This window comes from Mesorhizobium ventifaucium (genome assembly GCF_935822925.1).
GTDB lineage: Bacteria > Pseudomonadota > Alphaproteobacteria > Rhizobiales > Rhizobiaceae > Mesorhizobium > Mesorhizobium ventifaucium.
On the sequence record NZ_CAKXZS010000011.1, the window covers coordinates 397,979 to 454,171 of the forward strand.

Here is a 56,193-nt window from a genome sequence, read left to right on the forward strand (position 1 = left end):
GTCTTCATCAGCCACGACCTGTCGGTGGTGCGCTACATCGCCGACGACGTGATGGTCATGTATTATGGCGAGGCCGTCGAATACGGCTCGCGTGACGAGGTCTTTGCCGACCCCAAGCGCAGCTATACCAGGACACTGTTCGCGGCGACGCCGCGCGCCGACGTCGCCAGCATCAAGGCGAGGCTGGCGAAGAAGAAAGCCGCCTGACGCCCCGCCATCGCGGTACCCAGTCCATGCTGAGCTTCAGGGCGCCGGCTGATCAAAGGCTAAAGCGACACCCACGCTCGCGCCCAGCCGAAGTTAGATCGCGTGCTGTCCGCGCCCGACCTGCTCAAGGGCCGCGACGACCCTGGCCATAGCTGAAAATCTGGGCGCGCGCGCCCATATTGGAACTGCATCGGCGGTCGGTCATTATATCGAGGAGCCGGCGGCTCCTCTCCTATGCCCCCGTTCGGATGGAGAAGATCATGCTGCGGACACTCATTGCCTCGTCTTTTCTTCTTGCCTTCGCTGCGCCCTCGACCACGCTCGCGCAGGACAGCATCAAGAGCGAAACGGGCCGCATTGCGGTTGAGACCTTTGCCGAAGGGCTCGAAAATCCCTGGGGCGCGACCTACCTGCCCGACGGCGCGTTGCTGGTCACCGAGCGTCCGGGGCGCCTGCGGCTCGTCTCAACCGACGGCGCCGTTTCCGACCCGATCGACGGTGTGCCCGATGTCCTCGCCGGCGGACAAGGCGGCCTGCTGGATGTGGCGCTCGATCCGGACTTTGCCAGCAACCGGATGGTTTATCTCTCCTACGCGGAGGAACGCGGCGGCGGCGCGGCCACCTCCGTCGGCCGCGGGCGCCTCGACGAGAACGGCAGCGCGCTCTCCAACTTCGAAGTGATCTTCCGGCAGGAACCGGCCGTCTCCGGCCGGAACCACTACGGCTCCCGCCTGGTATTCGCGCCGGACGGCAAGCTCTTCGTCACGCTCGGCGAGCGCTTCAAGATGCGGCAGGCGCAGGACGTGAACAATCATCTCGGGACGATCGTCCGCATCAATCCCGATGGTTCGGTGCCTGACGACAATCCTTTCGTCGGCAAGGACGGCGCCGACGAGGTCTGGTCGTACGGCCATCGCAATGTGCAAAGTGCTGCGATCCATCCCGAAACCGGCGTGCTCTGGACGGCGGAAATGGGACCGCTCGGCGGCGGTGAGTTGAACATTCCGCAAGCGGGCAGGAATCACGGCTGGCCCGCGGTCAGCCACGGCCGCCACTATTCGGGCAAACGCATCCCCGATCCTTCGACACGCCCGGAGTTTGCCGACGCCATCCATAGCTGGACGCCCGTCATCTCGCCTTCCGGCATGACCTTCTACACCGGCGACATGTTTGCCGATTGGCGAGGCGACCTGCTGATTGGCGGACTGTCGGCACAAGGCATCGTTCGCGTCAGGATCGACGGAAAGCAGGTCGCCGGCGAGGAAGTCCTCGCTCTCGGCAGGCGTATTCGAGACGTGGTGCAGGCTCCCGACGGCGCGGTGATGGCGTTGACCGACGAGCCAGCCGGAAAAATATTGCGACTGACGCGGGCAGCGTCGCAGTGACGTTGTCTTCACGCTTCCTGGCGGTCGAAACGAAGAGCTTCTTTTTCCAGATTTCATCTGAAATATGGCCATAGATTTCGGCATCATTGATGATTTCAGAGGGATCGTCATCGAGCGAACCGATGGTGCCGGTGATCTCTGCACTCAATCCTCCAGCCGTGTCATCCTCTCCAGCCGGAAACAACCGACCGGATATCGAAATCCCCGCCGCTTGCCAGATGGGCAACGTCCTCGTCGTCAAGCTGTAATCATCGTCCGGCCCAGAACATCGAACTCGATAGAAACGGCATCGTCGCCCTCGGCAGGCCGCGTCTCGTCTACGATAGTTTTAAGGCGCTTCCGGGCGGCCTCGGCTACCAGACGAGGTGGGTAGTTTCCTGCGGCCCATGCAGGACGTAGGACGGCGACAAGAGGGCAACGGCACTGTTGGCGCGCTCCTTATCGCGGAAGGCCAGACGGATGCCGTAGCGGCCTTTGACAGCGTTCTGGAAAAGGGTTTGGAGGCTGGGCGTATCGACGGCGTGCGAGTCTGACATGTGTTCAACCCTATATCGTATGTCAGCGCTCCACTTCTCTCATAGATATTAAATTGCAAGATACGAGTTAGAAACGCTAGAGATATAGTTTCATCTATACAGCGCATTCTGCAATATCTGTGTTTTTATCTATTCGGGATCGCATTCTGATAGATACTCAGTGCTCAAACCAGCCTCACCAAAACGTAGCAGCCTGCGCAAAGAGCGATGAAAGCGACAATGGCAAGGTGATCTACCCATAGAGGCGTCAAGCCCTTCTCGCCTTCCATTCCAACCAAGACTCCAACAAGCAATGACGCGGCGCATGAGCCGAATACGAGGATTAATCCGAGCAAGAGATACACCATGCGACCCTCCATCCCGTTAACAGCATGGCCCTCCTGTTACCGCTGTCAACGATCTGGCGTATTGACCAGTTCGATGGGAGATGCCAAACACGACGCACGTGCAGACGGAAAAGAGCACTGCCGGCGTTTAGTATAGCTTTTTTAAGCACCTTTTCAGCAATCTCGACTGACTCTCATGATGTTAAACTGGCGGTAAGGCCAATTTCATATCCCGGCTTCTGCAAAGGGCAGTAAGACTTGGGGGTGTAGACATGAGAGCTATAAATCTATTGGCGGTTGGGTCAGTATTCGCCATCGCAGGGTGTCAGACGGCTACCTACACGCAGTACATGCCGGGACCGCCGCTGGAATATGCGCAAGCCAAGTGCAATATGCTCGCACCCAGCGTCCATCAAGGATACATCGCAATCGGGTCGCCGAGTTATGTTGCCGGCGCGGCGCTTGGCAATGCGTTAGATAATGCCATTGCCGAACAGCGATTCATCAAAAACTGCATGACGTTGCAGGGTTGGCGACAGGATGCCCCCGGTGCAAAGAAGTCTTCAACGGCGCTGGCAGCAACGCAACCGCCGCACCAACGGACAGCAAAAAGGCGGCCGACGGCGCAAGAGCTTGGCGTTCCAAGGCAAGTCGTGGCGGGACAGTAACTTGCACGGCTGCTAACACCAAACGTGTCGCGCCAGCGGGCCTCTGTGGATCGCCGCCAAGCCGATTTATCAGGAGTCCGACAATGCTTAAGTTTTTCGCCGGTCTTGTCGTTGGTTTCTTGGCCGGCCTTGGCGCCTTGCCTGTCATCATGTTGATAGGGATGAACGGTCTCGCAGACCGCGTCAACGCAGCAATTGACCAGCCGGCTCGATCAAAGCCGGCTGGCGACGCAATGGCGAGCTATCGCGATTGCGTCAAAGGCTATTTCACAGAGCGCGGCGGCAATCCCGTGGAAGCGATTACATCTTGTGAATGGGAATTGGACGCGTGGAAGGCCTCGCCAACGTTTGCTGCCGAATGGCGCAAGCTGGTCGAGACCGATTCCGATATCGCCGCCATTTTGGAAGGCTATCGCCTCGCCATGGCCGATTAACCTCTGTTAGTCGCGCCGAGGGCAACGGCTATTCGACAAAAAGGGGCGGCGACATTAAACGCTCCCAAGGTGCTACCTATTTGCTACCTTTTCCGAAAGACTGGAGTCGTCTCGCTTGGCGACAGTTGGGTAATATCCTTGATTTGTTTGGAGAATTTAGGATTTTTTTGGTGCCGCTTAGGTGACTCGAACACCTGACCCCATCATTACGAATGATGTGCTCTACCAACTGAGCTAAAGCGGCCCAGGAAGCCAAAGCCTCCAGGATGCGCTGGGTGATAGACGCAACCCGCCGCAAATTCAAGATGGGACTTGGCATTTCGTGGGAACTCATGCCCGGGCGATAGGCGGCCGCCGCGCCGGTCCCGCAAGAAGACTCAACGCCAGGTTTCGCGCGGCGTTGGCGCTGCATCGGGAAACCGGGGAAAAATGTTGATTCCTTTAGCGAAAACCGCCGAAATCGGCTTTGGATGCATCGCCAAGGCAGAATGCGACCGCTGGCCCGTTGATTGATCGGTCGCCTGCGGCTAACGATCATGACAATGTGACCGTACGTGCAGGGGGTCCCCGTTGGACGCGATCGAAAAAGCGATCCGGAATGCCTTCGAGAGAGGCAATGCCGAAGACCGCGCGTTTCGCGAGCTGGTCTACCGATCGGCCTTCGCCGCACTTGACCGTGCCCTGCAGGCCAACCCGGGCGTGACGGTGGAAGTCGCCATCAAGCGCCGCAAGGCGGTGCAGGCCAAGATAACCGAAATCGAATCCGAATTCCTGCCGGCGGTTCCCGCTGTCGGCCGGCCGACCTATGACGACGCTACAACACCGGCGGTGGAGCAGCCGGCTGGCAGCGAAGCCGATGCCGATGCGGAACCCCAAGCCGATGCCGAACCGGATGCCGGCGCCGACGCTGAACCCGCGCCGCCGCCTGAGGTCGTTGTCGACGCTCCGGCGGAGCCTCCTGCATCGGTCGCGCCTCCTGCTTCCGATGCGCCCTCTGCTTCCGGTGAACCGCGCTCGCGCGTCTTGCCGGTCGTTCCCGATATCATGCCTGAACCGGTTTTTCCCAGTGTACCGGAGATCGACATGTCGTCCCCTCCATCGGCCGGAGACGGCGACGTAGAGGTGATGCCCGACCGCGACGACAGGCGGGTGAGAGGCCCCCGCCTTCCTCTCACCGCGATCTTCCTCGGCGTGACGCTGCTCGCAGCCGCCGGCATCGGACTCTATTTCGCTGCCCAGACCGGCGTCTTCAAGTCGGCGGCCGAACTCGACACCGCCCCGCCGCAAATGGAACCGACGGTGGAAGACGATGATTTCACGCCGCCAAGCGACACGGCCTCGCCGCTGAACCCCGGCGAGGCGGAGCGCGACTGGATCAATGTGTTTTCACCGCGCGACCCGGCGCTTGTCAGCGCGCCTTCTGATGCCAAGGCCGAAGTCATGCAGGACGACAGCGGTTCCTTCCTGCGCATCCGGTCGGGCGCCTCCGGTTCGGCGATCAGCTTCGACGTCGGGCAAGGCGTCTTGGAAAAACTCGCCGGCAAGCACGCCACATTCGACATCATCGCGCGCTCCGAGGAGGGCCAGGAGACGCAGATCTCCGTCGACTGCAATTTCGGCGAGCTCGGCGACTGCGGTCGCAAGCGCTACGCGGTCGGCCACGAGCGCAACGAATACCTCTTCGATGTGCGCTTTCCCGACAAGCGTCCGGGCGCTGCCGGCACCATCGCCATCAATTCCGACTTCGACAAGCAGGGCAAGTCGGTCGACATTTACGAGATCCGCGTCTCGATTGTTCATTGATTTCTGGAGCGGCGGGCGTGCATGAAACCGCTGCACCCATGCCGTAGGTTACGGCATGGGTCCATGCCGTGGCCTTCGAGCCTCGCAGCGATGAATGGCCGAGCAGCACGTTGACCCGGCACCCTTTGCCTTTCCTCATCCGTACTAATCAAGCAGCGCCTGCAACGTCTCGATGCGGTCAGCTTCGGCCGCCGGCTTGTCCCAGCGCAGCCGTGAAATGCGCGGAAAGCGCATGGCGACGCCGGATTTGTGCCGTGTCGAGCGGTTAAGTCCTTCGAACGCCACCTCGAGCACGAGGCCTTGTCTGCGGTCGGCCCGCACCGAGCGGACCGGGCCGAAGCGCTCGATCGTGTTGTCGCGGACATATTTGTCGATCTGCCTCAGTTCCTCGTCGGTGAAGCCGAAATAGGCTTTCCCCACCGGCACCAGTTCCTCCGATCCTTCCGGGCCGGACCACACGCCGAACGTGTAATCGGAATAGAAACTCGAACGCTTGCCGTGGCCGCGCTGGGCATACATCAGCACGGCGTCGATTGTGTGCGGATCGCGCTTCCATTTGAACCATGGGCCTTTCGGCCGGCCGGTGAGATAGGGCGAATCCCAGCGCTTCAGCATCACGCCTTCGATCACCGGATGCAGCGGCTTGCGGCGCAATTCCTCCAGTGCCTGCCAGTCGGTGAATTCGACCAGCGGCGAAAGATCGAAGCGGCTCGGATCGAGCGTCTGCACGAAGACTTCGAGGCGGCCGCGCCGATCGCTAAAAGGGAGCGTGCGCAAGTCCTCGTCGCCGATCTGAAGCACGTCGTAGCAGCGCATGAACGCCGGGTATTGCTGCTGGATCTTCGGCGTCACGCTCTTGCGGTTCAGCCGCTGCTGCAGGTCTGAGAACGTGCCGGTCGCCTGCAAGGGATCGCCGACCAGAAGCTCGCCGTCGAGGGTGGCGGAGAAATCCATCGCCTTTGCGAGGTCAGGAAAAGCCCCGGAGACGTCGTCGCCGGTGCGCGAATAGAGCCGGCGAATGCCGCCTTCCGACACGGCCTGCACGCGGATGCCGTCCCACTTCCACTCGGCGGCGTAGTCGGCCGGGTCGAGTTTTTCGAGGTCGCCGTCACCGATCGGGTTCGATAGCATCACTGGCCGGAACAGTGCCAGCGCCGTCTTTTTTGGTTTGTCTGCCTTGCCCTCCAGCCAGGCGAACAGCTCGGCATAGGGCGGCGTCAGCCCGTGCCACAGTTCTTCGATCTCGGCGACGTCGACCTTGCCGAGATCGGCCAGTGCCTGCTTGGCCAATCGCGCCGAAACGCCGATGCGCAGGCCGCCGGTGACCAGCTTGATGATGGCGAAGCGTGCCGAGATGCTGGCGCTGTCGAGCAGCCGGGCCAGCACCTTCGGCCCGTCGGAACGGCTCGCCGCCTGCAATTTCGAGACGACCTCGGCGAGCGTCGGCTCATGGTTGGCGACATCCGCCGGCGATTGCGGCCAGACCAGCGACACGGTCTCCGCCAGGTCGCCGACATAGTCGTAGGAATAGCCGAACAGCACCGGGTCTATGCGCTCCATGACCAGCGCGCGCAGCATCGCCGGCTTGACCGCCGCGATGGTGAGGTCGCCGGTGATCGCAGCCAGCGCCAGGCCGCGATCCGGATCCTCGACGCTGCGGAAATAATCGCTCAGCAGCGTCAGCTTGCCATTGCGCGACGGCGTCAGCACGAGGCGGTCGAGGAGTTCGGCGAAGCGGTTCATAACGCGGACCGCACCAATGGGCCAACGTTGCGTTCTGTCGAGCCCCCCTCTGTCCTGCCGGACATCTCCCCCACGAGGGGGGAGATTGGCAATTTCGTTCTTGCCGCCCGTCCTACAACGTCAGTGATTGGCGAAAGCCGGCGCGACATCCGATCTCCCCCCAAGTGGGGGAGATGGCCGGCAGGCCAGAGGGGGGCGCCGTAGAGCGCTACGTCGGCCGTGAGCACCATCAGTCGCCCTCGTCCTCATAGCCGACGAGATGCAGCGGCCTGGCGGCGATGCCTTCGAGTTCGCACCAGCGCACCAGGGCCTCCTCGCGGCCATGCGTCACCCAGATTTCCCCGGCGCCGGTCTGCCTTATCGTGGCGGTCAGCTCGTCCCAGTCGGCATGGTCGGAAATAATCAGCGGCAGCTCGACGCCGCCCTGCTTGGCGCGCTGGCGGATGCGCATCCAGCCGGACGCAAAGCACGAGATCGGATCGGGAAAGCGCCGCGCCCAGCGGTCGGCGAAGGCCGAGGGCGGGCCGACGACGATGGCCCCGGTGAAACCCTCCTTGCCACCGCTTTCGACGGTTGCCGGCTCCAGCGTCCCGAGCTCGATGCCCTGGCTCTGATAGTAGTCGCTGAGCTTGGCCAGCGCGCCGTGGATGTAGATCGGCCTGTCGTAGCCGGCGTCGCGCAGCAAGCGCATGACGCGCTGCGCCTTGCCGAGCGCATAGGCGCCGACCAGATGCGCGCGTTCGGGAAACTGCGCCGTCGATTTCAGCAGGCGGGCGATCTCTTCGGCATCGGGCGGATGACGGAACACCGGCAGGCCGAAGGTCGCCTCGGTGATGAACACGTCGCACTTGACCGGTTCGAACGGCTGGCAAGTCGCATCCCTCTGGCGCTTGTAGTCGCCCGAAGCGCCGATGCATGCGCCCTGATGCACGACCTCGATCTGCGCCGAGCCCAGCACATGGCCGGCCGGATGGAAGGTTACGGTGACGCCGTTCAGCGCAATCGCCTCGCCAAGTGCTGCCGCTTGCGTGGTCCCGGCAAAACCCTCGCCGTAGCGCAGCCGCATGATGTCCAGCGTCTGTTGTGTGGCCAGCACCGAGCGGTGGCCGGAACGGGCATGGTCGGAATGGCCGTGCGTGATCAGCGCCCGGTTGACCGGCCGCACTGGATCGATGAAGAAATCGCCGGGCGGGCAATAGAGGCCCTCGGGCCGCGGGTGAAGCAGGTCGCTGGCGCGCATGGCTCCAAGATAGTTGCTAATTCCGGCGCGGGAAGCCTGTTGCAAGTGACTGCTGACTCGGCATACAGGCAACTGCCGGCGGTCCACACGTGGCGGCGGCTGCGAAAAAGGCCGACTCGCATGCCCGAAAGGGCAGGACACCGACACGGAGGACGTTGCATGCGCTGGAACTTGGTCGTCTTGGCATCTTGCCTGGCAATAGCCGGCTGCGTCGGCACCTCGATTGCCGAGCGACAGGACGCGAATGTCCAGTCCTCGCTGCAATACGACAGTGTGCCTTGCAATCGATTGCTGGCGCAACGCAACGCGCTGGCGCAGCGATATCGCCTTCCGCAGGACGCCAAGCCGTCCTTCTCCGATCCGGGCGTGGGTCTCGGCCCGTTCACGCCGGACACCCGTTCCAAGGCCCAGCGCGACGTCGAACAGGCAAGCGGCCGGATCGACGCCATGAACCGGTCGATCGCCCGCCGCGAATGTGGCAAGCCGGGTTAATACCCCGCCTTGCGATCGACGACGTTCTCAAGCTTCTCGCCGCGCTCGAAGGCGGCCATCTGGCGCAGCATGATCGGCACCAGATGCACCGGATCGGAGGTCGCCGCCGCGTGCGGCGTCACGAACACCTTCGGGTGGCTCCACAGCCGGCTGGTCTTCGGCAGCGGCTCGACCTCGAACACGTCGAGGCTCGCTTCCTTGAGCGTGCCGTCCTCCAGCGCACGCAGAATGTCGGCGTCCTTCTGCAGGCGGCCGCGCCCGGCGTTGATCAGCACCGAGCCGCCGAGGCCGTTGCGTTTCCTCAACTCCTTCAGCACGCCGTAATTGATGACACCTTGCGTCTGCGGCGTAAGCGGCAACAGCACCACCAGGATGTCGGTGGCGTTGAGGAAGGGGATCAATCCGGCCTCGCCAGCATAGGTCGAAACGCTTTTCATCGGCCTGTCGCTGCGCGACCAGCCATTGACCGCAAAGCCGAGCGACAAAAGCACCGACGCCGCCGCGCGGCCAAGCGTGCCGAGCCCCATGATGCCGACGGAGATGTCGCCGGCCGGTCGCTGCGGCGGCTCGTGCCAGATCTTCTTTTGCTGCTGCTGCCGGTAGAGCAGGCCCTGGCGATGGTGATCGAGCACCCGCCAGACGACATATTCAGTCATGTATTGGGTCAAATTGTCGGCCACGACCTTCACGATCGGCACATCGGGCAAGGTGGGATCGGCGAAGATGTGGTCGACGCCGGCGCCGATCGAAAAGACAGCGCGCAGATTGGGCAGGGACGACAAAAGGTTCGGCCGCTGCTTCCAAACCACGGCATAGGTGATCGAAGGATCGCTGGCGCCGTCCGGCTCGAGCACCACCTCGCGTTCGGCCGACAAGAGTTCGCGCCAACGGCCTGGATGGATACCGGTGAGGGCAAGCAGGACACGGCCTTTTTCCATGGCGGATTCTTGTTCCTTATGCGGTACAGCCTACTCGCTGACGATGCCGACCGGCGCCGTTTCGATCTTGAATGCGGCCGAGATCAGCGCCTTGGTATAGTCGGTCTGCGGCCGTTCGAAAATCTGTTCGGACGGGCCGGCTTCGACGATCCTGCCATTGCGCATGACGATGACGTCGTTGGCAAGCGCACGGATGACCTTCAGATCGTGGCTGATGAATAGATAGGCGAGGTCGTGTTTCGCCTGCAGGCTGCGCAGAAGATCGACCACCTGCGCCTGCACGCTCATGTCGAGCGCCGAGGTCGGCTCGTCCAGCATGACGAAGCGCGGGTTGAGCACCATGGCGCGGGCGATCGCGATGCGCTGGCGCTGGCCGCCGGAAAACTCGTGCGGATAGCGATTGCGCGTGGCGGGATCGAGCCCGACTTCCCCGAGCACATCGACGATGCGCTTGTCGCGCTCATCGGGCGACAGCTTCGGCTCGTGGATCTTTAGCCCTTCCTCGATGATCTCGGAGACCGACATGCGCGGGCTCAACGACCCGAACGGATCCTGGAAAACGATCTGCAGCTCGCGCCGCAGCGGCCGCATGGCGTTGAATGACAGCTCGTTGATATCGCGCCCGTTGAACTGAATGATCCCGGTCGACGAGATCATGCGGGCCAGCGCCAGGCCGAGCGTTGTCTTGCCCGAGCCGGATTCGCCGACGACGCCGAGCGTCTGGCCGGCGCGCACGGTGACGTCGATGCCGTCGACTGCCTTCACATTGTCGACGGTGCGCCGGAAAAAGCCTTTCTTGATCGGAAACCAGACTTTTATGTCCTGGCCGGTCATCACCGGCTTGGCGGCTGCGTTGGCGGCGGGCGGCTTGCCCTTCGGTTCGGCGGCCAAAAGGTGCCGGGTATAGGTGTGCTGCGGGTTGGCGAAGATTTCTTTCGTCGGCCCGGTCTCGACGATCTTGCCCCTGGTCATCACGCAGACCCGGTCGGCGATCTTTCTGACGATGCCGAGATCGTGGGTGATGAACAGCATCGACATGCCTTTGCGGCTCTTCAACTCCGCGAGCAGTTCGAGGATCTGCGCCTGCACGGTAACGTCGAGTGCGGTCGTCGGCTCGTCGGCGATCAGCAGTTCCGGCTCGTTGGCCAGCGCCATGGCGATCATGACGCGCTGGCGCTGGCCGCCGGAAAGCTGGTGCGGATAAGCGTCAAGCCGCTTCTCCGGCTCGCGGATGCCGACCTCGTTGAGCAGCTCCAGGGTGCGCGCCTTGGCCTGGCGGTCACGCAGGCCCTGGTGCAGCGTCAGCACCTCGACGATCTGCTGCTCGATCGTGTGCAGCGGGTTGAGCGAGGTCATCGGCTCCTGGAAGATCATGGTGATCTTGTTGCCGCGCACGCGGCGCAATGCCTTCTCGTCGGCAGCGAGCAGATCGGCGCTCTGGAACAGGATCTTTCCCGACGGATGGCTGGCAGTCGGATAGGGCAGCAGCTTCAGCACCGAGAGCGCCGAGACCGACTTGCCGGAGCCGGATTCGCCGACCAGCGCCACCGTCTCGCCCTTGGCGATGTCGAAGGAGATGTGGTCGACGGCCATCGACTGGTTGCCGCCCTGCGTGAAGGCGACGCTGAGGTCGCGCACCGAGAGAAGAGGGGCTTCGCTCATCTGAACGTCTTGCGCGGATCGAAGGCGTCGCGGGTCGCCTCGCCGACGAAGACCAGCAGCGACAGCATCAGCGAGATGACGACGAAGCCGGAAATGCCCAGCCACGGCGCGTTGAGGTTGCGCTGCGCCTGCTTGAGAAGCTCGCCCAGCGAGGCCGAGCCGGGCGGCAGGCCGAAGCCAAGATAGTCGAGCGAGGTCAGCGTCGAGATCGAGCCGCTGAGCAGGAAGGGCAGGAAGGTCAGCGTCGCCACCATGGCGTTGGGCAACAGATGCCGGAACATGATTGTACCGTTGGGTACGCCGAGCGCGCGGGCCGCGTTGACATATTCGAAGTTGCGGGCGCGCAGGAACTCGGCCCGCACCACGCCGACCAGCGCCACCCAGGAGAACAGCAGCATCAGCCCCAGCAGGATGAAGAAGCCGGGCGGCAGGATGGCGGCGACGATGAGGAGCAGATAAAGCACCGGGATCGCCGACCAGATTTCGATGAAGCGCTGGAACAGAAGGTCGGTCCAGCCGCCGAAATAGCCTTGCAATGCGCCGGCCGTCACGCCGATCACCGCCGAGCCGGCGGTGAGGATCAGGCCGAACAGCACCGAGACCCTGAATCCGTAGATGACGCGCGCCAGCACGTCGCGGGCCTGGTCGTCGGTGCCCAGCCAGTTCCAGTTGCCGACAACGCAATTCGGGTCGGCCGCACCTTGCGGATACTGGTTGCAACGTGTCTTGACGTCATAGAGCCAGGACGGCTTGGTCGGCGCCGCCTCGGGGATGGCGTTGTTGACGGTCCGGTAGGAGTAGCGGACCGGCGGCCAGATCATCCAGCCATGGGCATTGATCTCGTCCTGGATGACCGGGTCGCGATAGTCGGTGACCGCATAAAAGCCGCCGAACTTCTCCTCGGGATAGGCGACCACGACCGGAAACAGGATCTCGCCCTTGTAGGAGACGAGGACCGGCTTGTCGTTAGCGATCCATTCGGAAAACAGCGACAGCACGAAAAGCACGAGGAAGATCCACAACGACCAGTACCCGCGCCGGTTGGCCCTGAAATTCTGCAGCCGCCGCTGGTTGAGCGGCGACAGCCAGGGCCGCGCAATCCGCTCCGGCGCCGTTTCGGCTGCGGCCCCGGCCATCAGACGTCTCTCCGCTCGAAGTCGATGCGCGGATCGACCCAGGTATAGATCAGGTCGGACAGCAGCCCGACGATCAGGCCAAGCAGCGAGAAGATGTAGAGATTGGCGAACACCACCGGGTAGTCGCGCTCGACCACCGACCTGAAACCGAGCAGGCCGAGGCCGTCGAGCGAAAAGATGTTCTCGATCAGCAGCGAGCCGGTGAAGAAGGCCGAGATGAAGGCGCCGGGAAAGCCGGCGACGACGATCAGCATGGCGTTGCGGAAGACGTGGCCGTAGAGAACCCGCCGTTCCGACAGGCCCTTGGCGCGCGCGGTCACCACATACTGCTTGCGGATTTCCTCTAGGAACGAATTCTTGGTCAGCAGCGTCGTAGTGGCGAAGGCCGACAGCACCAGCGCCGTCAGCGGCAAGGTCATGTGCCAGAGATAGTCGACGATCTTCGCCGGCCAGGACAGCTGGTCCCAATTGTCGGAGGTGATGCCGCGCAGCGGAAACCAGTCATAGAACGATCCGCCGGCAAACAGCACCATCAGCAGGATGCCGAACAGGAAGCCCGGAATGGCGTAGCCGACAATAACGACGCCGCTGGTCCATACGTCGAATGCCGAGCCGTCCTTGACTGCCTTGCGGATGCCGAGCGGGATCGAGATCAGGTAGGACAGCAGCGTGATCCACAGCCCGATCGAGATCGACACCGGCATCTTCTCCAGGATCAGATCGATCACCGAGATGTCGCGGAAATAGCTGTCGCCGAAATCGAACCGGATGTAGTTCCACAGCATCATGCCGAAGCGCTCGAGCGGTGGCTTGTCGAAGCCGAACTGCTTTTCCAGCTTGGCGATGAATTCTGGGTCGAGCCCTTGGGCGCCACGATATTTCGAACCGATGTCGCCGGCCGCGTCGAAATTGCTGGCGCCGGCGTCACCGCCGCCGCCGCCAAGGCGATCGCTGCCGCCCTGATTGGTCAGCCGGGCGATGACCTGCTCCACCGGCCCGCCCGGCGCGAACTGGATGACGGCGAAAGACACCGCCATGATGCCGAACAGGGTCGGGATCATCAGCAGGATGCGGCGCAGGATATAGGCGCCCATCAGACGTTGTCTTCCTTGAGGGAGACCACTGTGTCTGGAGATGCCGCCAAGGCAATCGCCTCAGGCCAATTTTCGACACTGGCGCCGCCCCTCATTGTCCTGCCGGACATTTCTCCCCGTATAGTGACGGGGAGAAAGGGGCTGGCCGCGATCTCGGCGCTTTTATTGCCACGCTTGTGGTTGGCGAAACCCTCGATGGAAGCGCCCCTCTCCCCGTCACTATACGGGGAGAGGATGCCGGCAGGCAGGTGATGGGCGGCGCCAACGCCCGCAAGAAATTTAGCCTTTGCCAATCTTTGCCGCCTTGTCCTTGTCGAACCACCACAGCGCTTCGACCGGAAAGCCGAAATCAGGCTTCTGCTCGGGAAAGCCGAACATGTCCCAATAGGCGACTCGGTGATTCGCGAGATAATATGTTGGAATCCAGTCTAGCCGCGCGCGCAAGACCCGGTCGAGCGCTTTGAGCGCCGTGACCAGTTCGACCCGGCTCTGCGCCTTGCCGGCTGCCTCGATCAGCGCGTCGACGGCTTTGCTTTCCGTGCCGGGGTAATTGCGCATTCCCGGCGTTTTCGCCATCCGCGAATCATAGAGTATCTCCAGGCCGTCGGCAGTCGGTGTCGCCCCGATCGACCACGCGAGCAGGGTGAAATCGAAGTCGAAATTGCTCTGCCGCTGTTCATATTGCGTCGAATCGACCTGCCGGATCGAAGCGTCGATGCCGATCGTTTTCATGTTCTCGGCCCACGGCGAGCAAAGCCGAACGATGCCATCGTCCTCGGCCAGCATTTCGACCCGCAGTCGCTCGCCCTTTTCATTGACGACGAAATTGCCCGCCCGCTTCCAGCCGGCTTCGGCAAGCAGTCTCGAAGCCGCGCGCAGCAGCTTACGGTCGTGGCCCGAACCGTCGGAGACAGGCTGCATCACCGCTTCGCCGAAGGTTTCCGGCGGCAACTCGCCTCGAAACGGCTCAAGCAGGGCCAATTCCTCGGGCGAGGGCGGGCCCTCGGCCTTGTAATCCGACCGTTCGAAGTTCGATTGCGAGCGCTCGTAGGCGCCGTAAAACAGAACCCGCTTGGTCCATTCGAAATCGAAGCAATTGGCGATGGCGCGTCTGACGCGCACATCGCGGAATTGCGCACGGCGCTGGTTCAGCGCGACAGCCTGCATGGATGGCGTTTTCTCGCCGGGAAATTCGCGTTTGACGACCCTGCCGTCCCTCAGCGCCGGAAAGTCGTAACCGGTGGCCCATACCCGCGAGGTAAATTCCTCGCGAAAATGCGTGTCCCCCTTCTTCAGGGCTTCAAACGCTGCCTGGCGATTGATGTAAAAGTCGATACGGATGCGGTCGAAATTGTAGAGGCCGCGGTTCACCGCCAGATCGCTGCCCCAATAGTCGGCGACGCGCTCATATTCGACGGTCTGCCCGGCCGCCACGCGCCCTATTTTGTATGGTCCGGAGCCGAGCGGCGGTGTCATCGTCGAGGCATCGAATTCGTTGACCGTATAGAAAGCCTTGGACACGATCGGCATGGCGACGACCGTAAGGATATTCTGCGCCGACTGTTTGCCGTTGAAGGTGAGGTCGACGGTAACCGGATCGACCGCGACCGCTTCCGTCATATGCCGCAACGCCTGGGAAAGGTTCGGGTGGCCCTTGTCCTTGTAAAGCTTCAATGCGAAGGCGACGTCCTCCGCGGTCAGTGGCGAGCCGTCGTGGAAGCGCGCTTGCGGTCGCAGGTCGAAGCGGAAGCCATTGCGGTCCGGCGATAAGGTAACGGTTGCGGCAAGCCGGCCATAGAGCGCATCCGGCTCATCGAGTGCGCTTGCCATCAGCGAATCGAAACAGAGTTCGGTGCGCGGCGGCGATTCCCCCCTCAACACCACCGAATTCAGGGTGTTGAACGTCAGGAAGCTCTGATTGAAGGTGGAGTTCGGCGGTGCGAAATTCATCTGGCCGCCCTTGGGCGCGTCCGGATTGACATACTCGAAATGACTGAAACCTGGTGAATATTTGAGATCGCCGAATGCCGACAGGCCGTGCAGCTTGACGCCGGTCGGGATGGCGGCGAAGGCCCGGCCGGGCAACAAAGCTGCCGCCGTGGCCGCCGCGCCCAGGGCCAGAAAGTCGCGGCGGGCCAGAGGGGCGCGGCGAGGCAGCGCCGCCATCAATTTCCACTCTTGTATTTTGCCGCCAGCGCCTTTTCCTGGTCCGGGTCGACCCACCAGGAATTCTGGTCGACGCCGCTATAGGCCGGTTGCTTTTGCGGGATGCCGAACTTGTTCCAGTAGGCTATCCAGACCACCGACCGATGGTGTTGCGGCACGACATAGTAATTCCAAAGCAGCACCCGGTCGAGCGCATGGGTGGCGGCAACCAGATCGTCGCGGTCGGTGGCAAAGATGACGCGATCGACCAGTGCATCGACGACCGGGTTCTTGATGCCGGCATAGTTGCGGGATCCGGGCGTGTCGGCGGCCTTGGAGCTCCAGAAGTCGCGCTGCTCGTTGCCAGGCGAATCCGACTGCCCCAACTGCGATATGGTGACGTCGAAGTCGAACTTGTTGATGCGGTTGATGTATTGGGTCTGGTCGATCAGCCGCAGCGTGGCGTCGACGCCGATCTTGCGCAGATTGGCGATGTAGGGACTGGAAAGGACCTGGTCGGTATCGTTCCAGCCGAGGATTTCGAACTTGAAAGGCTCGCCCGTCTTGGCATTGACCATCTTGCCGCCCTTGATCACCCAGCCCGCCTTGGCGAAGAGATCGACCGCAGTCTTAAGATACTTGCGTTCCGCCTGTGGCGAATCGTAGACCGGCAGCTTGAATTCCTGGGTGAAGACTTCGGGCGGCAGCTTGTCGCGATATTGCTCGAGGATTTCCAGCTCCTTGCCTTGCGGCAGGCCGCTCGATGCCAGTTCGGTGCCTTGGAAATAGCTGCTGGTACGGGTGTTGGAACCGAAGAACAAGGTACGATTCATGGTCTCGAAGTCGAGCGGGTAAATAAGCGCAGCGCGCACCAGACGATCCCCAAACAGCGGACGCCTTGTGTTGAGCATGAAGGCCTGCATCGGCTCGGGTGAGGCGGTCTTGAATTCCTGCTTGATGACGTCGCCGGCCTGGACTGCCGGGAAATTATAGGCCGTGTTCCAGCGCCTCGAACTGTTTTCCGGCCTGATGTCATGCAGTCCGCCCTTGGTGAAGGCTTGCCAGGCCGCATTGTCGTCGAGAAAGTAGCTGAAACGCTGCCTGTCGAAATTCTCTCGCCCGATCTTCACCGGCAGTTGGGCTGCCCAGTAGTCGGGCACGCGCTGCCAGACGATTTCGGTGCCCGGCTTGAAGCTGGTGATCTTGTAGGCGGCGGACCCCAGCGGCGGCTCCTGTGTCGGCCTGGTGATGTCGCGCTTCTTGCCGTTGGCGTCGGTGCCTTCCCACCAATGCTTCGGCAGCACAACGAGATCGCCGAGGATTTTCGGCAACTCCCGGTTGCCCTTCTGGTTGAAATTGAACTCGACTTCGCGATCGGAGATTGCAACCGCATCGGTGACGTTCTCGAAATAGCGGCTGTACATCGGGCTGTTGGCCTTCAGCACCTGAAACGACCAGATTACATCGTCGGTGGTGATCGGCTTGCCGTCATGCCACTTGGCCCGCGGATCAAGACGGTAGGTCGCCGACGAATAGTCGTCCGGATGTTTGTAGGCGTCGGCGATCAGAGGATGGCTGACGCTGCCTTCGTCGGTCGCCTGCTCCATCAGCGTGTCGTAGAGCAAGCCGCCGCCGAATTGTGCAAAACCGGCTGCCGGCGAACCCTGGACGATATACGGATTGAAGCTGTCGAACGTGCCGAGCACCGCCGAATTCAGCGTGCCGCCCTTCGGCGCGTCCGAATTGACGTAATCATAGTGCTGGAAGTTGTCGCCATATTTGGATTCGCCGATCAGCGACGAGGTGGTGCGCCATTCGTCCGCGAAGGCTGCCTGCAGGCCGCCGGCAAAAGCCGCCACAACCAGCATCGATCTGAGAAACGTTCGGCCAACCGTCATGCCTTCTCCTCTGTGCGATAGCTGTTAGCGGACAATCTAGATCATTTGACGCTCATGAAAACCGCGACAGGCCGGCTTTGTCGCCGCACATGCGCTTTTCCCATTGAAAAAGCCGGGCTGAACCCGGCTTTTTCAAGGAATGCTTCGATTACAATTGCGTTATTGCGCCGGTGCTGGTGCGGGAGCGGCAGGGGCCGGTGCCGGTGCCGGTGCGGGAGCAGCAGGGGCTGGTGCCGGAGGGGCGGCCGGTGCTTCGCCCTCTGCCGACTTGGCCGGCGCCGCGCCTTCGGCGGGTGCAGCCGCCGAAGCGCCCGGTGTCGGCAGCGGCTTCGGATTGTCCGACAGTGTGCGCAGATAGGCGATGACGTTGGCGCGGTCCTCGTCCTTCGGCAGGCCGGCGAAGCCCATCGCCGTGCCCTTCACCAGCTTCTTCGGCGAAAGCAGAAAATGGTTGAGGTGGTCGTAGGTCCATTTTTCGGCGCCGCCCTTGGAAAACTCTTTCATGCCGGCCGAATAAGCGAAGCCCCCATGCTCGGCGATGGGACGGTCGATGATGTCCCACAGATCGGGGCCGACCTTGTTCGGCCCGCCCTTCTCGCCGGAGTGGCAGGCCTGGCACTTCTTGAACACGGCCGCACCCGCCTCGACATTGGCGTTGGGCAGGAGGTCGGCGATCGGCTTGGCTTCTGCAGCGGGGGCCGCCGGGCCGCCCTCGGCAGGCTCCTCGGTCGCCTCGATGGCGTAGCCGGGCTTTTCCGGTGCGGGGGAGGCGAACAGCGCGTCGGATATGATGCCGACCGAGAAGACGACGAACACGGTTCCGAGCAGGCCGCCGATCAGCTTGTTGATTTCGAAAGAGTCCATACGCCCCAGGCTCCCTTTTCCGGCGGACCGATCTGTCCACTCCGTCCGTCGGTAATCGTGAACCACCCCGCGAGGCAGTCAAATCGGGCGGAAACTAGGTCTTTTGCTCTGGCGTTGCAACACCTATAAGGGCGCTTCCAGTGAGACCTTTTGCCACTTTTCCCTTCCTCTTTTTCGGATGCTTCATCACCCGATGTCCACGCTCATCCTCATCCCGGCCCGCATGGCCTCGACCCGCCTGCCGGGCAAGCCGCTGGCCGACATCGCCGGCGTTCCGATGATCGTCCATGTCGCTCGCCGCGCCGCCGAGGCCGGGCTCGGCCGGGTGGTGGTCGCCACCGATACTGACAGCGTGGCGGAGGCGGTGCGCACGCACGGTTTCGAGGCGGTGATGACGCGCGTCGACCACGAATCGGGCTCCGACCGCATTTTCGAGGCGCTGGCCACACTGGATCCCGGGCGCAAGGTCGAAACGATAGTAAACGTGCAGGGCGACCTGCCGACCATCGATCCCGACATCATCAAGGCTGCACTGAAGCCTTTCGAGGATGCGACGGTCGGCATCGCCACGCTCGGCATCGAGATCGTCCGCGACGAGGAAAAGACCAATCCGAATGTCGTCAAGATCGTCGGCTCGCCGCTGTCGGAGACACGGCTGCGGGCACTCTATTTCACCCGCGCCACGGCACCCTGGGGCGATGGGCCGCTCTATCATCACATCGGCCTCTATGCCTATCGCCGCTCGGCGCTCGAGCGCTTTGTCGCGCTGAAGCCGTCGCCGCTGGAACGGCGCGAGAAGCTCGAGCAGTTGCGGGCGCTGGAGGCCGGCATGCGCATCGATGCCGAGATCGTAAAGTCGGCGCCGTTCGGCGTCGACACGCCGGACGATCTCGAACGCGCCAGAACCGTCCTTTCAAGCTGAGACATCTGGTCAACCTGAGACATTTGGCATGCCTGAGAAAACCAACAGAATAGCCTTCCAGGGCGAGCCGGGCGCCAATTCCGACACCGCCTGCCGCAACATGTTCCCTGATATGGAGCCGTTGCCGTGCCCGACCTTCGAGGATGCTTTCAACGCAGTCGAGACTGGCAAGGCCGACCTCGCCATGATCCCGATCGAGAACACCATTGCCGGGCGCGTCGCCGACATACATCATCTTCTGCCGGAATCGAAGCTGCACATCGTCGGCGAATATTTCCTGCCGATCCATTTCCAGCTGATGGTTCTGCCGGGCGTCAGGCGCCACGAGATCAGAACCGTGCACAGCCACATCCATGCGCTCGGCCAGTGCCGCAGGTATATCCGCAAGAACGGCTGGAAGCCGGTGGTCGCCGGCGACACGGCGGGCGCCGCCAAGCTGGTCGCCGAGCTGAAGGACCACACCATGGCGGCGCTGGCGCCGGCTCTGGCCGCGACGCTCTACGGACTCGACATCATCGAGGAGAATGTCGAGGACACCGACAGCAACGTCACCCGCTTCGTCGTGCTGACCAGGAACAGGCAGTGGGCCGAACGTCCCTCGGCTGACGCCAGGATGATGACGACGTTCATCTTCCGCGTCCGCAACGTGCCGGCCGCGCTCTACAAGGCGATGGGCGGCTTCGCCACCAACGGCATCAACATGACCAAGCTCGAGAGCTACCAGCTCGGCGCATTCACCGCGACCCTGTTCTATGCCGATATCGAGGGCCATCCCGACGATCCGCTGGTCAAGCTGGCGCTCGACGAGTTGGCCTTCTTCTCGCGCGAAATGCGGATTCTGGGCGTCTACCCGGCCAGCCAGTCGCGCGAGCAATGGAAGGTAGCGGACTAGCTCAGCGCCTTGCCAGGTGACGAGCATCGGGCGACATTCCTGCGATGTGGCTTTTGAAACTGATGCTCGCGGTCGCTGGATTGTATGCGGTGATTGTCGCCGTCGTGTATGCGCTTCAATCCTGGCTGATTTTTCCGGCCGGCCTTGCGGCGTTCGGACCCGATCTGCCGGCCGGGGCCCGCCATGTCGAACTGGCGACGGAGGATGGCGAGCGCGTTGTCCTGGTCCGCCTGCCGGCAAGGCAGGCGCCGGCCGAGCCACGCCCGCTGCTGCTGGGCTTCGCCGGCAATGCCTGGAACGCCGACGCACTTGCCCTGATGCTGCACCAGCTATTTCCCGAACATGAGGTCGCTGCGCTGCACTACCGCGGCTATGCGCCGAGCAGCGGAAGCCCGTCGGCCGCCGCCCTGTTCGAGGACGCCCGACGCGCCCATGACAAGCTGGCCAGCGACGCCAAAGCCGGCATCGTCGCCATCGGCCTTAGCATCGGCGCTGCGGTTGCGGCCGATCTGGCGACGGCCCGGCCCCTGCGTGGCATCGTCATGGTGACGCCCTTCGATTCGCTGAAAGAACTCGCCGCTCACCACTATCCCTGGCTGCCGGTGCGGCTCTTGCTGCGGCACCGCATGGAAGCTGCAGGATCTCTGCGCGACCTCGATGTGCCGACGGCTGTCATCACCGCCGAGAACGACACCATCGTACCTGCGGCGCGTTCGGCGCCTCTGCGCGAGGCTGCCCGTGACCTGCGCAGCCACATCGCCATAGCGGCTGGCCACAACGACCTCTATGGCCATCCCGACTTCGCTGGCGCGCTACGCGCCTCCGTCGCGGCGGTCATGCGCGATTGAAAAGCAGTTCCCAGATGTCGGAATTCCGGCGCGACATTCGTCCTTTGCTTGCCACAGTCGAAGAAAGGACACGACGAGATGAGGCCTCCCAATGATCCCCACCATCACCGCCTTTGAACGGTCGCCCGATCGCGGCAGGGGACTGGCGCGCGACATGCGCGTTCGCTGGGCGCTTGAAGAAGCCGGCCAGCCGTACAAGGTCCGCCTTGTTTCGTTCAGTGGAATGAAGAAACCCGCGCATCGAGCGCTTCATCCTTTCGGGCAGATTCCGACCTATGAGGAAGGCGATCTCGCGCTGTTCGAGTCGGGGGCCATCGTGTTCCATATCGCCGAGCGCCATGCTGGCCTGCTGCCAGACGATGCGAATGCCCGGGCGCGCGCGATCTCATGGATGTTTGCCGCGCTCAACACCGTGGAGCCGCCGATCCTTGAACGCCAAACCGCCGTGCTCCTGGAGCGCGACGAGACCTGGCACGAACAGCGCCTGCCTATGGTCGAGGATCGCATCCGTGACCGGCTGGGCGAACTTTCCGGTCGGCTTGGCGATGCCGACTGGCTCGATGGTGCGTTCAGCGCCGGGGACCTGATGATGGTGCACGTGCTGCTAAGGTTGAGCGGGTCGGGTATACTGGACGAATATCCGAACCTCTCCGCCTATGTCGCCCGCGGCGAAGCCCGGCCCGCCTACAAGCGTGCTTTCGCCGCTCAATTGGCGGTTTTCACAGGCGAGTCACCAACCTAACTCAGCGGCGCGTAGTCGATCTCCAAAAACGCCGCTACCTCCGGAATCCAGCGGTCGCGGACGAAGGCGACGTGATCGGGATGGTCGTTATAGCGGGAATAGGCGGCCTGGTCGGCGAACTCCATCGAGAAGCCAAAACGATAATCGTTCTTCGGGCTGACCTGCCGCAACTGCTCGAAGTTCTCGACGCCCGGTATCGCCGCCAGTATTTTGGCGTCTGCCAGAAATTTTGCCTCCTCGGCCGAGCTCTCTTTGTGCTTCAGCCTGAACACCACTGTATGACGGATCATTTCGCTCCCCTATGAGTCTTGCGCGCTGTCGGCCCAGGCGCGGATGAGGTTGTAGGCGATCGCCCCCTTCGGCGGCGTGACCAGGCCGCCCGGATGCTCGCGAGCCAGCATTAAGAGCACCTCGTCGCGAAAGAACCAGCGGCAGTCCTCCAGCTCGTTGAGGTCGGCCTGGATGTCCTCGTTGAGCGGCTCGCCGAAGCAGCCGATCATCAGCGAATAGGGAAACGGCCAGGGTTGGCTGGCGTGATAGACGACGCGGCCAAGCCGGATGCCGGCCTCCTCCAGCGTTTCGCGGCGCACCGCCGCTTCGATCGTCTCGCCCGGTTCGATGAAGCCGGCAAGCGCCGAATACATGCCGGGCGCGAAATGCCGGCCGCGGCCGAGCAGGCATTTTTCACGAGTCGCCGTCAGCATGATCGCCACCGGGTCGGTGCGCGGAAAATGCTCGGTGGCGCAGGCCGGGCAAAGCCGCTTGTAGCCGCCGGCCCGCATCGCGGCTTCAGCGCCGCATTTGCTGCAGAAGCGGTGGCTGGCATGCCAGGCGAGCAGCGCTGCTCCTTGCGCCATCGCGCCGGCCGCCGCCTCGTCGATCAGCCCCTGCATATAGACCGAGCGATAGTCGATGGCCTTGATGGTTTCTGGCAGCTGTTCGGGGTCGCTGCCGGCCGGCACCGCGAGCACCGGGCCGCTGTCGGAAAAACCGAGCAGGACGCCACGGTCGAGCGACACCTTGAGCGGCTGGCTTTCCTCGGCGCTGAACCAGGGGTCGAAGCCGCCACCGCCGAGCTTGAGGTAGAGCCGCCCGCCATGCATCAGCAAAAGCCTGACCGAGGGGTCGGCGAGCGCCTTTTCGACGGAATCGTCGGCCCGGTTTTCCGATTGCCGGTCGATCCTATTGCCGGCGAAGCCGACGAACTGGCTCGGCTCGCGCAAGGGCGCGTCAAACAGGCGGAAGCTCATCGGAGACTCAAGGTTCAGGACTCAAGGTTCAGGATGGACACGGGACAGGCTTATAGCGCCGCCTTTATCTTCTGCGCAAACCGGCGCAGGTCCGAGCGCTCATAGGGCTCGCGCATGCCGTGCCCCCACACCGGGCCCGGCCAGCCGGGATCGCCTTCCGAGCGCGCGACGACATGGACATGCAACTGTCGCACGATGTTGCCAAGTGCGCCGCTGTTGATCTTGGTGCAGCCGGTCACGCTTTTCAGCGCCTGCGCCACCATGTTGGTCTCGAAGGTCAGCATCGCCTGGTCGAGCGGCGTCAAATCATGGATTTCCTCCGCGCCTGGCCGCTGCGGCACCAGAAGCAGCCACGGCCAGCGGCGGTCGTTCATCACCCGCAACTCGCACAGGCCGAGCCACATCAACTGCTCGCTGTCCGCCTCCAGACGAGCATCCAGCGTGAATCCGGCCTCGAGGCCCGGCGACATCGGCGTTTCCTTCACTTTTGTAGTATTTTTTACTTCATGGACGCTAGAGCGGCTGCCGTTAGCCCGCAAGAGGGCGGCACGCGAATCAAGTTCTATCGTGGCTCCGGCGAAGAACTCAGGGCATGGCCTGGCAGGAGCTGGGCTGGAATGAAGCCACCATCTCGCGCCGCCTCTGGTCTGCCGGCCATATCTTTCGTCCATTTGTTCTTGCTTTGTGCCGGCAGCTATGCTAGTGGTTTCGACATGGTGCTTATTCGCGCCAGCGATCCGCCCGCCTAGGCGGTTTTTTTATTTCTGGTTTCGCTGACCGTCACTGCGCTCTTGCATTTCATTGCCGGATTGCCGATATGAAAGCGGGAGGTTGGTGGTGGACGGTCCACTCGCCAACCGGGTCAGGTCCGGAAGGAAGCAGCCCTAACGAGCCCGGAACGGGTCATTGTTCCAGCCTCCCACCTCTTCGCCTTTCTCCCGCGACATTGACGGCGCCAAGCCCTGCGGGCGAAACTATGCGCAGGAATCGGCCGCCTTAAGCCGCGGCCCTTGGAGCTTTACGGGCGAATGAGCGAAGCCGGAAATTCGGGAACGGAAAAGGCCGCCGCCTATCGCGTTCTGGCGCGCAAATACCGTCCTGCCAATTTCTCCGAACTGATCGGCCAGGAGCCGATGGTCCGCACCCTCACCAACGCTTTCGCCACCGGCCGCATCGCCCAGGCCTGGATGCTGACCGGCGTGCGCGGTGTCGGCAAGACGACGACGGCGCGCATACTGGCGCGGGCCCTGAACTACAAAACATCGACCGTCGACCAGCCTTCGGTCGACCTTGCCGTGCCGGGCGAGCATTGCCAGGCGATCATGGAAGGCCGCCATGTCGACGTCATCGAGATGGACGCCGCCTCGCACACCGGCATCGACGACATCAGAGACATCATCGAGCGCGTGCGCTACGCCCCGGTGTCGGCGCGCTACAAGGTCTACATCATCGACGAAGTGCACATGCTCTCGACGCAGGCCTTCAACGGCCTGCTGAAGACGCTGGAAGAGCCGCCGCCGCATGTGAAGTTCATCTTCGCCACCACCGAAATCAGAAAAGTTCCGATCACCGTCCTGTCGCGCTGCCAGCGCTTCGATCTCAGGCGTATCGATGCCGGCACGTTGGTCGCGCACCTCTCCTCGATCGCCGGAAAAGAAGGCATCGCAGTCGATGACGACGCGCTGGCGATGATCGCCCGGGCGGCCGAGGGCTCGGCGCGCGATTCACTGTCCATTCTCGACCAGGCGATCGCCCATGGTAGCGGCGCAGTCAGCGCCGAAGCGGTGCGCGCCATGCTCGGGCTGGCCGACCGCGCCCGTATCGTCGACCTGTTCGAACATGTGATGAAGGGCGATGTGGCAGCCGCACTGGCCGAATTCCGCAACCAATACGACGCCGGCGCCGATCCGGCCGCGGTGCTGACCGATCTTGCCGAGTTCAATCACCTCGTCACCCGGCTGCGCTTCGTGCCGACAGCCCTCGATGACGCCTCGCTGTCCGAGGACGAGCGCCGGCGCGGCGCGGATTTCGCCAGGGCGCTGTCGGTCAGGGTGCTGTCGCGGACCTGGCAGATGCTGTTGAAAGGCATTCCCGAGGTGCAGTCCTCCAACCGGCCGGTCAGTGCCGCCGAAATGGTGCTGATCCGGCTGGCGCATGCCGCCGACCTGCCGACTCTGGACGAGGCGCTGAAATCGCTGGAGAGTGGAGCGTCGGTGTCGAATGGCGCGCCACGCTTGAATGCTGCGCCGGCAAGCCCCGGCCCAGCAAATTCTGGCCCAGCAAATACTGGCCCAGCAAGTTCCGGTAACGGCGGCGCCAGCGCCGTTGCGCAGACGCGGATACCGGCGGTCAATGGCGGCGCCCAGACCATGCGGCTGGTCGAACCCGAGCCGATGCCCGCGGCCTTCCTTCCGGCGCCGGCGCCGGAGCCGGTCGCCGATGCGCCGTCGGTGCCGGTGAAATCGCTGGCCGACATCGTCGCCTTGGCCGATGCCCAGCGCGACATGGCCTTCAAGGTGCTGGTCAAGCGCTGCGTGCGCCTGGTGCGCATCGAGCCGGGCCGCATCGACGTCAGCCTGACCGATGACGCGCCGAAGATGCTGCTCAACGATCTGACCGCCAAATTGCGCGCCTGGACCGGCCGCAGCTGGCTGGTCTCGCTGTCGAAGGAAGAGGGCGGCCAGACGCTGGCCGAGATGGAATCGACCAAGCGCGAAAACGCGCTCCTCGATGCCAAGAGCGATCCGACCGTCGCCGCCATCCTGGCGCGTTTTCCCGGCGCCAGGATCATCGACGTGCGCATTCCCGACGCACCGGAAGCCGATGCGGTGGAGGCCGAGGTTCCGATCGAGCCGCCCGCTGACGAAGACGAAACCTGATACCAACCGTAGAGGAACCGTGATGAAAGATCTTCTCGGCCTGATGGGCAAAGCAAAGGAAATGCAGGCCAAGTTCCAGGCCATGCAGGATGAGATCGCCACACTGGAAGCCACCGGACAGGCCGGCGGCGGCCTGGTCAGCGTGACGCTGACCGGCAAATTCGAGATGAAGGCGCTGAAGATCGATCCGTCGCTGTTCAAGGAGGACGAGGTCGAGATTCTGGAGGATCTGCTTCTCGCCGCCCACAATGACGCCAGGGCCAAGGTCGAGCAGATGATGCAGGAAAAGACCCAGGCACTGACCGCCGGACTGCCGATACCGCCGGGAATGAAGCTGCCGTTCTAAGGTGCTGTATGCCGGTCGACCGAGCCCATCGCATTGGCCCGGCAGGCCACGCTGCGAAGGCTGCGCCGCTCGAAGGTGACGCTACCAAGCCCCTTGCGGAAGTTGCGACGCTCGAAGGTCAAGCCGTTACAGTGGCCAAAGAGCGCAGCGATCAACGCCCACCCGCCGGCCAGCTGTGTCCATTCGGCAACTCCGCGCACTTAATAACGCTTTAGCCATCTTTTTGCCTGAAAGTGTCTCATTCTTGCCGCAACCAGAGGCGGGCTGGCGACTGAATGAGGGGATATCTTTGATCGCGACCCGATGGAAGACGCCGTTGCTGCTCGGCGTCATCACCTCTCCGCTGTTTTTGGCCGCCTGCAGTCAGACCACGCACGGCCTGTCCGTGGCCAGCCTGACCGATACGGTCAGGTCCCGACCCTACAGCCACACAGCCAAGGACAAAGAGTGCCTCCAGCGCGCGATGTTCTTCGAATCCAACCGGTCGAGCCGTGACGGCATGATTGCCGTCGGCACGGTGGTGATGAACCGGCTGCGCTCCGGCAAGCACGGCAACACCATCTGCCAGGTGGTCGGCGAACGCGGCCAGTTCGCGCCGGGCGTGATGACGCGGCCAATGAATTCGAAGGCGATGCCCGATGTCGAGGAAGCCGCCGAGGCGGTACTCAGGGGCGAGCGCAAGGCCAAGCTGAAGAACTCGATGTTCTTTCACACCGCCGGCCTGCGTTTCCCCTACAAGAACATGCACTACACCATGGTCGCCGGCGGCAACGCCTTTTACGAAAAGCGCGGCCGCAACTGGAAACCACTGCCGGACGAGCCCACGGTCGCGGTGGCGCAGGCGACGCCGCGGGGGTCGCGCGCCGCACCAGTGACGCTCATGGCCTCTGCGGCGCCGGCCGCCAAGGCAGAACTCGCCAAGGCAGCGCTCATCAAGGCAACCTATGTGACCGCGGTCGCATCGCAACCGGCAAAGGCCATTCCAGAGAAGGCGACGCCAGAGAAGGTGACCTTTGTGGCGATGCAGGAGCCGGACGCGGCCCGTTTCGGCGGCACCGCCGGTGCGCAACCGGTCACGTCATTCCCGGCGGCGCCGGCCGAGCCGACGATGTCGTTTGAACCGACGCCCGAGAACACCGATGCCATCGGCGCGATGATCGCCGGCCAGGGCAGGCCGCTGGAAGCCTACTGAGACGGTCGGATAGTCAACGTTGGCGCCGCCCCTCATTGCCCTGCCGGGCATTTCTCCCCGTTAACGGGGAGAAAGAAGCTGGCCGCAACCTTGGCACCCTTTCTGCAACGCCTGCGATTGGCGAAATCCTTTGCGAAGGCTCTTTCTCACCGTCACTATACGGGGAGAAATGCCCGGCAGGGCAATGAGGGGCAGCGCAAACCTCAGCGATTGTCTCGTAGCAGCGTCCTTGCACGGTGTTCCAAAACCCATCGAAAAATCCTAAACCGATGCGATGTCGAAGCGAATCGCCGGTCCCGAGATCGAACGCCTGATCCAGCTCCTGGCCAAGGTGCCGGGGCTTGGGCCGCGTTCGGCCAGGCGAGCAGCGCTTCACCTCATCAAGAAGAAGGAGCAGTTGCTGTCGCCGCTCGCCGCCGCCATGAGCGAGGCGGTCGACAAGGTGCGCATCTGCTCGACCTGCGGCAATGTCGATACGTCCGATCCCTGCATGATCTGCACCGATCCGCGCCGCGACGCCGGCACGCTGATCGTCGTCGAGGACGTGGCCGACCTATGGGCGCTGGAGCGGGCGGCCGCCATGAATGTCCGCTATCACGTGCTCGGCGGCTCGCTGTCGCCGCTCGACGGCATCGGCCCCGAACAGCTCAACATCGGCTCGCTGGTCGACCGTGTCGCCGGCGGCGAGGTCAAGGAGGTCATCCTTGCCGTCAACGCCACGGTCGAGGGCCAGACCACCGCGCATTATCTCACCGACCAATTGTCCGGCTTCGATATCAAGGTGACGCGGCTGGCGCATGGCGTGCCGGTCGGCGGCGAACTCGACTATCTCGACGAAGGCACGCTGGCCGCGGCGCTGCGCTCACGGACGGCGTTTTGAGGAAGGGGGGAGGTATTCTTGAGATGATTGCGTTCCGTCGCGCCCCCCTCCGTCCTGCCCTCTTTGCCAATACTTGGCATCTCCGCCACGAGGGGGGAGATTGGATGTCATCTCGGCTTTCGCCATTCTCCAACGTTGTTGAACAGGCGCAGCCCGCGAAGCTGCCAATCTCCCCCCTCGTGGGGGAGATGTCCGGCAGGACAGAGGGGGGCGCGACAGAACGCGGCCTTTGCAGGCTGGCCGCCGCTTTTTTCCTCGCCGCACTGACTGCCTTCCTCCTCGCCACCCCCGCCTCCGCCACAAAACTCGACGACCAGTTCCACGCCTGGCTCAACAACGACCTCTGGCCCGAGGCCAAGGCCAAGGGCATCTCCAGAAAAACCTTCGACGCCGCCTTCGACGGCATCAACCCGAACCTCAAACTGCCCGACCTGGTGATGCCGGGCAAAAAGGCGACGACGCCGCAGAAGCAGCATCAGGCGGAGTTCGGTTCGCCCGGAGCCTATTTCGCCGAAAAGACGGTTCGCGCCGTGACCGCTGGTGGCCGCACGCGCAAGGCGGCCAATGCCAGAACCGTCGCCGCGATCGAGAAGCGCTACGGCGTGCCGGGCGAGGTGCTGCTGGCGATCTGGGGTCGCGAGAGCGGCTTTGGCGCAGCGAAAATGCCCTACGACGCTTTCGAAGTGCTGGGCACCAAGGCCTTCATGGCGACCAGGAAGGATTTCTTCCGCAGCGAGCTTATGGCGGCGCTCGAGATCGTCGAGCGCGGGTTGGCCCCGGTCGGCGCGATGAAATCGTCCTGGGCCGGCGCACTCGGCCAGCCGCAGTTCATGCCGAGTTCGTTCCTCAGACATGCCGTCGACTTCGATGGCGACGGCAGGGTCGACATCTGGAACTCGGAGCCGGACACGCTGGCCTCGATCGCCAACTATCTCGTCCACTATGGCTGGGTAAAAGGCCGCGGCTGGGGTTTTGAGGTGACGGCGCCGGACGCGGTCTCCTGTTCGCTCGAAGGTCCGGACCAAGGCAAGAGGATTTCCCAGTGGGCTGATATGGGCATCAAGCGTGTCGCGGCAAGACCGTTTCCGGCGCGCGAATTGAAGACCGAAGGCTTTCTTCTTATGCCGGCCGGGCGCAGCGGTCCGGCCTTCATCGTCACGCCCAATTTCTACGTCTTGAAGCAATACAACACCAGCGATCTCTACGCCCTGTTCATCGGCCACGCCGCCGACCGCATCGCCAATGGCGACAGCAATTTTTCAGGGCGCTGGGGTGCGGTCGGCGGGCTCCACAGGTCCGATATCGCCGCCTTGCAGCGGGCGCTGGAGGCCGAGGGCCACGACGTCGGCAGCGCCGACGGCCTGCCCGGTTTCAAGACCCGCCGCTCGATCGGCAAGTGGCAGGCCAGGAACGGTCGCGCCGCCACCTGTTTTCCCGACGCCGACCTGGTGACCGCGTTGAAATAGCTGCACTCCTTGTGTCGCTTCCGGTGGTGGTGGCTGGCTGATCCTGGTCCAACAAACAGCTTTGCAAATGCTCGTTGCCGCGCCTGAAACCGCCGGATAAGGTGAGGCGGAACTGGATAAAAATCACCAGGACGACCGGTTCAGGGTCATAGTTCGATTAGGCAGGTGAATGCCAAACCCTGAGCTGGGAACTCAGGTCAACAAAAACAGGGAACAGTTAAAAATGATGATGGAAAAGTTTGCTCTACGCTCCCGCGTCCTGCTCGCCGGCGCAGCCATGTCCGCGCTGCTTCTGGCCGGCGCGCCTGCCTTGGCGGTCACGCCGGCCGACACGCTGGTCGAGGGTTTCGCCATCGACGACATCATCTCAATGGATCCGGGCGAGGCGTTCGAGCTGTCGACCGCCGAGGTCACCGGCAACACCTACGATCTTCTTGTCCGCCTCGATCTCAGTGATACGTCCAAGGTCAAGGGCGATCTCGCCGAAAGCTGGACTGTCTCCGACGACGGATTGACCTACACTTTCAAGCTCAAGCCCGGCCTGAAATTCGCCTCGGGCAATCCGATCACCGCGGCGGACGTCGCCTACTCCTTCGAGCGCGCCATCAAGCTCGACAAGAGCCCGGCCTTCATCATCGGCCAGTTCGGCATCACCGGCGACAACGTCACCGAGAGGGCCAAGGCCGTCGATGACACGACGTTCCAGTTCACCGTCGACAAGACCTATGCGCCGAGCTTCGTCCTGAACTGCCTGTCGGCAACCGTCGCGTCGGTCGTTGACGCCAAGCTGGTCAAGGAACATGTCGCCGCGGTGACGCCCAGCGCCGACTACAAATACGACAATGACTTCGGCAACGCCTGGCTGAAGACCGGCTATGCCGGCTCCGGCGCCTTCAAGCTGCGCGAATGGCGGGCCAACGAGGTCGTCGTCATGGAGCGCAACGACAATTATCACGGCGAAAAGGCCAGGCTTGCCCGCGTCATCTATCGCAACATGAAGGAAAGCTCGGGCCAGCGCCTGGCGCTGGAGGCCGGCGACATCGACGTTGCCCGCAATCTCGAGCCGAACGACCTCGACGCCATCGCCAAGAACGCCGATCTCACCACCACCAGCGCGCCGAAGGGCACGGTCTTCTACATCAGCCTCAACCAGAAGAACCCGAACCTCGCCAAACCCGAGGTTCGCCAGGCCTTCAAATATCTTGTCGACTATGATGCCCTGAGCTCGACCATCCTCAAAGGCATTGGCGAGATCCACCAGACCTTCCTGCCAAAAGGCGTGCTCGGTGAGCTGGACGAAAATCCGTTCAAATTCGACCTCGCCAAGGCCAAGGAACTGCTCGCCAAGGCCGGCTTGGCCGACGGCTTCAGCGTCACCATGGACGTCCGCAACACCCAGCCGGTGACCGGCATGGCGGAATCGTTCCAGCAGACGCTCGGCCAGGCCGGCGTCAAGCTGGAGATCATTCCCGGCGACGGCAAGCAGACGCTAACCAAATACCGCGCCCGCAATCACGACATCTATATCGGCCAGTGGGGCCAGGATTATTTCGATCCGAACTCCAACGCCCAGACCTTCGCCAGCAACCCCGACAATTCGGATGAAGGCAAGACCAAGACCCTGGCCTGGCGCAACGCCTGGGACATTCCGGAGTTGACCAAGCAGACCGAAGCGGCCCTGCTCGAGAAGGATCCGGCCAAGCGCGCCGCAATGTACCAGGATCTGCAGAGGAAGATTCTCGAAACCAGCCCTTTCATCATCGTTCACCAGCAGCTGGAAGTGGCCGGCCTGCGCAAGAACCTTAAGGGCTTCGCGCTCGGCCCGAGCTTCGACACCAATTTCGTCGGCCAGATCTCCAAGGAATGATGCCGGCGGACGCGCCGCATGAGTACTGTTGAAAGCGAAGAGACGGCGGGCCGCGGCAGCGCCCGCGCCGTCGCGTCGTCGATCGCCCGTTTCCTGGTCATCGCAATAACCACCTATCTCGGTCTTCTCGCGGTGACCTTCTTCATCGGCCGGGTGATCCCGATCGACCCGGTGCTGGCGGTGCTCGGCGACCGCGCGCCGGCCAATGTCGTCGAGCGCACGCGGCGCGAGATGGGGCTCGACCTGCCGCTGATCGAGCAGTTCTACATCTATGTGAAGAATGCCCTGAACGGCAATTTCGGCACCTCGGTGCTGACCACCAATCCGGTGATGACCGACATTCGCCGCGCCTTTCCGGCGACGATCGAGCTGGCGACGCTGGGAACGCTGATCGGCGCATTGCTTGGTGTGCCGCTCGGCGTGCTGGCGGCGGTCCGGCGCGGCAGCATCATCGACCAGATCGTGCGGATCATCGGCCTGGTCGGCTACTCCGTGCCGATCTTCTGGCTGGGACTGCTGGCGCTGGTGCTGTTCTACGCCAGGCTGCAATGGGTGGCTTTTCCCGGCCGCCTCGACATCGTCTATGAATATACCTTCACGCCGATCACCGGCCTTTATCTCCTGGATGCGCTGTGGCAGCGGCAGTGGGATGTGTTTCGCGATGCCTTCCGCCACATCATCCTGCCGGCCTCGCTGCTTGGCTATTTCTCGCTCGCGTATATCAGCCGGATGACCCGATCGTTCATGCTGAACGAGCTTGCCCAGGAATATATCGTGGCGGCGCGCGCCAAGGGCCTGTCGGAAACACGCATCATCTGGGGCCACGCGCTGCGCAACGCGGCGGTGCCGATGGTCACCGTGATCGCGCTTTCCTATGCCGGCCTGCTCGAAGGCTCGGTGCTCACCGAGACCGTGTTCTCATGGCCGGGCATCGGCCTCTACATCACCAATTCCCTGCAGAACGCCGACATGAACGCCGTGCTCGGCGGCACCATCATCATCGGCTCGGTGTTCATCGGCATCAACCTCCTGTCCGACCTGCTCTATCGGGTGCTTGATCCGAGGACCAAAGTGAGATGAGCGTTGAGGTGATACAAAGCCGTCGCGACTGGCTGCTCAGCGAGCGGCCGGCGTCGCGCATGCAAGCCAGGCTCGGTCGTGCCTATGTCGCGTGGCGGCGCTTTTCCGCCAACCGGCTGGCGTTTCTCGGCCTGCTAATCATCATCGCTTTGCTGGTGGTCGCCGCCTTTGCCGATGTGCTGGCGCCCTATTCGCCGACATTCGGCGACCTCAAGGGCTCGCGGCTGCTGGCGCCAAGTGCCGAGCACTGGTTCGGCACCGACGACCTCGGCCGCGACATCCTTTCGCGCGTCATCTTCGGCTCGCGATGGACGCTTTACGTCGTCATTCTCGTCGCAGTCATCGCCGCTCCTATCGGCCTGCTGGTCGGCACCGTCGCCGGTTATGCCGGCGGCTGGATCGATGCGATCCTGATGCGTATCACCGACATCTTTCTCGCCTTTCCGAAGCTGATCCTGGCGCTGGCCTTCGTCGCAGCACTCGGTCCCGGCATCGAGAATGCGGTGCTCGCCATCGCCATCACCTCATGGCCGCCCTACGCCCGTATTGCCCGTGCCGAAACGCTCACCGTGCGCAATTCGGATTACATCAAGGCCGTGCAATTGATGGGCGCCTCGCCGTTCCGCATCGTGCTGCGCCACATCATGCCGCTCTGCATCTCCTCGCTGATCGTCAGGGTGACGCTCGACATGGCCGGCATCATCCTGACCGCCGCCGGTCTCGGCTTCCTCGGCCTCGGCGCCCAACCGCCGCTGCCGGAATGGGGCGCGATGATAGCGTCGGGCCGCCGCTTCGTGCTCGACCAATGGTGGGTGGCCGGCGCACCAGGCTTTGCAATCCTCATCGTCAGCCTCGGCTTCAACCTGCTCGGCGACGGCCTACGCGACGCGCTGGATCCGCGCAGTGGTGATCAATGAGCACGCTTCTCGAGGTCGACAATCTGCGCGTCACCTTCCCGACGCGCACCGGCCGGATCGAGGCGGTGCGCGGCGTTTCCTTCTCGCTCGGCCGCGAACGGCTCGGCATCGTCGGCGAGAGCGGCTCCGGCAAGTCGCAGACCGGCCGCGCCATCATGGGCCTGACCCCGGCGCAGGCCGAGGTCACGGCTGGCAAACTTGCCTTCGACGGCATCGACCTGCTCGCGGCCTCGCCCCGCGACCGCCGGGCGCTGCGCGGCAAGCGCATCGCCATGATCCTCCAGGACCCGAAATATTCGCTCGATCCGGTGATGAGCATCGGCCGCCAGATCGTCGAAACGCTGCGCACGCATGAGAAGGTCGGCAAGGCCGAAGCCCGCGCGCGGGCGCTCGCCATGCTGGAGGCGGTGCAGATCCGCGATCCCGCCCGTGTCTTCGACCTGCATCCGCACGAGGTTTCGGGCGGCATGGGCCAGCGCGCCATGATCGCCATGATGCTGATCGCCGGGCCGGAGATGATGATCGCCGACGAGCCGACCTCCGCGCTCGACGTCACCGTGCAGCTCGAGGTGCTCGGCATCCTCGACCGGCTGGTCAGCGAGCGCGGCATGGGCCTGATCTTCATCTCGCACGATCTGCGCCTGGTCTCGTCCTTCTGCGACCGGGTGATCGTCATGTATGCCGGCAAGGTGGTCGAGCAGCTCAAGGCTTCGGAGCTCGGCCGCGCCCAGCACCCCTATACGCGCGGCCTGCTCAACTGCATGCCGAAGATCGGCGCCGACCGTCATCCTCTGCCGGTGCTCGACCGTAAGCCGGAGTGGGCGGCATGACGGCAGCGCTTTCCGTCGACAGGCTGGAGGTGGTCTTCGATCGCTTTCGCGCGCTCAAGGGTGTCAGCATCGAAGTGCAATCCGGCGAATCCTTTGGGCTGGTCGGCGAATCCGGCTCCGGCAAATCGACGCTGCTGCGCGCGATTGCCGGCCTCGCACCGGCCGCTTCGGGCAGCATCACCGTCAACGGCAAAAAGCTCGGCACGCGCCGCGACAAGGCCTTTTATCGCGAAGTGCAGATGGTCTTCCAGGACCCCTACGGCTCGCTGCATCCGCGCCAGACCGTCGACCGGCTGCTGCAGGAGCCGCTCGCCATCCACGGCTTTGCCGATGGCGAGAAGCGCATCCAGCGGGCGCTGAACGAGGTCGGGCTCGGTACCGGCTTCCGCTTCCGCTATTCGCATCAATTGTCGGGTGGCCAGCGCCAGCGCGTGGCGATCGCGCGGGCGCTCATCCTCGAGCCGTCGATCCTGCTGCTCGACGAGCCGACCTCGGCGCTCGACGCTTCCGTGCAGGCCGAGGTGCTCAACCTCTTGGAAGAGATCCGGCGGCGGCGCAAGCTGACCTTCCTGATGGTCAGCCACGACCTCGCCATCATCACCCATATGTGCGAGCGGCTGATGGTGATGCAGAACGGCGAGGCGGTGGAAAATCTGGCGGCGAGCGACCTTGTCAAGCGGCACGTGACCAAGGACTATACGCGCAACCTCTTGCGGGCCAGTGACGGGTTTGTGCGGACTGCGTGAGCGGCCCGCTTTCAATTCCCCGCGTCGTGTTCCTTCGCGCCCCCCTCTGGCCTGCCCTCTTTGCCAAAACTTGGCATCTCCCCCACAAGGAGGGAGATCGGCAGCTTCGTCGGCCGCGCTCCTTCTGCAACGTTCGCGATTGGCGAAACCATCAATGACAGCCAATCTCCCCACCCGTGAGATGGCCGGCAGGCCAGAGGGGGGCGCGAAGGAACACGACGCCAAAGGCGGCAGGCCCAATCGCCTGGCGGCGGTGCCAACTTGAGGAAAACGTGAAATAAGATCAGAACAATTCCCGGCAATCATCCAACCGAGAACAGGCGCCGGGCCGGCGAGGGACATCATGAAGAATTCAGCCATTTCCGAACGCAAGAACCAGTCGATCTCGCGCGGCGTCGGCATGACCACGCAGATCTATGCCGACCGCGCCGAGAACTCGGAAATCTGGGATGTCGAAGGCCGTCGCTACATCGATTTCTCGTCCGGCATCGCCGTCGTCAACACCGGCCACCGCCATCCCAAGGTGATCGAGGCGGTCAAGGCGCAGCTCGACCGCTTCACCCACACCTGCCATCAGGTGGTGCCCTATGAGAGCTATGTCAGGCTGGCCGAACGGCTGAACGGCATGCTGCCGGGCAAATTCGACAAGAAGACAATTTTCGTCACCACCGGTGCCGAAGCGGTGGAGAACGCCATCAAGATCGCCCGCAACGCCACCGGCCGGCCGGCGGTCATTGCCTTTGCCGGCGGCTTCCATGGCCGCACCTTCATGGGCATGGCGCTGACCGGCAAGGTCGTGCCCTATAAGGTCGGCTTCGGCGCCATGCCGGCCGATGTTTTCCACGCGCCGTTCCCAGTGGTGCTGCACGGAATCACGGTCGCCGATTCGCTGGCCGCGCTCGACCGGCTGTTCAAGGCCGATGTCGATCCGGCCCGCGTCGCCGCCATCATCGTCGAGCCGGTGCAGGGCGAGGGCGGCTTCTACGAGGCGCCGCGCGACTTCATGACGGCGCTACGCAAGGTCTGCGACCAGCACGGCATGCTGTTGATCGCCGACGAGGTGCAGACCGGCTTTGCCCGCACCGGAAAGATGTTCGCCATGGATCATCACGAGGTGGCGCCCGACATCACCACCATGGCCAAGAGCCTGGCCGGCGGCTTTCCGTTGGCGGCGGTCACCGGGCGTGCCGAAATCATGGATGCGCCGAACCCCGGCGGGCTCGGCGGCACCTATGGCGGCAGCCCGATCGGCGTCGCCGCGGCGCATGCCGTGCTCGACGTGATCGACGAGGAAAAGCTCTGCGACCGCGCCAACACGCTGGGCAACCGGCTGAAGCAGCGGCTGCAATCGATCCGCGACGACACGCCGGAGATCGTCGATATCAGAGGCCCGGGCTTCATGAACGCTGTCGAGTTCAACGATGTGAATAAGGGCCTGCCATCGGCCGAGATCGCCAATGCGGTCCGGCTGAAGGCGCTCGACAAAGGGCTGATTCTGCTCACCTGCGGCGTCTACGGCAACGTCATCCGTTTCCTCGCGCCAATCACCATCCAGGACGGCGTCATGAACGAAGCGCTCGACATCCTGGAAAGCTCGATCCGCGAAGTCCGCGCCGCCTGAGGTGATCTTTCCGGGCGTTGGCGCTGCCCCTCACCCTTACCCTCTCCCCGTGAAAAACGGGGACAGGGGGACGCCAGCGTTGCGATCAGCCCCTTCTCCCCGTTCTTCACGGGGAGAAGTGCCCGGCAGGGCGATGAGGGGCAGAGCCGAGATCGACAATTGGCGGTCGGCATCGGCGGGCGCAGGATATCGCCGCTCGCAACCCGGCATCACCTGAATATCAACATATCCTTATTCAGCGGCGCGGACAGGCTCTACCTGCTGGAAGGCGGCGAGCGCCGCCTTCAGTCCGTCCGGTCCCGTCGCAACCGTCTGCGGCGTCGGCGAGAAGCCGGCGCCGAGCATCTTGCGGCCAAGCATATGGTCGCCCGGCCGGTTGACCGACTCGATGCCGAGCAGACGATTTCCAGCATAATGGTAGATCGAAAATCTGTTCTCGTTGACGTCGCCCAGCACGACATGGCTGTCGCCGCCCGAAATCAGGCCGACCATCTGCAGCTTGATGTCGCCGATGTCGGACCAGAACCATGGCACCGCCGCAAAGGCGTCGGCGTGACCGAGGATGGTGCGCGCGGCGAGACGCGCCTGGTCGGTCGCATTCTGCACCGATTCCAGCCGCACATCGCCGCCGGTGAGCCAGTGCCGGTAGGAGGCGGCGTCGCCGATAGCGAGGATTTCGGGCATAGACGTGCGCATCTGCTGGTCGACGCGGATGCCGTTGGCGATCGTGATGCCGGCGGTCTGCGCCAGTTCGACATTAGGCACGACGCCGATGCCGATGATCACCATCTGCGCCGGCAGCCGCTCGCCGGATGCGGTGATTGCCGCCGAGACATAGCCGTTCTCGCCTTCGAGCCGCGCAATCGTGGTGCCGGTGAGGATGCGCACGTCGATCGCTTCCAGCCGCTGCCGCACGTGGCTCGCGATGATCGGCGCCACCGCCCGGCCGAGTAGCCGGTCGACCGCCTCGACCACGGTAACCTTGCGGCCGGCCGCTTTGAGCGTCGCGGCGATCTCCAGCCCGATGAAGCCGCCACCGAGGATGACGACATCCTCGCTCTGTGCGCTCAATTCGCGGATCAGGCGTGCGTCGGCGAGCGAGCGCAGCGACACCACGCCTGAAAAATCCGAACCCGGCAACGACAGCATGCGCGGCCGCGAACCGGTCGCCAGGATCAGCCGGTCGAACGGCAGTGTGCCGCCATCTGATAGCTCCAGCCCACGGCCGCCGGCATCGATGCGATCGATGCGGACGCCCTGCCGGTAGTCGATCGCGCTGCCGGTATAAAAAGCCTCGCCGCGCAGCGGCTGCGGTTTGGCCTCTTGATCCTTGATGAAGGTCTTCGACAGCGGCGGCTTGTGGTAGGGCAGTTCGTCCTCGTCACTGAGGAGGATCACGGGTCCGTCGTGGCCGTCCTCGCGCAGGCTGGCGGCCGCTTGCACGCCCGCATGACCCGCACCGACAATGACCACACCGTTTTTCATCGCAGACCCAATTCCTCATCTCTCCAACGCGTCATCGAAGTCTAGGACGTCTCGCCAAGTGGCGATTGTCTGACGCCGCCGCAAGACCACCTTTGCGGGTCGCACCCGGAATGGCGGTCTGTCAATCGTCTCGTCGACGGCGGCACGGCAAATGCAGCTAAAGTTGATACTTGCAGTTTAGAATAATTCTAAACTGTTGTTTCAATTGGCTTTTCTCTCTGAAATCGGTTGACTTCCGGCACCTTCATCGCTTTATGGAAGCTTGCGCGTCAAGCGCATCCCTTTGATGTCTGGGCCTTGAACCCTTTCGATTGGAGGCATTTCGATGTCTTTCTTCCGCAAACCGCGCTATGCCGCGGCCTGTATCACGCCCAATGGCATGGACCTGCCTTGGCGCCGATTGCCTGCCGACGCGCCTTTGGCGCCGGCATTTTCACTGAATTCCCGAGGGAGATGACAATCATGAGAGCGATGATCATGGCGCGATATGGCAGCAGGCTTGCAGCGATCGGCGCCACGGCGGCCTTGACGGCGGCGATATTCGTGCTGCCGGCCAAGGCGGAAACCGATGCCAAGGCGGTCATCGAGACCTATTCCGACATTGCGCTCGCCAAATATGAGGATTCGCTGACCTCGGCGCAGGCGCTCGACAAAGCCGTCGACGCGCTGCTCGCCAAGCCCTCGGTGGAAACGCTGGCTGCCGCCCGCGAGGCCTGGAAAGCGTCGCGCGTTCCCTATCAGCAGACCGAAGTCTATCGCTTCGGCAACGCCATCGTCGACGACTGGGAAGGCAAGGTGAATGCCTGGCCGCTGGACGAAGGCCTGATCGACTATATCGCCGAGAACTACGGCACCGAGTCGGACGCGAATGCGCTCTACACCGCCAATGTGATCGCCAACAAGTCGATCGAAATCGACGGCAAGAAGATCGACGCCACCAATCTTATTCCCGAGTTCCTCTCCGGCACGCTGCAGGAAGCCGGCGGCATCGAGGCCAATGTGGCGACTGGCTATCACGCCATCGAATTCCTGCTGTGGGGTCAGGATCTGCACGGCACCGGCCCGGGCGCCGGCGAACGGCCCTATACCGACTACGACCTCGCCAACTGCACCGGCGGCAATTGCGATCGTCGCGGGCAGTACCTGAAGTCGGCGAGCGAGCTTCTGGTTTCCGATCTGCAGGACATGGTCAACGACTGGAAGGAAGGCGGCGCCGCCCGCAAGAACCTTGTCGATGGCGAGCCGAAAGCCGGCATCTCGGCCATTCTCACCGGCATGGGCTCGATGTCCTACGGCGAACTCGCCGGCGAGCGCATGAAGCTTGGCCTGCTGCTGCACGATCCGGAAGAGGAGCATGACTGCTTCTCTGACAACACCTACGATTCCCATCTCTACGATGCCGTCGGCATTCGTGCCGCTTATAAGGGCAGCTACACGCGCCTCGACGGCACGGTCGTCGAAGGCCCTTCGGTGTCCGACATGGTCAAGGAGGCCGATCCAGCGATCGACAAGGAACTGTCCGAAAAGCTTGATGTCACTGTCGCCAAGATGGAAGCCATCAAGGCGCGGGCGCTTGGCGGCGAGGCCTATGACCAGCAGATCGGCGAAGGCAATACGCAAGGCAACGCCACCGTGCAGGCGGCGATCGACGCGCTGGTCGACCAGACCAAGTCGATCGAGCGCGCCGTCGGCGCCCTGAAACTCAATGCCATCGCCTTCGAGGGCTCGGACAGCCTCGATGCGCCAGACAAGGTGTTTCAGTAGGGCCTCGATGCCCGGAGCCCGAACCGAAAGTCCGCGTCGCGAAAGTTGAAATCGGTATCAGGCTCCACTTAAGAAAATAAGCCACACGGCGCCGAGCACGCGCTGTCAGCCACAGAGCAAATAATGCTGATCTGCCATTGCAACATCATCACCGAGAAGGAGATTGAGCAGACGATCGTCGGGCTGCTGGATCAGGATCCCTGGCAGCTTATCGTGCCGGCGAAAATCTATCATGCCATGCAGAAGCGTGGTCGCTGTTGCGGCTGCTTCCCAAATGTGGTCGAAACGATCATTCGGGTAACCGAAAATTACCACGCCCGCTCGGAGGCGAGCGGCGGGGATGTCGTTTCACACCTGGATCGCGTCAGAGGCCTGCGCGTCCAATACGGGAGCAGAACCCATGAAAGGCGAACAGCAGATCATAGAGCGGCTTAACGAGGCTCTGTTTCTGGAACTTGGAGCAGTCAATCAGTACTGGGTGCATTTCCGGCTGCTGGAGGACTGGGGCTACGCCAAGCTGGCGAAGAAGGAACGCGCGGAATCGATCGAGGAGATGCACCATGCCGACCGGCTCGTGGCCCGCATCATCTTCCTTGAAGGCCATCCGAACCTGCAGTCGGTAGCACCGCTGCGCATCGGACAGAATGTCAAGGAAGTGCTCGAATCGGATCTTGCCGGCGAATATGACGCGCGCTCTGCCTACAAGCGGTCGCGCGAGATTTGCGAAGAAGCAGGCGACTATGTGACGATGAAGCTGTTCGAGGATTTGTTGTCTGACGAGGAAGGTCACATCGACTTCCTCGAGACGCAACTCGACCTGCTCGCCTCGATCGGCGAGGAAAAATACGGCCAGCTCAACGCGGCATCGGCCGACGAGGCGGATTAGGGACATGCGGGAATGCGGCGCCCCTTAGATTTCTTGCGCCGCTTGCGGCGGGCCGAGGATTACGGCCTGCCGTCCCAGCACAACCCGCGATACGGCTGGGTTCGCGGGCTTTCGCTTGCCGTAGTGGTCGCGCTGACCGCCTCGGCGCTGGCCGGCGCGCCCGAACCGGCGAGTCTCGCCACCAGCCGTGCCGATCTGACGCCGAAGGATCTTGCGCGCGTCATTGCCATCACCGGGCCGACCAGGGATTTCTCCAAGCCCGAACAGTTCGAGCCGATGCAGGGCGGCGCCGGCACGTCACGGAAAGGCGCCAACAAGGACGCTTTCTCGCAATCCTCGACCAATATCACGTTCGAGGAAGAGGGCACCTTCAAGCTCGGCAATGCCCTTTTCCGCAAGAACTGGGTGTCGTCGCCCTCGTCGACGCAGGCATCGGACGGGCTTGGTCCGCTGTTCAACGAGCGGGCGTGCCAGAATTGCCATCTGAAGGACGGTCGCGGTCATCCGCCGGACGCCGACAGCGGTACCACTTCGATGTTCCTGCGGCTGGCGCGCCAGGCGAGCACCGAGGAGGAGAAAGCAGCGCTGGCCGCCCGCAAGGTGCTCAACTTCCCCGATCCGGTCTACGGCTCGCAATTGCAGGAACTGGCCGTTCCGGGTCTTCGGGGCGAAGGCAGGATGCGTGTCGTCTATCAGGAGCAAAAAGTCACGCTGCCGGACGGCACCGTGGTTTGGCTGCGCAAGCCGAGCTATTCGGTCGATGAACTTGCCAACGGGCCGCTCGATCCGCACACCACGCTTTCGCCGCGCTTGACGCCGCCGATGATCGGCCTCGGCCTGGTCGAGCAAATCGCGCCGGCCGACATTCTCGCCGATGCCGATCCGGACGATCGGGATGGTGACGGCATCTCCGGCAAGCCCAACATCGTGCGCGACGGCCAGAGCGGCGAGCCGACGCTCGGCCGCTTCGGCTGGAAGGCGCAGGCCCCTTCGATCCGCCAGCAAGCGGCGGACGCGTTCGCCGGCGACATCGGCATTTCGACGCCGGAAGTGCCGAACCACTGGGGGGATTGCACCGCGGCCGAAAAGACCTGCCTTGCCATGCCCAGCGGCGCCCAGGAGCGCCTCGGCCCGGTCGAGGCGCCGCCGCCGGTCATGGACCTCGTCACCTTCTATTCGCAAAACCTCGCCGTGCCGGCGCGGCGCGATCTCGACAAGCCCGATGTGCTGGCCGGCAAGAAACTGTTCTACGACATGGGCTGCATTTCCTGCCATACGCCGAAATTCGTCACCCGCCGCGGCACGCCCAACAAGGCACAGGCCTTCCAGCTGATCTGGCCCTATTCCGATTTTCTGCTGCACGACATGGGACCGGACCTCGCCGACGGGCAAGCGGTGGGCGATGCTACCGGGAGCGAATGGCGAACGCCGCCGCTGTGGGGCATCGGTCTTACCCAGACCGTCAACGGCAACAACTTCTTCCTGCATGACGGGCGGGCGCGCACGCTAACCGAGGCGATCCTGTGGCATGGCGGCGAGGGGCAGAAGGCGCGTGACCGTTTTGCCGCCGCCGCCGCGCCCGATCGCGCCGCACTGGTCAAATTCCTGGAGTCGTTGTGATGTCGAAGCGTCTGGCGGTTGTCCTGGCTCTCCCGCTGGTCCTCGCCTGCGCATTGTCGGCGTCCGCAGCGGTGAAGGCTTCCGACGTGATCCAGCGAGCAATCGACGGCTTTGTTCGCCCCGCCTATACGCGCCTGCATGACCATGCGGACAGCCTGAGCAACGCAGTGCGCACCCTGTGCGACGCGCCTTCGCAGGACCATCTTGATGCGGCGCGCGCCGAGTTCTCCGGCACCGTGGATGCCTGGTCGGTCGTCGAGATCATCCGCATCGGACCGATCACGCAGAACAACCGGCTGGAGCGCATGCTGTTCTGGCCGGACCGAAAGAGCATCGGCCTGAGGCAGGTGCAGGCGGCGCTGGCCAGTAAAGACCGGACCGCCGCCGATCCGGCCCAGCTGGCGACAAAGAGCGTCGCCATGCAAGGGCTCGGCGCGCTGGAATTCGTGCTTTACGGCGATGGCGCCGAGCGGCTCGCCGGCAAGGACGATCCCTATCGCTGCGCTTACGGCGCGGCCGTCGCCGGCAACATCGAAACGATTGCCGCCGAGGTCAGCGACGCCTGGAACAAGCCCGACGGCTTTGCAGCACTTTGGGCCAATCCGGGGCCGCAAAACGCACTCTACCGCGACGGCACGGAAGCGGTGACCGAACTGGTCGGCGTCTTCATCAACGAACTGGAGTTGGTCCGTGACGTGCGCCTGAAAGGTTTTCTGGGGAGTAGCCCGGAGGCCGACAAGCCGAAACAGGCGATCTACTGGCGTTCACAAAACACCACGCGTTCGCTGACCGGAAACCTTTCGGGCATGGACGCTCTGTTCCAGGCTTCGCAGCTTGGCGACGCGCTGTCGCCCGATGCGCGCTGGATGGCGGAATCGATCCACATCCAGCTCGTCAACGGCGCCGCCGACGCTACCGCCATCAGAGGCCCGATCGACAAGGCGCTCGCCGACCCGACGCTGCGCCAGAAGCTCGACCACTTTTCGCTGGTGACATCCAGCCTATCGACCCTGATCGGCACCAGGCTGACCGCCGAATTCGGCCTGACCGCCGGGTTCTCGTCGCTCGACGGAGACTGAGCATGATCTGGAAAAGTTGGAGACTTTTTGGACTAATTTCTGGCGCAGAAGGTTGACTGATCGGATGACGTGGATGGGATCGCATGCTCTCGAGATTGGCTGAAACGCCCTTCCCGTCGTCATCCTGGGGCGGAGCAAGGAGCGAAGCGACGCGGCGCAGACCCCAGGATCCATGCCGTGACTTCAAGGCGCTGCAACGGTGCGGAATTCTGCTCCGCTGCAAACTTCGACCAAGATTACGGCATGGATCCTTGGGTCTCCGCGACGGAGCTTCGCTCCTGCTCCGCCCAAGGATGACGAAGCTGGGGAGGCTTCGGCCAATCCCGAACGCCTGTGGTGATCCATTCAAACGATCGCTGGGTGCCTGGCGCCAGGAAGCCCTCCGATCTGTCAAGATCCCCGTGTCGAGGAAGGGGACCGTGCCCGAGAGGACGGTCTCTTGAAAACGCCGCTGATCGATCGTCGTGATTTTCTCAGGGCCGCAGGCGTTGGCTTTGTTGCCGCGATGGCGCCACCGGCATGGGCGAAGACGCTTGCCACCGACGCCGTCTTCGCCAGCGCTTTCGTCAAGCGCGACGGCAGCTATGGCGCGGCGATCCTGTCCGAGGCCGGCAAGGTGCTGCATGCCATCGACCTGCCCGCCCGCGGTCACGATGTCACCTTCGATCCGGTGTCAAAGCGCTCCGTGGTCTTTGCCAGGCAGCCCGGCACCTTCGCCGTGGTCTTCGACCACACCGGCCGCGACGAGCCGCTGACCATTGCCAGCGTCAGTGGACGGCATTTCTTCGGCCACGGCGTGTTTTCGACCGATGGTGCGCTGCTCTACGCCACCGAGAACGATTTCGACAATGCCGCCGGCGTGGTCGGCGTCTATGACGCGCGTGCGAAATTCAAGCGCGTTGGTGAGTTCCCGACCTATGGCACGGGTCCGCACGAGCTTCTGCTGCTCGGCGACGGCAGGACGATTGCCGTCGCCAATGGCGGCATCGAGACGCATCCGGATTATGGCCGCGCCGAGCTCAACATCGCGACGATGAAGCCATCTTATGTGCTGGTCGACCGCCTTACCGGCGACCTTGCCGAAAAGCACGAATTGCCGCCGGCGCTGCACCAGCTTTCGATCCGGCACATGGATACCGACAAATCCGGCACGGTCTGGTTCGGCTGCCAGTACAGGGGGCCGGGCAGCGATTGTCCGCTGCTGGTCGGCTGCGCCGCCCGCGGCAAGGAATTGCAACTGCTCGACATGCCGCAGGACGTGCTGTCCGGCTTGAGGAACTACATCGGCTCGGTCGCCGCCAACCCCGCTGCCGGCACCGTCGCCGTGTCCTCGCCGGAAGGCAACTCGCTTGCGGTGATCGATGCGACCAGCGGCCGGATCGTCGCCACCAACGCATTGGCCGAGGTCTGCGGCTTGGCGCCCGACGGGACGGGCTTCATGGCGACGACTGGCACGGGCGAAATCGTCGAAGCGGGCGGCGCGACACGGTCCGAGCCGGACTATGTCTGGGACAATCACATGCTGCGCATCGACCAGACCGCATAGTGCGGCACTGGTTCATTGAGGGTTGGGTTCGCTGAAAGTTGCCTCTTTTGGGCGAGGTCGAAGCGAAGCCGCCAAACGATTTATGCATTATCCCCTTGCAGGGATGAGCCATGGCAGGCACAGGGAAATTGTCTTTCGAACTCCCTGTACCCCAAGCGGGTGCTCCCAACCGGCCGCCTCATGAAGTTGCTTGCCATCGATTGTGCCGCCAATCTCTGCGCCGCCTGTGTCTACGACGCGGCGGCCGCGAAGGAACTCGGCCGCTCGGTGCTCGATCTCGGCAAGGGCCATGCCGAACATCTGATGGCTGTGATCGAAGAGGCGTTGACGACCGGCGGCGCCGACTATGCCGGCCTCGGCGCCATCGCTGTCTCCACCGGCCCGGGCTCCTTCACAGGACTGCGCGTTGGCGTCTCGGCGGCGCGGGGCCTGGCGCTGGCGCTGAAAATCCCGGCAATCGGGGTGACGACGCTGGAAGCGCTGGCGGCGCAAGCAAAAGCGACATTTCCCGGCCGCGCCGTCCTGGCCGCGCTCGACGCCGGCCGCGAGGAGATCCATGCAGCGCTTTACGACGAAGCATCCGTTTTGATTTACGGTCCCGCTGTGACCACGCTTTCGCAAGCCGCCGCCATGGCGGTTGACAGGTCTCCGGTTCTGGCCGGCACGGCGGCCACGCAAATCGCCGCGTCGGCCGGGCGCGCCTTCGACATCGGCCCGACAAGTGCCACTTCGGATATCGCCTTCTATGCCCGGCTGGCCGCTACCAAGGGTGAAGGCGAAAAGCCGAAACCGCTTTATTTGCGCGGGGCGGACGCCAAGCCGCAGGCCGGGTTTATCCTGTCCAGGAAGAAAGCCGGGAAGAAAAACTGATGCGCATTCCTTTCCTCCAGCCGCGCCGCAGGGACTTTGCGCTCGAGCCGCTGACGATTGCCGACAGTGCGGCCCTGTCGGTGCTGCATCGCGAGGATTTCGTCCGGCCGTGGAGCGACGACGAATTCGCCGCACTGCTCGAGCAGGACACGGTGTTCGGCTATGCCGCGCGCGAGAGCGGTCAGGGTGCCAAGCCGCCGGTCGGTTTCGTGCTGGCGCGCCTGGCAGCCGGCGAAGGCGAGATCCTGACTGTCGCGGTGGCGCGCTCCCATCGCCGCCAGGGGCTCGGCTGGCAATTGATGGACGCGGTGCTGCGTGAACTGCATGCGCAACGCGCAGAGGCGCTTTTCCTCGAGGTCGACGAGACCAACGTCGCCGCGATCGCGCTCTACCGGCGGCTGGGATTCCGCGAGGTCGGCAAACGTGCCAACTATTACAGATCGCCCGAGCACGGCCCGACCGGAGCGCTTGTCATGCGCCGCGATCTTCGCTAGCGCTGCGGCCCGCAAATCGGAACCGATTTTCGGAAAGCACGATGCGTAGGTCGAGATGCGCAGATTCAAAGCGCTAGAGCGTGCTTTGGGCGTCCAGTTGGACGCGTCGCTCTAGCCAGAACTCGGGATAGGGCCAAGAGCGGATGATCGGAAAAATCAGGATCTTCCTGGCGCTGAGCCTCGTTGTCGCAGGCTCGTTGATCCTCGTGCCGTTGCAGATCCTGTCGATGAAGACCGGCCTCTGGCGCGAGACTTTCATTCTGAAGATCTGGCACCGGCTCATCATCCGGGCGCTCGGCATGCGCATCCATGTCAGCGGGACCTTGTCCAATCAGCGCCCGTTATTGGTTGCGTCGAACCATATCTCCTGGACCGACATCATGGTGCTGGGATCGATGACCGACGTGACGTTCATCGCCAGGGCCGACATGGCCGGCTGGCCATTGATCGGCATGTTGTCGAAGCTGCAGCGCACCGTTTTCATCGAGCGCGAGCGCAAGCGTTCGTCAGGTGACCAGGCGAGCGAAATCGCCAGCCGCATGGCCAAGGGTGACGCCATGGTGCTGTTTGCCGAAGGTTCGACCTCCGACGGCAACATGATCCTGCCGTTCAAGAGCACGCTGTTCGGCGCCGCCTCGATGGCGATTTCGGAAGGGGCGGCCGAAAAAGTCTTCATCCAGCCGGTGGCGATCGTCTACACGCGCCTGCATGGCGTGCCGCTCGGCCGCAGGCACCGGCCGATTGCCGCCTGGATCGGCGACGAGGATTTGATGCCGCATCTCAGGGTCCTGATGGCGGAGGGCGGGCTCGATGTCGAAGTGCATTTCGGCGAGCCGGTCGCCTTCTCCAAGGGCTCCAGCCGCAAAGAAACGGCCAGGCTGATGGAAAGTCAGGTGCGTGATATGGTGCAAGCGGCGCTCGCCGATCCGCGCCCGAGCCGGTAAGCCGGAAAAGCTACAGCGCTTTGCGCGTCCACGGGAGGCGCGGCGCTGCAAAGCAGAATCGTCTGTTTTTTGTCGGGGAAAGGCGTTAGAAGCCGCCAGATGGAATTGAACACGATCGAACGGGACGACATCGATACTGCGACCGAAACTGCGGTCGCGCCGCCTGCCGCGAGCCGGAAGGTCTTCGTCAAGACCTATGGCTGCCAGATGAACGTCTACGATTCGCAGCGCATGACCGACGCGCTGGCCGCCGACGGCTACACTGCGACGGATGCGATCGGCGAGGCCGATCTGGTGCTGCTCAACACCTGCCATATCCGCGAGAAAGCCGCCGAAAAGGTCTATTCCGAACTCGGCCGCATTCGTGAGATGAAGGCCGAACGGGCTCGGGCCGGCCGCGAGATGCTGGTCGGCGTCGCCGGCTGCGTGGCGCAGGCCGAGGGCTCCGAGATCATCCGCCGCTCGCCTTCCGTTGATCTGGTCATCGGCCCGCAGACCTATCATCGGCTTCCGCATGTGCTGGCACGGGTGCGTGGCGGCGAAAAGATCGTCGAGACGGACTACGCCATCGAGGACAAGTTCGAGCATCTGCCGCAGCCGAAGCGCGCCGAGATCACCAGGCGCGGCGTCACCGCGTTCCTGACCGTGCAGGAAGGTTGTGACAAGTTCTGCACCTTCTGCGTCGTGCCCTATACCAGAGGCTCGGAAGTGTCGCGGCCGGTGGCGCAGATCGTCGCCGAGGCCGAGCGGCTGGCGCAAGCCGGCGTGCGCGAGGTGACGCTGCTTGGCCAGAACGTCAATGCCTGGCACGGCGAAGGCGAAAACGCCGAGGAATGGGGCCTTGGCCGCCTGCTGTTCCGGCTGGCCGAGATTCCCGGGCTGGCGCGGCTGCGCTACACCACCAGCCATCCGCGCGACATGGACGACGAATTGATCGCCGCTCACCGTGACTTGCCGGCACTGATGCCCTATCTGCATTTGCCTGTGCAATCCGGCTCCGACCGCATCCTCAAGGCGATGAACCGCAGGCATACGGCAAAAGACTATCTGACGCTGCTCGACCGGATCCGCGCCGCACGCAGCGATATCGCGCTTTCGGGCGATTTCATTGTCGGCTTTCCCGGCGAGACGGATGCGGATTTCGAGGCGACGATGGACCTTGTCCGCCAGGTGAACTATGCCTCGGCCTTCTCGTTCAAATATTCGCCGCGCCCCGGCACGCCGGGCGCGGAAATGGCCGATCATGTGCCGGAAGCGGTTAAGGACGAGCGCCTGCAGCGGCTGCAGGCGCTGCTGCTGACCCAGCAGCAGGATTTCGGCGCCAGCCTGATCGGCAGCACCATCGACACGCTGATCGAGAAGCCGGGCCGTCAGGCTGGCCAGAAGGTCGGCCGCTCGCCGTGGCTGCAGCCGGTTATTGTTGATGAAAAGTCCGGCGAAATCGGTGAGATTATCCAGGTACGAATCACGAAGACGGGTTACAACAGCCTGTTCGCCGAATTGGCCTGAAGGTCTCGGCAGATGAGGAGAGACGGTTGAGCGCTGCGGAAGTGAAGAACCTGCCCCAGAACCTACCATCGGGGGCTTCGGATATGGCGCACATCGTTCTGACTTTCGACAATAACAAGCTTGCCAGCGCCCTTTACGGCCAGTTCGACGAGAATCTGGCCAGGCTCGAGCAGAAGCTTGGCGTCGATATCCGCTCGCGCGGCAACCAGCTGACCATTAAGGGCTCCGCCTCGGCCGCCGAGCAGGCGCGCCGCGCCCTGGATAATCTCTACGGCATTCTCCAGAAAGGCGCTGACATCGGCCAGTCGGACGTCGACGGTGCCGTCCGCATGGCGATCGCCGCCGACGACCAACTGACACTGCCGACACTGGAGCGCAAGGGCAAGGTGTCCGCCGCCCAGATATCGACGCGCAAGAAGACGATCTATGCCCGCTCGCTCAACCAGGACGCCTATATGCGCGCGCTGGAGCGGTCCGAACTCGTCTTCGGCATCGGCCCGGCTGGCACGGGAAAAACCTTCCTGGCGGTGGCGCATGCGGCGATGCTGCTCGAACGCGGCATGGTCGAGCGCATCGTGCTGTCGCGGCCGGCCGTCGAGGCCGGCGAGCGGCTCGGCTTCCTGCCCGGCGACATGAAGGAGAAGGTCGATCCCTATCTGCGGCCGCTCTATGACGCGCTTTACGAGATGATGCCGGCCGACAAGGTCGAGCGGGCGATTGCCGCCGAGGTGATCGAGATCGCGCCGCTGGCCTTCATGCGCGGCCGCACGCTGGCGCACGCCGCCGTCATCCTCGACGAGGCGCAGAACACCACGCCGATGCAGATGAAGATGTTCCTGACCCGTCTCGGCGAGAATTCGCGCATGATTGTCACCGGCGATCCGACCCAGATCGACCTGCCGCAAAACACCAAATCCGGTCTGGTCGAGGCGCTCAGGATCCTCGACGGCGTCACCGGCATGGTGACGGTGCGCTTCAACGAAGGCGACGTCGTCAGGCATCCGCTGGTCGCCGAGATCGTCAAGGCCTACGACCGCGACGGCAAGCTGGCCCGGGGCCTGGGCGCCGAAGGCTAGAGCATCGGACCCAAAAGTGGGAACCGGTTTTGGGGAAATCCGATGCTCAAACAAGAAAACACGATGATGCGGCCTTATGGCTGAGGACAAAAAATCTGTAGGCGGGGATCTTCCGGTTCCCGTCGACATCGATATAGCAATCGAAGCGGGCGACTGGCCCGATGAGGCCGCGCTGACGCGGCTGGTCGATGACGCCGTTGCCGCCGCGTTTACCGAAGCCGGTGCGGCCGGCCGTTCCGAACTCAGCATCGTTTTTTCTGACGATGCCCGTATCCGCAGTCTCAATGCGGGGTGGCGCGGCAAGGACAAACCGACCAACGTCCTGTCTTTCCCGGCTTTTCCGCTCGCCAAGGGCGGTCCGCTGCCGCCCATGCTGGGCGACATTGTGCTGGCCGCCGAGACGGTTGCGCGGGAAGCCGCACTGGAAGACAAGCCTGTCGACAACCATATCACCCATCTCGTCATCCACGGCCTGCTGCATTTGCTGGGCTACGATCACGAGACCGACGCCGAGGCCGAAGAAATGGAAGCCGTCGAACGCGCAGCACTTGCAAGGCTTGCCATTCCCGATCCCTACGCGTAACTAAAAAGATCAAATGACCGGACGACGATGAACGACAAACCAGAGACTGCCGCCCGCCCAGACGCCGGCAGTGCGACCACGCCATCCGAACAGACGGAAGAGGACTCTAGTCCGAGTACCACGACCGGCAGCTTCGCCAGCGAGTCATCGCCTGCCGGTCCTTCCCTGTTCGATCGCGTGCTCGGCCTGTTCAGGCAACGCAACGGCACCAGCCTGCGCGAGGAGATCGCCGACGCGCTTGCCGAAACGGCGAGCGATGCCGGCGCCTTTTCGCCCGGCGAACGAGCCATGCTCAACAACATCCTGCGCCTGCGCGAGGTTCGCGTCGAGGATGTCATGGTGCCGCGCGCCGACATCGAGGCGGTCGAGATCACGACGAACCTGGGCGATCTTCTGGGACTGTTCGAGCAGTCCGGCCATTCCCGCATGCCGGTCTATTCGGAGACGCTCGACGACCCGCGCGGCATGGTCCACATCCGCGACGTGCTCGCTCACATCACCAAGATCGCCCGCGTCAGAAAGGGCAGGACGACCAGGAAGGCCGCCCCTGCCACGCTTCTCGATCTCGCCAAGGTCGATCTCACGCGCACCATCGGCGACCTGACCCTGATCCGCCCGGTGCTTTTCGTGCCGCCGTCGATGCTCGCCTCCGATCTGATGGGGCGGATGCAGGCGATGCGCACCCAGATGGCGCTGGTCATCGACGAATATGGCGGCACCGATGGTCTGGTCTCGCTCGAGGACATCGTCGAGATGGTGGTCGGCGACATCGAGGACGAGCACGACGAGGACGAGCCGATGATCACCCAGACCGGCGAGGGCGTGTTCGTCGTCGACGGCAAGGCCGAGATCGACGATGTCGCCAAGATGATCGGCGAGGATTTCGCCGCCGGCGAGCATGGCGAATATGTCGACACGATCGGCGGCATGATCTTCAACACGCTTGGCCGGGTCCCGGCCCGCGGCGAAGTGGTGCAGGCCATCCCTGGGTTCGAATTCCATGTGCTCGACGCCGATCCACGCCGCGTCAAGCGTGTGCGCATCGTGGAGACCCAGAAGGGCGAGCGCCGGCGGCGCGCCGTCCGCGCCGAGCAGGCTTGAAAGACGCCGCTCGCCCGATGACGGTCGACGATCCGTTCAAGCGCTCAACCTTGGGCTCAGGCATATTCTGCAAGGATCCGCGCGCCGCATTGATCTGGCTTGAAAATGCTTTCGGCTCGAGCCGAGCATGGTGGTCAGCGACGCTGACGGCAGGCTCGTCCATTCCGAGATGCGGTCGGTGACGCTCCGTTCCACGCGAGGAGGCTGAGCGGCTGGGCGATTTGCAGATCGAAGGCTGGCACCGATCACGTCTCGTCTGAGTTTCAGTAATGGATGGGGCCGGTGCTCTAGGAGAATATCTGATGTCGTGGAAACTCGATGAGACCGTGGAAACGTCTGCGGGCGCTGTGGCAGCGGGTCGATTTGGTAGGGGGCCTGCGCTCGTGCTGGCTCACGGCTGGCCGTGGTCTTCATTCTCATGGCATCGGATTATTCCAGACCTTGCAAGGCGGTATCGTGTCCATTGGTACGATATGCCCGGATACGGGCGATCCGCCAAAGCCGCGGAGCAGCGCACCTCACTCGATGTGCAAGGAGAAGTATTCGCCGAGATGCTTGCGCATTGGGACCTTGAGCAGCCTATGGTCGTTGCCCATGACTTTGGCGGAGCGACGACGCTACGGGCGCATTTGCTGCATGGCTGCGACTTCGAGCGGTATGTCCTGATGAATGTCGTCGCCATGCGCCCTTGGGGATCGGAGTTTCTTCGATCATGTCGGTCGCCATGTGGATGCCTTTCTGGGCCTGCCGCCGCATATCCACAGAGCGGTCGTGGAGGCATATATCAAAGGGGCGATCGCAAATGACATCGATTCCGGAGATTTCGAAAAACTTGTCGAGCCGTGGCTTGCCGAGGAAGCTTCTATCGGCAATTCGCGCAAGCCGACGAAAAATATACCGCCGAAGTCGAGCCGGCGTTCGGGGATATCAGGTGTCCGGTAAAGATAATCTGGGGCAAGGACGATCCATGGATCCCGCTGGAGCGAGGCGAAGCGCTTCATGCGCTGATCCCGCAGGCATCGTTCGAAACACTGCCTGGCGCCGGTCACTTACCGCAGCTCGAAGCCCCGGATCTCGTCCTGGAGCGGCTGAACGCATTTCTATCGCGCACATCCTAGTGATATACCGGCACGCGATGCCTGCGCGACAATTCACATGCGACGCTTGTCTTGCCGGCGTCAGTCGCCCCACCTATCCAGCAGACCTTAGAGAGTTGAAGCTTGAGTCGTTCGTTCATCTATCCAGACTGTGAGCCAAAAACGACCATTGTCGGACGTCCGCAAGGAGTCGATTGCCGAAATTCAATCCGGCACGGTGGCTGAAGCGGTGGCCGTTTGGAGCGTGGACCGTGGCCTGATAAATCTTCTGCCGTGATTCGCACGACTCGGAAGCATCGATGAAGCGCCTGGCCGGCCGGATAATTCTGCTCTGGGGCTGGCGCCGCGCACTTGTGGCGTTTCTCGCCGGTGCGCTGGCGGTTCTTGCCCAGGCGCCTTACGATTTCTTTGCCGTCTGTTTCGTTTCGTTTCCGCTGCTGGTCTGGCTCCTCGACGGCGCAACCGGCGAAGCCTCCGATGGCTGGTTCCGGCATTTGCGGCCCGCCTTTGCCGTCGGCTGGTGGTTCGGCTTCGGCTATTTTCTCGCCGGCCTGTGGTGGATCGGCTCGGCACTTCTGGTCGAGGCCGACAGTTTCGCCTGGGCGCTTCCCTTCGCAGTGGTCGGAATTCCGCTGGCGCTCGCCTTTTTCTATGGCTTCGCGACAGCGGTTGCCCGGCTGCTGTGGAGCAACGATATCGGCCGCATCGCCGCCCTTGCCTTCGGCTTCGGCCTGGCGGAATGGCTGCGCGACTTTCTGTTCACCGGCTTTCCCTGGAATGCCGTCGGCTACGCGGCGATGCCGGTGCCCTTGCTTATGCAGAGCGTGTCGGTGACCGGCATGGTCGGCATCAACGCGCTGGCGGTCTTTGTCTTTGCATTGCCGGCCCTGCTTGCGGCGCGCCGGCATGTCCGCCTGGGGGCTGCACTGGTTGCCGTTCTCGTCGCGGCCCATCTCGGCTTCGGCTATATCAGGCTTGCTGCCAAGGTCGAGCCCGAAACCCGCGCAATCGACGTCCGCATCGTGCAGCCGGCCGTCGACCTCAGCGAAAAGTGGGACGCTTCGGTGCCCGACCGGATCTTCGCTACGCTGATGGGGCTTTCGGCCAAGGCGCCAGAGGCCGGCCCAGAGACTGGCCCGGAGACTAGCCATGACAAGCCGCAATTGATCCTGTGGCCGGAAACCTCCGTGCCGTTTTTTTTCGCCGAGCGTCCCGATGCGCTGACCGCGCTGGGAGAGATGCTTGGCGACGGCCAGACGCTGATCGCCGGCGTCGTCCGGGAGGAGGGCGGGTCGGCGGAAGATGCCGACAGGCGGTACTACAATTCGGTAGTGGCAATCGACGACAAGGGACAAATCGCAGATGCAGTCGACAAGGTTCATCTGGTGCCCTTTGGCGAGTATCTGCCTTTTGCCGACCTGCTTGGCCGCTTGGGGCTCAAACAGCTCGTCGCCGGGCCGACAACCTACGCGGCGGGCAATGAGCGGCACCCGATCGCGCTGCCCGGCGGCATCCGCGTGCTTCCGTTCATTTGCTATGAAGTCATCTTTCCCGATCTGGTGGCGATTGACGCTACGTCAGCAGAGCTTATTGTGAATGTCACGAACGACGCGTGGTTCGGTGACACGCCGGGTCCGTACCAGCATTTCAGGCAGGCGCAGATTCGTGCGGTGGAGAACGGGGTGCCCTTGTTGCGCGCAGCCAATAACGGCATCTCCGCTGTCGTCGATCCGCGCGGACGCATCCTCGACGCGCTGGCGATCGACGCGCGCGGAGCCATCGATGTCCATGTTCCGATTTCCGATCAAGCCATCGTTTCTTCCCGCCAAAGACGCATTAACGGACTGATGATCATGGTGCTGTTCGCCTTGGCCGCTTTCACATTCAATGTAAGGCAACGGCTACGGGCGAATTGACAGTCGACACATTAGAAACTCATACTGTAACGGCCTGAAATTTCTCGAAGTCAGTACGTTGTTGTGTTGGGGCACTGGCCGCCGGCTTCGTTTGGGCAGAAAAAACACAAAAAGCCGGAAAAATTCGGCGAGGAAAAAATGGCAGAAGAAAACAAGAAGAAGCCGAATCCTATCGACATCCATGTCGGAAGTCGCATCAGGCTTCGTCGCAATATGTTGGGTATGAGTCAGGAAAAGCTGGGCGAGAACCTCGGCATAACGTTTCAGCAGATACAGAAATACGAAAAGGGGACCAATCGCGTTGGCGCTAGCCGTTTGCAGGCAATCGCGTCGATACTGGGCGTGCCTGTCGCTTTCTTTTTCGAGGACGCTCCGGGCCAGGAGGCGGTGGGCAACCGCGGATTTGCCGAGGATGCATCAATGGCTTCTGCCGTCGAATTCTGCGGCAGTCCTGAAGGTCTTCAACTCAACCGGGCCTTCGTCAAGATCGCCGACGTGAAGATACGCCGCAAGGTTATCGAGCTTGTGAAGGCGCTTTCCGCCGACGAAGTCGATTGATTTTGGCCGATTGACTTGGGCCGATTGATTTGGGCCGATTGATTTGGCGGCCGCTGAAGTCCGAAATGGCGAGGCCGTCATAGCGGGGCAGGAAAATTCTCGCGATCTCGCGCATCGTGGAATTGGCATCCCGCAGGCATGCCGAGAGCGGATCGATTTTGCTCGACACCCATGCTCAAAGTCTTTTTCATCAATGTGTTGAAGCTGAATACGCGTTGGAGCTGATGCATCTCGCGCAAAGGCATGGCCTCGGGCTTGAACCGAGGATGCGCAACGGTTTTGCGATGACGACATGCATAAAAACAAGAACTTAAGGCGCGTCGCATGGATCCGCTCAGCCACAACGCGCTTTAAGCACGCTACAAGGTCACAGTGGTACAAGATAATAGCGCGATTTTCATGCCAGAATGGCCGCACCGCTTGACGAGCGCCGCCCGGCACAGCTAACACGTGGCGCGCCAATCGGCAGCGTGCCGATATTTTTTCAAGAGGGGACACCCGTGACGCGGCAAAACTATCTATTCACCTCGGAATCCGTTGCCGAGGGTCATCCCGACAAGGTCTGCGACCGCATCTCCGACGAGATCGTCGATCTGGTCTATCGCGAGGCCAGAAA

At 63.0% G+C, this 56,193-nt stretch carries 52 protein-coding genes, 1 tRNA gene, 1 other RNA gene and 1 pseudogene (2 of these 55 only partly in view); 39 read left to right on the top strand and 16 right to left on the bottom strand.

Translation table 11 applies throughout. The features are described from left to right. Window positions 1–207: pseudogene (locus tag NMG70_RS10125) on the top strand (peptide ABC transporter ATP-binding protein) (its annotated part extends 18 nt beyond the left edge of the window); the annotation flags it as partial. A gap of 260 nt (window positions 208–467) precedes the next feature. Beyond that, window positions 468–1,592 (top strand): PQQ-dependent sugar dehydrogenase, encoded by a 1,125-nt coding sequence (locus NMG70_RS10130; protein WP_254024351.1) that lies wholly within the window; start codon window positions 468–470, stop codon window positions 1,590–1,592. Window positions 1,593–1,945: 353 nt separating this feature from the next. Here NMG70_RS10130 and NMG70_RS10135 read toward each other — a convergent pair whose 3' ends face one another. Next, window positions 1,946–2,128: a hypothetical protein gene (locus NMG70_RS10135; protein ID WP_254024352.1), complete on the bottom strand. Its 183-nt coding sequence runs from the start codon at window positions 2,126–2,128 to the stop codon at window positions 1,946–1,948. A 1,077-nt stretch (window positions 2,129–3,205) separates the two neighbouring features. Between NMG70_RS10135 and NMG70_RS10140 the strand changes: the two genes are divergently transcribed. Further along, on the top strand, window positions 3,206–3,556 hold the full coding sequence (locus NMG70_RS10140) for a hypothetical protein (protein ID WP_254024353.1): 351 nt from the start codon (window positions 3,206–3,208) through the stop codon (window positions 3,554–3,556). 168 nt (window positions 3,557–3,724) lie between these two features. On the opposite strand, the gene NMG70_RS10145 is transcribed toward NMG70_RS10140, so the two are convergent. Beyond that, a tRNA-Thr gene (locus tag NMG70_RS10145) sits at window positions 3,725–3,800 on the bottom strand. A 326-nt stretch (window positions 3,801–4,126) separates the two neighbouring features. Here NMG70_RS10145 and NMG70_RS10150 point away from each other — a divergent pair. Then, window positions 4,127–5,359: a hypothetical protein gene (locus NMG70_RS10150; RefSeq protein ID WP_254024354.1), complete on the top strand. Its 1,233-nt coding sequence runs from the start codon at window positions 4,127–4,129 to the stop codon at window positions 5,357–5,359. Window positions 5,360–5,503: 144 nt separating this feature from the next. Here the strand turns inward: NMG70_RS10150 and NMG70_RS10155 are convergent, their stop codons facing one another. Both NMG70_RS10155 and NMG70_RS10160 read right to left on the bottom strand, forming a co-directional pair. Further along, a complete protein-coding gene (locus NMG70_RS10155) occupies window positions 5,504–7,102 on the bottom strand; it encodes a cisplatin damage response ATP-dependent DNA ligase (RefSeq protein ID WP_254024355.1) in 1,599 nt (532 codons plus the stop codon). 229 nt (window positions 7,103–7,331) lie between these two features. Next, entirely contained in the window at window positions 7,332–8,342 is a 1,011-nt protein-coding gene (locus NMG70_RS10160) for a ligase-associated DNA damage response exonuclease (protein ID WP_254024356.1), read from the bottom strand. 159 nt (window positions 8,343–8,501) lie between these two features. On the opposite strand from NMG70_RS10160, the gene NMG70_RS10165 reads away from it, so the two are divergent. Further along, a complete protein-coding gene (locus tag NMG70_RS10165) occupies window positions 8,502–8,834 on the top strand; it encodes a hypothetical protein (protein ID WP_254024357.1) in 333 nt (110 codons plus the stop codon). Here the strand turns inward: NMG70_RS10165 and NMG70_RS10170 are convergent. The 7 genes from NMG70_RS10170 to NMG70_RS10200 all read right to left on the bottom strand — a co-directional run bounded on the left by NMG70_RS10170 (window position 8,831) and on the right by NMG70_RS10200 (window position 18,571). Further along, on the bottom strand, window positions 8,831–9,772 hold the full coding sequence (locus NMG70_RS10170) for a 2-hydroxyacid dehydrogenase (protein WP_254024358.1): 942 nt from the start codon (window positions 9,770–9,772) through the stop codon (window positions 8,831–8,833). The two genes, NMG70_RS10165 and NMG70_RS10170, sit on opposite strands and share 4 nt — an antisense overlap. A gap of 30 nt (window positions 9,773–9,802) precedes the next feature. Then, on the bottom strand, window positions 9,803–11,434 hold the full coding sequence (locus NMG70_RS10175) for an ABC transporter ATP-binding protein (RefSeq protein ID WP_254024359.1): 1,632 nt from the start codon (window positions 11,432–11,434) through the stop codon (window positions 9,803–9,805). After that, a complete protein-coding gene (locus NMG70_RS10180) occupies window positions 11,431–12,570 on the bottom strand; it encodes an ABC transporter permease (RefSeq protein ID WP_077377127.1) in 1,140 nt (379 codons plus the stop codon). The genes NMG70_RS10175 and NMG70_RS10180 overlap by 4 nt, the downstream gene beginning before the upstream one ends. Continuing rightward, window positions 12,570–13,664 carry a microcin C ABC transporter permease YejB gene (locus NMG70_RS10185; RefSeq protein ID WP_254024360.1) on the bottom strand — a complete coding sequence of 365 codons (1,095 nt, stop codon included), beginning with the start codon at window positions 13,662–13,664 and terminating at the stop codon, window positions 12,570–12,572. Before NMG70_RS10185 ends, NMG70_RS10180 begins: the two co-directional genes overlap by 1 nt. A gap of 279 nt (window positions 13,665–13,943) precedes the next feature. Then, entirely contained in the window at window positions 13,944–15,830 is a 1,887-nt protein-coding gene (locus tag NMG70_RS10190; protein WP_254024361.1) for an extracellular solute-binding protein, read from the bottom strand. Beyond that, entirely contained in the window at window positions 15,830–17,707 is a 1,878-nt protein-coding gene (locus NMG70_RS10195; RefSeq protein WP_254024362.1) for an extracellular solute-binding protein, read from the bottom strand. The genes NMG70_RS10190 and NMG70_RS10195 overlap by 1 nt, the downstream gene beginning before the upstream one ends. 159 nt (window positions 17,708–17,866) lie before the next feature. Continuing rightward, a complete protein-coding gene (locus NMG70_RS10200; RefSeq protein WP_254024363.1) occupies window positions 17,867–18,571 on the bottom strand; it encodes a c-type cytochrome in 705 nt (234 codons plus the stop codon). Between the two features lie 193 nt (window positions 18,572–18,764). Between NMG70_RS10200 and NMG70_RS10205 the strand changes: the two genes are divergently transcribed. From NMG70_RS10205 to NMG70_RS10220, 4 genes are all read left to right on the top strand, one after another. Further along, entirely contained in the window at window positions 18,765–19,493 is a 729-nt protein-coding gene (locus NMG70_RS10205; RefSeq protein ID WP_254024364.1) for a 3-deoxy-manno-octulosonate cytidylyltransferase, read from the top strand. Window positions 19,494–19,521: 28 nt separating this feature from the next. Beyond that, window positions 19,522–20,385: a prephenate dehydratase gene (locus NMG70_RS10210; RefSeq protein ID WP_254024365.1), complete on the top strand. Its 864-nt coding sequence runs from the start codon at window positions 19,522–19,524 to the stop codon at window positions 20,383–20,385. Between the two features lie 44 nt (window positions 20,386–20,429). Continuing rightward, complete coding sequence (locus NMG70_RS10215; protein ID WP_254024366.1) at window positions 20,430–21,233, top strand: alpha/beta hydrolase; 804 nt, start codon at window positions 20,430–20,432, stop codon at window positions 21,231–21,233. A 91-nt stretch (window positions 21,234–21,324) separates the two neighbouring features. Then, on the top strand, window positions 21,325–21,975 hold the full coding sequence (locus NMG70_RS10220) for a glutathione S-transferase family protein (RefSeq protein ID WP_254024367.1): 651 nt from the start codon (window positions 21,325–21,327) through the stop codon (window positions 21,973–21,975). Here the strand turns inward: NMG70_RS10220 and NMG70_RS10225 are convergent. Genes NMG70_RS10225 through NMG70_RS10235 form a run of 3 tightly spaced genes read right to left on the bottom strand, consistent with a single transcriptional unit; the run spans window position 21,972 to window position 23,695 of the window. Beyond that, a complete protein-coding gene (locus NMG70_RS10225) occupies window positions 21,972–22,265 on the bottom strand; it encodes a Dabb family protein (RefSeq protein WP_254024368.1) in 294 nt (97 codons plus the stop codon). The two genes, NMG70_RS10220 and NMG70_RS10225, sit on opposite strands and share 4 nt — an antisense overlap. 9 nt (window positions 22,266–22,274) lie before the next feature. After that, window positions 22,275–23,225, bottom strand: coding sequence for an NAD(+) diphosphatase (gene nudC / locus NMG70_RS10230; protein WP_254024369.1), 951 nt, complete (start codon window positions 23,223–23,225; stop codon window positions 22,275–22,277). Between the two features lie 50 nt (window positions 23,226–23,275). Further along, on the bottom strand, window positions 23,276–23,695 hold the full coding sequence (locus NMG70_RS10235) for an HIT domain-containing protein (protein WP_027151663.1): 420 nt from the start codon (window positions 23,693–23,695) through the stop codon (window positions 23,276–23,278). A 356-nt stretch (window positions 23,696–24,051) separates the two neighbouring features. On the opposite strand from NMG70_RS10235, the gene ffs reads away from it, so the two are divergent. The 12 genes from ffs (at window position 24,052) to NMG70_RS10295 (ending at window position 37,049) form a co-directional block, all read left to right on the top strand. Beyond that, window positions 24,052–24,148: signal recognition particle sRNA small type (ffs, locus tag NMG70_RS10240), an RNA gene on the top strand. A 105-nt stretch (window positions 24,149–24,253) separates the two neighbouring features. Then, window positions 24,254–26,104 (top strand): DNA polymerase III subunit gamma/tau, encoded by a 1,851-nt coding sequence (locus NMG70_RS10245; protein WP_254024370.1) that lies wholly within the window; start codon window positions 24,254–24,256, stop codon window positions 26,102–26,104. Window positions 26,105–26,126: 22 nt separating this feature from the next. Then, complete coding sequence (locus NMG70_RS10250) at window positions 26,127–26,450, top strand: YbaB/EbfC family nucleoid-associated protein (protein ID WP_065005911.1); 324 nt, start codon at window positions 26,127–26,129, stop codon at window positions 26,448–26,450. Between the two features lie 289 nt (window positions 26,451–26,739). Beyond that, window positions 26,740–27,642, top strand: coding sequence for a cell wall hydrolase (locus NMG70_RS10255; RefSeq protein ID WP_254024371.1), 903 nt, complete (start codon window positions 26,740–26,742; stop codon window positions 27,640–27,642). Between the two features lie 274 nt (window positions 27,643–27,916). Further along, window positions 27,917–28,522, top strand: a complete 606-nt coding sequence (gene recR / locus NMG70_RS10260; RefSeq protein ID WP_254024372.1) for a recombination mediator RecR — start codon at window positions 27,917–27,919, stop codon at window positions 28,520–28,522. 188 nt (window positions 28,523–28,710) lie between these two features. Next, window positions 28,711–29,988 (top strand): lytic murein transglycosylase, encoded by a 1,278-nt coding sequence (locus NMG70_RS10265; RefSeq protein ID WP_254024373.1) that lies wholly within the window; start codon window positions 28,711–28,713, stop codon window positions 29,986–29,988. A 223-nt stretch (window positions 29,989–30,211) separates the two neighbouring features. Continuing rightward, on the top strand, window positions 30,212–31,855 hold the full coding sequence (locus NMG70_RS10270) for an ABC transporter substrate-binding protein (protein ID WP_254024374.1): 1,644 nt from the start codon (window positions 30,212–30,214) through the stop codon (window positions 31,853–31,855). A gap of 18 nt (window positions 31,856–31,873) precedes the next feature. Next, the gene (locus NMG70_RS10275; RefSeq protein ID WP_254024375.1) at window positions 31,874–32,935 is read left to right on the top strand and encodes an ABC transporter permease; all 1,062 of its coding nucleotides are present in this window, start codon (window positions 31,874–31,876) and stop codon (window positions 32,933–32,935) included. Then, the gene (gene nikC / locus NMG70_RS10280) at window positions 32,932–33,852 is read left to right on the top strand and encodes a nickel transporter permease (RefSeq protein ID WP_254019139.1); all 921 of its coding nucleotides are present in this window, start codon (window positions 32,932–32,934) and stop codon (window positions 33,850–33,852) included. The genes NMG70_RS10275 and nikC overlap by 4 nt, the downstream gene beginning before the upstream one ends. After that, window positions 33,849–34,682 (top strand): ABC transporter ATP-binding protein, encoded by an 834-nt coding sequence (locus NMG70_RS10285; RefSeq protein ID WP_254024376.1) that lies wholly within the window; start codon window positions 33,849–33,851, stop codon window positions 34,680–34,682. The genes nikC and NMG70_RS10285 overlap by 4 nt, the downstream gene beginning before the upstream one ends. Then, on the top strand, window positions 34,679–35,428 hold the full coding sequence (locus tag NMG70_RS10290) for an ABC transporter ATP-binding protein (RefSeq protein WP_254024377.1): 750 nt from the start codon (window positions 34,679–34,681) through the stop codon (window positions 35,426–35,428). Before NMG70_RS10285 ends, NMG70_RS10290 begins: the two co-directional genes overlap by 4 nt. 343 nt (window positions 35,429–35,771) lie before the next feature. After that, the gene (locus NMG70_RS10295; protein ID WP_254024378.1) at window positions 35,772–37,049 is read left to right on the top strand and encodes a 4-aminobutyrate--2-oxoglutarate transaminase; all 1,278 of its coding nucleotides are present in this window, start codon (window positions 35,772–35,774) and stop codon (window positions 37,047–37,049) included. Window positions 37,050–37,280: 231 nt separating this feature from the next. Here NMG70_RS10295 and NMG70_RS10300 read toward each other — a convergent pair whose 3' ends face one another. After that, entirely contained in the window at window positions 37,281–38,534 is a 1,254-nt protein-coding gene (locus tag NMG70_RS10300) for an NAD(P)/FAD-dependent oxidoreductase (RefSeq protein ID WP_254024379.1), read from the bottom strand. Window positions 38,535–39,005: 471 nt separating this feature from the next. On the opposite strand from NMG70_RS10300, the gene NMG70_RS10305 reads away from it, so the two are divergent. The 14 genes from NMG70_RS10305 to NMG70_RS10370 all read left to right on the top strand — a co-directional run bounded on the left by NMG70_RS10305 (window position 39,006) and on the right by NMG70_RS10370 (window position 52,812). Further along, window positions 39,006–40,298, top strand: a complete 1,293-nt coding sequence (locus NMG70_RS10305; RefSeq protein WP_254024525.1) for an imelysin family protein — start codon at window positions 39,006–39,008, stop codon at window positions 40,296–40,298. 123 nt (window positions 40,299–40,421) lie between these two features. Further along, complete coding sequence (locus NMG70_RS10310) at window positions 40,422–40,733, top strand: (2Fe-2S)-binding protein (protein ID WP_254024380.1); 312 nt, start codon at window positions 40,422–40,424, stop codon at window positions 40,731–40,733. Then, the gene (gene bfr, locus NMG70_RS10315; protein ID WP_254019134.1) at window positions 40,699–41,184 is read left to right on the top strand and encodes a bacterioferritin; all 486 of its coding nucleotides are present in this window, start codon (window positions 40,699–40,701) and stop codon (window positions 41,182–41,184) included. The genes NMG70_RS10310 and bfr overlap by 35 nt, the downstream gene beginning before the upstream one ends. A 12-nt stretch (window positions 41,185–41,196) precedes the next feature. Next, window positions 41,197–42,804 carry a di-heme oxidoreductase family protein gene (locus NMG70_RS10320; protein WP_254024381.1) on the top strand — a complete coding sequence of 536 codons (1,608 nt, stop codon included), beginning with the start codon at window positions 41,197–41,199 and terminating at the stop codon, window positions 42,802–42,804. Continuing rightward, window positions 42,804–43,883, top strand: coding sequence for an imelysin family protein (locus tag NMG70_RS10325; RefSeq protein ID WP_254024382.1), 1,080 nt, complete (start codon window positions 42,804–42,806; stop codon window positions 43,881–43,883). The genes NMG70_RS10320 and NMG70_RS10325 overlap by 1 nt, the downstream gene beginning before the upstream one ends. A 439-nt stretch (window positions 43,884–44,322) precedes the next feature. Then, the gene (locus NMG70_RS10330; protein ID WP_254024383.1) at window positions 44,323–45,429 is read left to right on the top strand and encodes a DUF1513 domain-containing protein; all 1,107 of its coding nucleotides are present in this window, start codon (window positions 44,323–44,325) and stop codon (window positions 45,427–45,429) included. Between the two features lie 180 nt (window positions 45,430–45,609). Then, on the top strand, window positions 45,610–46,299 hold the full coding sequence (gene tsaB, locus NMG70_RS10335) for a tRNA (adenosine(37)-N6)-threonylcarbamoyltransferase complex dimerization subunit type 1 TsaB (RefSeq protein WP_254024384.1): 690 nt from the start codon (window positions 45,610–45,612) through the stop codon (window positions 46,297–46,299). After that, entirely contained in the window at window positions 46,299–46,793 is a 495-nt protein-coding gene (gene rimI, locus NMG70_RS10340) for a ribosomal protein S18-alanine N-acetyltransferase (protein ID WP_254024385.1), read from the top strand. The genes tsaB and rimI overlap by 1 nt, the downstream gene beginning before the upstream one ends. Window positions 46,794–46,936: 143 nt before the next feature. Continuing rightward, window positions 46,937–47,737: a lyso-ornithine lipid O-acyltransferase gene (gene olsA / locus NMG70_RS10345; RefSeq protein ID WP_254024386.1), complete on the top strand. Its 801-nt coding sequence runs from the start codon at window positions 46,937–46,939 to the stop codon at window positions 47,735–47,737. Between the two features lie 99 nt (window positions 47,738–47,836). After that, window positions 47,837–49,246, top strand: a complete 1,410-nt coding sequence (gene miaB / locus NMG70_RS10350; protein WP_301555143.1) for a tRNA (N6-isopentenyl adenosine(37)-C2)-methylthiotransferase MiaB — start codon at window positions 47,837–47,839, stop codon at window positions 49,244–49,246. 83 nt (window positions 49,247–49,329) lie between these two features. Then, a complete protein-coding gene (locus tag NMG70_RS10355) occupies window positions 49,330–50,322 on the top strand; it encodes a PhoH family protein (RefSeq protein ID WP_436798370.1) in 993 nt (330 codons plus the stop codon). Window positions 50,323–50,398: 76 nt separating this feature from the next. After that, window positions 50,399–50,905, top strand: a complete 507-nt coding sequence (gene ybeY / locus NMG70_RS10360; protein WP_254024387.1) for an rRNA maturation RNase YbeY — start codon at window positions 50,399–50,401, stop codon at window positions 50,903–50,905. A gap of 27 nt (window positions 50,906–50,932) precedes the next feature. After that, on the top strand, window positions 50,933–52,006 hold the full coding sequence (locus tag NMG70_RS10365; RefSeq protein WP_254024388.1) for a hemolysin family protein: 1,074 nt from the start codon (window positions 50,933–50,935) through the stop codon (window positions 52,004–52,006). 302 nt (window positions 52,007–52,308) lie between these two features. Beyond that, entirely contained in the window at window positions 52,309–52,812 is a 504-nt protein-coding gene (locus tag NMG70_RS10370) for an alpha/beta fold hydrolase (RefSeq protein ID WP_254024389.1), read from the top strand. On the opposite strand, the gene NMG70_RS32900 is transcribed toward NMG70_RS10370, so the two are convergent. Further along, window positions 52,717–53,007, bottom strand: coding sequence for a hypothetical protein (locus tag NMG70_RS32900; protein WP_367185520.1), 291 nt, complete (start codon window positions 53,005–53,007; stop codon window positions 52,717–52,719). The genes NMG70_RS10370 and NMG70_RS32900 overlap by 96 nt on opposite strands. Here NMG70_RS32900 and NMG70_RS10375 point away from each other — a divergent pair. The 4 genes from NMG70_RS10375 to metK all read left to right on the top strand — a co-directional run. Further along, the gene (locus NMG70_RS10375) at window positions 52,933–53,124 is read left to right on the top strand and encodes an alpha/beta fold hydrolase (protein WP_367185519.1); all 192 of its coding nucleotides are present in this window, start codon (window positions 52,933–52,935) and stop codon (window positions 53,122–53,124) included. The two genes, NMG70_RS32900 and NMG70_RS10375, sit on opposite strands and share 75 nt — an antisense overlap. 278 nt (window positions 53,125–53,402) lie before the next feature. Beyond that, window positions 53,403–55,019: an apolipoprotein N-acyltransferase gene (gene lnt / locus NMG70_RS10380; protein WP_254024391.1), complete on the top strand. Its 1,617-nt coding sequence runs from the start codon at window positions 53,403–53,405 to the stop codon at window positions 55,017–55,019. Between the two features lie 138 nt (window positions 55,020–55,157). Continuing rightward, the gene (locus tag NMG70_RS10385; RefSeq protein ID WP_254024392.1) at window positions 55,158–55,577 is read left to right on the top strand and encodes a helix-turn-helix domain-containing protein; all 420 of its coding nucleotides are present in this window, start codon (window positions 55,158–55,160) and stop codon (window positions 55,575–55,577) included. Between the two features lie 500 nt (window positions 55,578–56,077). Beyond that, a protein-coding gene (gene metK / locus NMG70_RS10390; protein WP_254024393.1) for a methionine adenosyltransferase crosses the window boundary here: on the top strand, window positions 56,078–56,193 show its 5' end (the start). 1,174 nt of this gene lie beyond the right edge of the window; only the first 116 of its 1,290 coding nucleotides appear in the window; it begins with the start codon at window positions 56,078–56,080; its stop codon lies off the right edge, out of view.

Excerpts from the sequence above, each read along its gene's own strand:
- NMG70_RS10130 (WP_254024351.1), top strand. The coding sequence starts at position 468 with ATGCTGCGGACACTCATTGCCTCGTCTTTTCTTCTTGCCTTCGCTGCG.
- NMG70_RS10135 (WP_254024352.1), bottom strand. The coding sequence starts at position 2,128 with ATGTCAGACTCGCACGCCGTCGATACGCCCAGCCTCCAAACCCTTTTC.
- NMG70_RS10140 (WP_254024353.1), top strand. The coding sequence starts at position 3,206 with ATGCTTAAGTTTTTCGCCGGTCTTGTCGTTGGTTTCTTGGCCGGCCTT.
- NMG70_RS10155 (WP_254024355.1), bottom strand. The coding sequence starts at position 7,102 with ATGAACCGCTTCGCCGAACTCCTCGACCGCCTCGTGCTGACGCCGTCG.
- NMG70_RS10160 (WP_254024356.1), bottom strand. The coding sequence starts at position 8,342 with ATGCGCGCCAGCGACCTGCTTCACCCGCGGCCCGAGGGCCTCTATTGC.
- NMG70_RS10165 (WP_254024357.1), top strand. The coding sequence starts at position 8,502 with ATGCGCTGGAACTTGGTCGTCTTGGCATCTTGCCTGGCAATAGCCGGC.
- NMG70_RS10170 (WP_254024358.1), bottom strand. The coding sequence starts at position 9,772 with ATGGAAAAAGGCCGTGTCCTGCTTGCCCTCACCGGTATCCATCCAGGC.
- NMG70_RS10175 (WP_254024359.1), bottom strand. The coding sequence starts at position 11,434 with ATGAGCGAAGCCCCTCTTCTCTCGGTGCGCGACCTCAGCGTCGCCTTC.
- NMG70_RS10180 (WP_077377127.1), bottom strand. The coding sequence starts at position 12,570 with ATGGCCGGGGCCGCAGCCGAAACGGCGCCGGAGCGGATTGCGCGGCCC.
- NMG70_RS10185 (WP_254024360.1), bottom strand. The coding sequence starts at position 13,664 with ATGGGCGCCTATATCCTGCGCCGCATCCTGCTGATGATCCCGACCCTG.
- NMG70_RS10190 (WP_254024361.1), bottom strand. The coding sequence starts at position 15,830 with ATGGCGGCGCTGCCTCGCCGCGCCCCTCTGGCCCGCCGCGACTTTCTG.
- NMG70_RS10195 (WP_254024362.1), bottom strand. The coding sequence starts at position 17,707 with ATGACGGTTGGCCGAACGTTTCTCAGATCGATGCTGGTTGTGGCGGCT.
- NMG70_RS10200 (WP_254024363.1), bottom strand. The coding sequence starts at position 18,571 with ATGGACTCTTTCGAAATCAACAAGCTGATCGGCGGCCTGCTCGGAACC.
- NMG70_RS10205 (WP_254024364.1), top strand. The coding sequence starts at position 18,765 with ATGTCCACGCTCATCCTCATCCCGGCCCGCATGGCCTCGACCCGCCTG.
- NMG70_RS10210 (WP_254024365.1), top strand. The coding sequence starts at position 19,522 with ATGCCTGAGAAAACCAACAGAATAGCCTTCCAGGGCGAGCCGGGCGCC.
- NMG70_RS10215 (WP_254024366.1), top strand. The coding sequence starts at position 20,430 with ATGTGGCTTTTGAAACTGATGCTCGCGGTCGCTGGATTGTATGCGGTG.
- NMG70_RS10220 (WP_254024367.1), top strand. The coding sequence starts at position 21,325 with ATGATCCCCACCATCACCGCCTTTGAACGGTCGCCCGATCGCGGCAGG.
- NMG70_RS10225 (WP_254024368.1), bottom strand. The coding sequence starts at position 22,265 with ATGATCCGTCATACAGTGGTGTTCAGGCTGAAGCACAAAGAGAGCTCG.
- nudC (WP_254024369.1), bottom strand. The coding sequence starts at position 23,225 with ATGAGCTTCCGCCTGTTTGACGCGCCCTTGCGCGAGCCGAGCCAGTTC.
- NMG70_RS10235 (WP_027151663.1), bottom strand. The coding sequence starts at position 23,695 with ATGTCGCCGGGCCTCGAGGCCGGATTCACGCTGGATGCTCGTCTGGAG.
- NMG70_RS10245 (WP_254024370.1), top strand. The coding sequence starts at position 24,254 with ATGAGCGAAGCCGGAAATTCGGGAACGGAAAAGGCCGCCGCCTATCGC.
- NMG70_RS10250 (WP_065005911.1), top strand. The coding sequence starts at position 26,127 with ATGAAAGATCTTCTCGGCCTGATGGGCAAAGCAAAGGAAATGCAGGCC.
- recR (WP_254024372.1), top strand. The coding sequence starts at position 27,917 with ATGTCGAAGCGAATCGCCGGTCCCGAGATCGAACGCCTGATCCAGCTC.
- NMG70_RS10265 (WP_254024373.1), top strand. The coding sequence starts at position 28,711 with ATGTCCGGCAGGACAGAGGGGGGCGCGACAGAACGCGGCCTTTGCAGG.
- NMG70_RS10270 (WP_254024374.1), top strand. The coding sequence starts at position 30,212 with ATGATGATGGAAAAGTTTGCTCTACGCTCCCGCGTCCTGCTCGCCGGC.
- NMG70_RS10275 (WP_254024375.1), top strand. The coding sequence starts at position 31,874 with ATGAGTACTGTTGAAAGCGAAGAGACGGCGGGCCGCGGCAGCGCCCGC.
- nikC (WP_254019139.1), top strand. The coding sequence starts at position 32,932 with ATGAGCGTTGAGGTGATACAAAGCCGTCGCGACTGGCTGCTCAGCGAG.
- NMG70_RS10285 (WP_254024376.1), top strand. The coding sequence starts at position 33,849 with ATGAGCACGCTTCTCGAGGTCGACAATCTGCGCGTCACCTTCCCGACG.
- NMG70_RS10290 (WP_254024377.1), top strand. The coding sequence starts at position 34,679 with ATGACGGCAGCGCTTTCCGTCGACAGGCTGGAGGTGGTCTTCGATCGC.
- NMG70_RS10295 (WP_254024378.1), top strand. The coding sequence starts at position 35,772 with ATGAAGAATTCAGCCATTTCCGAACGCAAGAACCAGTCGATCTCGCGC.
- NMG70_RS10300 (WP_254024379.1), bottom strand. The coding sequence starts at position 38,534 with ATGAAAAACGGTGTGGTCATTGTCGGTGCGGGTCATGCGGGCGTGCAA.
- NMG70_RS10305 (WP_254024525.1), top strand. The coding sequence starts at position 39,006 with ATGATCATGGCGCGATATGGCAGCAGGCTTGCAGCGATCGGCGCCACG.
- NMG70_RS10310 (WP_254024380.1), top strand. The coding sequence starts at position 40,422 with ATGCTGATCTGCCATTGCAACATCATCACCGAGAAGGAGATTGAGCAG.
- bfr (WP_254019134.1), top strand. The coding sequence starts at position 40,699 with ATGAAAGGCGAACAGCAGATCATAGAGCGGCTTAACGAGGCTCTGTTT.
- NMG70_RS10320 (WP_254024381.1), top strand. The coding sequence starts at position 41,197 with ATGCGGCGCCCCTTAGATTTCTTGCGCCGCTTGCGGCGGGCCGAGGAT.
- NMG70_RS10325 (WP_254024382.1), top strand. The coding sequence starts at position 42,804 with ATGTCGAAGCGTCTGGCGGTTGTCCTGGCTCTCCCGCTGGTCCTCGCC.
- tsaB (WP_254024384.1), top strand. The coding sequence starts at position 45,610 with ATGAAGTTGCTTGCCATCGATTGTGCCGCCAATCTCTGCGCCGCCTGT.
- rimI (WP_254024385.1), top strand. The coding sequence starts at position 46,299 with ATGCGCATTCCTTTCCTCCAGCCGCGCCGCAGGGACTTTGCGCTCGAG.
- olsA (WP_254024386.1), top strand. The coding sequence starts at position 46,937 with ATGATCGGAAAAATCAGGATCTTCCTGGCGCTGAGCCTCGTTGTCGCA.
- miaB (WP_301555143.1), top strand. The coding sequence starts at position 47,837 with ATGGAATTGAACACGATCGAACGGGACGACATCGATACTGCGACCGAA.
- NMG70_RS10355 (WP_436798370.1), top strand. The coding sequence starts at position 49,330 with ATGGCGCACATCGTTCTGACTTTCGACAATAACAAGCTTGCCAGCGCC.
- ybeY (WP_254024387.1), top strand. The coding sequence starts at position 50,399 with ATGGCTGAGGACAAAAAATCTGTAGGCGGGGATCTTCCGGTTCCCGTC.
- NMG70_RS10365 (WP_254024388.1), top strand. The coding sequence starts at position 50,933 with ATGAACGACAAACCAGAGACTGCCGCCCGCCCAGACGCCGGCAGTGCG.
- NMG70_RS10370 (WP_254024389.1), top strand. The coding sequence starts at position 52,309 with ATGTCGTGGAAACTCGATGAGACCGTGGAAACGTCTGCGGGCGCTGTG.
- NMG70_RS32900 (WP_367185520.1), bottom strand. The coding sequence starts at position 53,007 with ATGAAGCGCTTCGCCTCGCTCCAGCGGGATCCATGGATCGTCCTTGCC.
- lnt (WP_254024391.1), top strand. The coding sequence starts at position 53,403 with ATGAAGCGCCTGGCCGGCCGGATAATTCTGCTCTGGGGCTGGCGCCGC.
- NMG70_RS10385 (WP_254024392.1), top strand. The coding sequence starts at position 55,158 with ATGGCAGAAGAAAACAAGAAGAAGCCGAATCCTATCGACATCCATGTC.